The sequence below is a fragment of the Bacteroidales bacterium genome, assembly GCA_041671145.1.
Taxonomy (GTDB): domain Bacteria; phylum Bacteroidota; class Bacteroidia; order Bacteroidales; family JAHJDW01; genus JAQUPB01.
Map to the genome: position 1 here is coordinate 1 of JBAZBZ010000020.1, position 51,543 is coordinate 51,543.

Below are 51,543 nucleotides of genomic sequence, written 5' to 3' on the forward strand. Positions count from 1 at the left end.
AACTTCACGATGCTCATCTTTAACCGCTGGGGAGAATTGATTTACAAAACCAATGATTTAAACAGTCCTTGGAACGGAAGGTATAACAACACAGGCGATTTGGTTGAGGTAGGTGTTTATGTTTACAAGGTTGTTGTGAAAGAAATGGACGATGGTCCTAAACATGAATTTATTGGCAGGGTGAGTGTTATTAGGTAAATGAATAATGAATGCTGAACCATTGGCTGCTTTGGGGTTTATATCTGTGATTGCACTTCAAAATAATTATTTTTAAACCAAAAAGCCAGATTTATCAATGCTATCATAACCGGAACTTCAACAAGAGGACCAATAACAGCAGCGAACGCTTCACCTGAGTTCATTCCGAAAATCGCAATAGCAACGGCAATAGCAAGTTCAAAATTGTTGCTTGCAGCAGTAAATGATAATGTAACGGATTGTCTATAAGTAGCACCTATTCTTTTACTCATGAAAAAAGAAACTAAAAACATCACTATAAAGTAGATAAGTAGTGGCATTGCAACTAATACAACATCGAGTGGAATTTTGACAATATATTCTCCTTTCAGAGAAAACATAACAACAATAGTAAATAGAAGCGAAATAAGAGTTACGGGACTTATTCTGGGAATAAATTTAGTATGATACCATTCTTTGCTTTTAATACGAATTAATAAAAACCTTGTCAGGAAGCCCGCAATGAAAGGAATACCAAGATAAATAAAAACACTTTTGGCAATCTGGCTTATAGTAATATTTTCAACTACATTATTTGTAGGTATTCCAAAATAGCCGGGAAGTACTGCAATAAAAAAATAAGCGTAAACAGAAAAGAAAAGCACCTGAAAAATACTATTAAAAGCAACCAATCCAGGCGCATATTGCGTATCACCTTTTGCAAGATCGTTCCAAACAATAACCATTGCAATACAACGTGCAAGACCTATCATTATTATTCCATACATATATGGAAGATTGGAATTATTTTCGCCAGGAAATAATTTGAAAAATAAAATTGCAAGTGCAAACATCAGAACCGGTCCTATAATCCAGTTTTGTATCAATGAAAGTGATAATATTTTCCAATTGCGGAACACATCACCGAGTTCTTCGTATTTTACTTTTGCAAGCGGAGGAAACATCATCAGAATGAGACCAATTGCAATAGGAATATTTGTTGTACTTTCGGGCGAAGATTTAAGCGAATCCCAGAATTGTGCAATAGAAGGAAATAAATATCCCGATAAAACTCCTGCAAACATTGCAAGAAAAATCCATAATGTTAAATAGCGGTCTAAAAAATTAAGTCGTGTTTTCATTTTAAATTATTTTATTTTGTAGCAGAAACAGTAATACTACAAATTCCTATATTTCCATTTTTAAAACTTTCAATTTCTTCATTATTCAAGTAGTTTGCAAGAATACCGGCAGGAATTGAAATTTCTTTTTGTTTATGAACCTTAATATTTTTAAAGCCATTGTTCTTTATTATTTCAAGATATTTGTTCATTTCAACAGCACCCGAAACACAACCCGCATACATCTCAGCATCTTTGCGTAACCGTTCCGGCAATTTACCTTTAATAACAACATCCGAAACGCAGAAATGACCATTGGGCTTTAGAATCCGCATTATTTCAGCAAACGCTTTATTTTTATCTGGGACTAAATTCAGTACGCAGTTCGATACAACAACATCAAAACTGTTATCAGATAAAGGCATTTCTTCAATATCTCCTTTAATAAATTCAATGTTCTTATAACCAAGTTTTTTATTGTTTTCGATTGCTTTTTGTAACATAGCATCGGTAAAGTCCAAACCCGTAATTTTACCTGTTTCACCAACTATTGCACGAACAACAAAGCAATCGTTGCCGGCACCCGAACCCAAATCCAAAACACTGTCACCTTTTTTAATATCAGCAAACTCCGTAGGTAAACCGCAACCCAAGCCAATGTCGGCATCTGGATTATATCCTTCGAGTTTATCGTAGTTTTCGCTAAAAATAGTATAATCAACATCACCGCAACAACCTGTTGCGCCACAGCATGAAGATTGATTCTGCCGTTTCGATTGCTTTGCAATTTCGCTGTACTTGTTTTTTACAAGTTCTTTTAAATTTATTTTTTTCTTCATTTTTTTTATTTTAATAAACCATCCACAAGTTTAATTTTCCTGTTTCCAAATTCTGTAGCCAATGGGCTGTGTGTAACCATAAGAACAGTTATTTTTTCTTCCTTATTTATTTTTCTTAAAAGTTTCAGGATGTCGGTTGAAAGTTCGGGGTCTAAGTTTCCTGTTGGTTCATCCGCTAGTATCAATGAAGGAGAATTGACTAATGCTCTTGCTATCGCAACCCTTTGCTGCTGTCCGGCAGAAAGTTCTTTTGGTAAATGATTTTTTCGGTTTTCCAAATCCACTAATTGAAGTAGCGCAGATGCTTTTTTATATTTTTCATCTTTTGAAAGTTTTGAAATAGCTAATGGCAACATCACGTTTTCTATTGCTGTAAGATATGGAATCAAAGCAAAACTTTGCATTACAAAACCGATATTTTTTTTTCGAAAATCAGAAAGTTTTCTATCCGAAGCTAAAGTTATATCAAAACCTTTAATATTTATCTGACCGGAAGTTGTTTTTATTAAACCTGCTAAAGATAAAAGCAATGTAGTTTTACCCGAACCTGAAGAGCCGGTAATGGTAACAAAGTCACCTTCGTTTACTTCAAAACTTACATTATTTAATGCGTCAACAGTTCCATCTTTATGCTGATACTTTTTGCAAAGATTGGTTGTTTTTAAAATCATATTATACCTCCTGCATATTTTCAAAAGGTTCAATTCTTCCGGCAAGATATGACGGAATTAATGAGCCTAATAATGAAACTCCAATTGAAATCACTAATGAAACAATAATTAAGCTTGGTATTGGTTTGACAGATAATCCTGCGAGTTCGGGACCCAACCACATTCCCACAAAAGTTCCAAGAATGTATCCTATTATTCCACCTAAAGCACCTAATACAAATGCTTTTGCTAAAATTATTTGATAAATAATAGTTTTGTTAAAGCCAATCATTCGCAGCATACCAATTTCTTTTCGGCGCTCATTAATGTTTGCCCACATAAAATTTCCGATAGAAATACCACCAACAAAAATAATAATGATTAAAAATATCAGCGAAATCTTATTCATCATTTTATTGGTTTGAATTTGTGTAGAAACTATTTGTCCGATTGTTGTCACTCTTGTGTCGGGCAGAACATTTCGTAATTTACCGAGAAGTCCGTCAGTTATAGCATTACAGCAGCCCATTATTTCAATGGCACTTACCTGTCCTTGTATTTTTAATATTTCCTGAGCTTTGCGAAGATGTATAAAAATTCTATCGTCGTCAACAGTACCTGTTTCATTAAGGATTCTACTCACTTTAAATTTTTCTCCTGATATTTCAACTTCTTTTCCTTCAGATAATTTAAGTTTACTTGCTATTGCCGAGCCAATCAAACATTCATTTGTACCCAATGAATCAATCGCTTTGCGTTGTAATTTTTCATTTATATAACCCCGACTTTGATTTGCGGCATTTGTTGGGGCACAACTTGTCTTAAGCTCATTTCCCAACAAGCCCGATTGCTGCCATAAGGGTTTGGAAGTAATTTCATTTTTCGGTAAAATTCCTGTGAGAACAACATTTTCATTTCCTATTTTTATGCGGCGTGTTAATTTCGGAGATAAATTATCAACTCCCTGAAGATTGGAAGAACCAATTCTGTCAACGTATTCTTCGGGCATGGTAGGAGCATCAATATCGGCAGAGTAGTAATTGTCAACATTGGATGCCTGAGGCAATACCAAAATATTTGCTCCAAGATTATCCAGATTTATGGCAACTGCTTTTTCAGACACAACCGAAATTGACCTTATGCCAACAATCACAGCAATGCCCAAAGTTATAGCAAGTAAACCAGAAGTTAATTGCGATTTGTGTTGTTTAAACTCAAGCCAAACAAGTTTTCTGATATTCATTTATTTGAATTTTATAAGTAATTGAAAGTTTTTTTTGGGGCTGTTTTATTTATTTGATTATTTTTTTGGACCACATCCTTTGCTACTGCCTCCTGGACAACAACCGCCGCTCTTTATAACTTTGCTTGCAGAAGTCGTAAGTGCAGATTCAAGAACAACACCTTCATACTTATCAGCAATTTGTCCTGCCGAATTTATGACTAATGTAATTGTTTTATCGTTCAGGGAAGTAACTCCGATTTTTGTTAAAAATGCCGACTCTTTACTGTCAGAATAATCTATTTCAACAACTGCGGGTTTTGATGCGATTTTAGAACTTGCTGCTTTGCAATTAGCAATAATTGTTTTTTTATCAGTCAAGCCCTTTTTTGAAATTACAATAAATACTGGTTTTTTTTCTGATAATACAGAAATAATCTCTTCCTCTTTAGGAGATGGAACTGACTTAATTAAAAGGTCGGTTGTGACCTGATAAGAAGGAAAGCCGGCAACAGGAATTCCTTTAGATGATATTACAACAATAAATGGAACGGGAACACTTGCAATGCCTAATTTTGTTACCAAACTGCTATTTGTAGCTTCGTCTTTGTTCATTTGAACAATAATTGATTTCGACACTTTCCCATTTGCTTCTTTTGCAATTTCAACTACTTTATCCAAACCTGTTGCACCGGTTCCTGTAATTACAAGAAATACTACTTTGCGGTCTTTTTTAGCTTTATCAAGAGCGGCAGTTGGATTGCTGCTTGAAATTAATTCGTTACCAGCAGTTTCGGTTTTCTTATTTATATCGTTAACCGACATAGTATTTTTGGAATTTACATTTCCGCATGAATAAAGCGAAAAAACAAAAAAAGCTAAAACGAATACTTTAAGTTTTTCATTCAGCAAGGCATTGAAGTTTGATTTTCTCATTTTGTAATTTATTTAAAGTTAGTGAATAATTATTTGCATTTACATAAAAATGAACTAATAGAATTGTTAAAAAAATTGTTAAATGATTTTTTTATTTTACCAAGCTTCTTCATGTCCAAGCAATAGTGTATTTTCAATCCATCAATAGTACCTTTGATAATACCTGTTTCTTTAAGGTCTTTTAAATGTTGCGATACTGTTGTTCGGCTTAAAGGTAAAAAGTCGGAAATGTTTCCGGTTCGGATTTCCTTTTTCTTTGCAAGAAGCTGAATTATGGCAATTCGCGCAGGGTGTGAAAGCAGCTTTGCAATACATGCAAGGTCTTGCTGTTTTTTGCTAAATTCTTCCGATTTGTTATTGGTCATAAATTTAATGTTTAATGTCGCAAACATACGACATTAATTCTACTAAAACAAATATTTTTGAAATATATTTTTTATCAGAAAATCCAATTAAACAAAAAACCCACAATCATAATCCCGACACCAACAATACCGATAAATGTCAAAATCAAAGGGGGTTTTAAAACTTTTCTAAGAATTATCATTTCGGGAAGCGACAAGCCAATCACAGACATCATAAAAGCCAATGCAGTTCCAAGTGATGCACCTTTTTCAATTAATACAGAAACTATTGGAATAATTCCTGCCGCATTTGAATACAAAGGAATACCGATAAGGACAGACAACGGAACGGAATACCACACATCTTTTCCCATAATGGCAGCCATGAAATCTTCGGGAACATAACCATGTGCACCTGCACCAACAGCTATACCCAAAGCTACGTAAATCCATACTTTTTCGACAATTTCTTTTACGGCAGCATAACCCATTTGTATTCGTTGTGCAATGCTTATTTTTTCTTCTTCAATATTATTTTTACCCATTTTTGTTTCATAAACCCATGGCTCAATCCATTTTTCGAGTTTAAGTTTTCCAATAATCCAGCCGGCAATTATCGCTATCAGCAATCCTGTTCCAACATATATTAATGCTACTTTTAATCCAAACATACCATACAAAAGCACAACTGCCACTTCGTTTATCATTGGTGATGCAATAAGAAATGAAAAGGTAACTCCAAGAGGAACGCCGGTTTCAACAAATCCAATAAATAATGGTATTGCAGAACATGAACAAAAAGGAGTAACAATACCAAGCATTGAAGCTATGACATTTCCGGTAAATGTTTTCTTTCCTTCCAGTGCTTTGCGTGTACGTTCTGGAGTAAAAAAAGTACGTATAATGCCAACAAAGAAAATTATCAGAGTAAGCAATAATATTACTTTCGGAAATTCAAAAACAAAAAATCTTATTGTCTCTGTAAGGTGCTTTTCTTTTGTCATTCCAACCACAGAAAAAACTAACCAATCAGTGAAAGGTTGTAAATAATGATAAACCAAGTACCAAAACGGCAAGAGTAATAATGGTAAAATAATTTTAATTTTATTCGTGCTAAAAAATAAGGTTCTCATAATATCAACCTTTAAAATAGAAAATGTATATATAATAAAACCCTATAAAAATAAATACCACAGCTATGACGCGGCGAAACCATCTTTCAAAAATCTTTATATTGTTGTAAAAACTCCCGATGCTCGAAATGCTGAAAGCAAGAAGATAAGCAACTATTATCACCGGTAATCCTGTGGCAGCTGCAAATACGAAAGGCAGAAATAATCCCGATGTGCTACTGATAGTCATTGGAATTAACATGCCGAAATATAAGACACCGCTGTATGGACAAAATGCGAGTGCGAATACAATTCCCAATAATAAAGCACTCCACCAATTGTTTTTTTGCTTTTTGTTCTGCAAGCGTTCACTTAATTTTCCGAAACCCAGAAAATTTATTTTTATAAAATCGAACATTAAAATACCAACAATAATAAGCAATGGACCTAAAAACTTTTCGCCATTGAGTTGAAAAAATTTAGCGATATGAAATTTGCTGGCACCGAAATAAAGTACAACACCAATTGCAGTATAACTGATAGCTCTGCCAAGTGTGTACCATAATCCGTTTAAAAAAATATTTCTTCTGTTTGCAATGTCTTTACTGATGAATCCTATTGCAGTAATATTTGTAGCAAGCGGACATGGGCTAATGGCAGTCATTATTCCTAAAACAAATGCCGATAGTATAGGCATATTAGAGCCATCCAGCCAATTATGTATAAATTCCATTTTACTTATTTTAAAAGTATTTCGATTTTGGTTTTAAGTTCTAAAATAAAAATTTCGGGATTATGAATTTTTTGGAAAGCCCAGTTTGTAAGGTCTTCGGTTTTTAATTCTGTTTTATTGGTATAAGTTGTAAGAGCCAGAGTTGCACCAAAAGCATCGTATTTATTCGCTATTTCTTTATTTATGGGTAATTCACAATCCAAAACATATAAATCAATAATACCGGAATCTATTTCATTTTTGAAATATTCATTCAGCGTTTTTCGAACATTAGCTTCTATTGAAAAACATGTATTGCATCTATGCGTAATATGAAAATACAATACTTTCAATTTTAATTTCTTTGGATTATTTGAAACTACTGTATCGGCAGTTTTCTGAGTAAATCCTTGAAAAGAGAGAAAAAGTCCGAGAATAATTACGACTATGTTCTTCATATTTTGTACTTTTTATTATTCTGTTTATAATCAATAAGCATTATATAAGTTAGCCCTAATATTATTTATTTTGAAAATATTTATATTTTTTTCTTGCCACTAAGACACAAAGGCGCTAAGTTTCACAAAAAGAAACTACAAACCACAAACTTTATTTCATTTTAAATATTCTGAAATTTTATTTTTTAATATTTCAATAAATCGCTCTTCTTTATTCTTAGCAAATTTGAAACCAGCTCCTGTTAAATCGGCAGTTGTTTCTTTTCCTTTGTAAACACGGGTAACAAATAAACCCGAACCAAATGCCTGATATTTTTCGGATATTTTATTATTTACTTCATCATCTACATTTAATATTTGCCGTTTTATTCTTCCTTGTTTAAGTTCGGCAGCAAAATAAGTGTTCAGTGTTTTTGTTGTTGCTTTTTCAATAGCAACACAAGATGGACAGCGGTTTGTTACATGGAAATTATAAACCAGAACCGCAGGTAAATCACCTTTGGTATTAGTTCTGATGATTTTATTCTTTTCATTGGCATTAACAGAAGCAGAATCCTTTTTTAATGGATTGGAAGTTGTATCTTTTAGTTCAATCGCATTAGTGTCAGATTGACTTGTTGGGGTTTTATCGGTTTTACATGAGCTGCAACCATAAATATATGTTAGCACAAATAAAATAATTAGAACTCCAAAGAGATTTTTTATTTTCATTGCAAGTGAATTAATGTTTTTTATTAATTTTCATTTCGTTATTTCTATAATTCACGAAATATTTATGAACATATTTATTTTAAAAATTCATTTAAAAGTAGTTTGGCGATTTTCCAGTTTTTGCGATTAATACAATATTTTATTTTGGGCGGTTGTATATTGCCCTGAATTAATCCCGAATACTTTAATCCTTTCAGATGTTGCGAAAGTGTTGAACGCGCAATTGGAATATCGCCAATCATTTCGCCGCTTGTACAGCAAGAATTAAGACCATTTAGCTTTTCGAGAATATAAACTCTTGCCGGATGACTTAATGCTTTTGCAATGCGTGATATTTGCTCATGTTGTGCCGTAAACTTAGGTTTTGCAGCCATAATGTTATTTGTTTTTTTCGATGATTTCTTTAATCTCTTTTATTGACGGAACTCTTCCGTTTAAAACAACTTTTCCGTTTATTACAAGTCCGGGTGTGCGCAATATACCATAAGACATTATTTTCTGAATGTCATCAACTTTTTCAACATCAGCAGCAACATTCATTTCGGCTAATGCATTAATAACGGCTTTTTCGAGTGATTTGCAATTTGCACAACCCATGCCTAATATTTTTATTTCCATATTTTATATTTTTTACATTAAAGAAAATCATTTCGCAAATATACGAAATGTTTAAAATATAAAACAATTTAACAATTTATTTTAGCAAAAGTCAAATTTTTAGCTATTTACAGTATATTCATGAATTATTCTATCTGCAAATTATATAAAAAATTCTCTACTTTAAACTATTTTAATCTCCCGAACTATAATACAAGATTTTAATTTTTCTTTCAAAAGAAGCTTTGGGGTTATAAATTGAATTTTTAGTATCGTAATAATTATCGCTTACATTCTTTGGTGCGGCTTCCTCTCCGATGGGTTCTTCGATGAATTGAATTTTACCTCCGTTTTCTGCTTTGTCATTCATGTATTTTACAAACACTCCGTTTTTATAAATATATAAATAATTAATCAAACTTGAAATTCTTCTTTTTGCAAGATGTTTGTTGTATTCATTTGTTGTAAGAGGGCTGCAATAACCTTTAACCGTTACCTTACAAGTTTTTCCGGTTTTCAAATCTTTTAAAAGTAATTCGCAAAAAAGATTAAGTTTACTATATCCTTTCTCGACATATTCGGTAAAAAAATCATCAATATCTTTTTCGGCTTTTACTTTATTTATGCTATCGAGTCCTGCCGAATATTCTTTTTTATATTTGGGAATTAAAGCAATATAATCTTTGTATGTTGTTTCATAATCCTTATTAGTTGTATTTACCCACGTTTTTTTATCGGGCTCGTCATTATGAAAATAAAGTGTGAGAGGTAATAAATCAACAATGCGTTTTTCTATTTTTATAGTATCTTCAATAACTGTAACAACAGTATTTTTTTTCACTGTATCAACTTCAACTTTTTTTATAATCTTTTTTTCCCATTTGTAAATATCGTAGCAACATGTTTCGCCTTTTATGAAATACGAACCCGGTCGGTTTGAAGTAAAATATCCACTTGTATCATTTTTATAAACAATAAAATAAAAATCATTATAGCTTGTATTTATGGGGCTTTCCATGTTTTTAGGTTCATTCCATTTTGTCAAACTTCCTTTTGCTTCATAAACATCGAGATTGCCCATTCCTTTGTGTCCGTTTGAACTGAAATAAAGGGTTTCTGTTGTTCCATTATAAAAAGGAGTTATTTCATCATCGGGAGTATTTATTGTTTTGCCAAGATTAACGGGCTCGGAGCATTCGCCTTTTTTTGAAATTATTGTGTGCCAAATATCCATTCCGCCTTCACCTCCCGGTCGGTCAGAAACAAAATATAAAACATATCCTTTATCTGTATTCACTGCTGAGGGCTGTGTTGCAGTATATCCTTTTGAATTCACATTATCACTTAATCTCATTGGTGGAAGCCATTTCCCATTTTTATAATCGCAGTAATAAATTTCGCAAATAAATTTCGAAGTATTTGTTTTATTGCATCGGGTAAAAAATATCCTTAATGTTTTCGGCTCATAAGTTATGTTTGCGTTATTGTCAACTTTATTATTTATTTTGTTATCATCCAATTCTTCTGCGACATTCCAGTTTACCAAATGATATGTTGATTTATATATTTTAATGTAATCTTTTGAATAGCCAGTACTAAAATTATTTTCATTACTTTCCGGACGCAGCGATGAAAATTCAAGAGTTGTATCATTAAGTTGAAAGGCGCCAAATTCAGAATAAGGCGTATTAATATTGCCATCGAGATGGCTAATGATATATGGCTGCGGATTTTTCAAATATTTAATTGCACTATCACATGCATCTATTTCCATCTTGGAATTTTCAACCAAATGTTCTTTATTATTTTTATTTTTTTCATAATATTTTATAAATTCCAATTTAGCTGTTTCGTATTTACCATTGCTTTTTAACATTTGTGCATACCAATATAAGCTTTCGGGGTACTTGCCGGCAGTATCTTTTTCAATTACGTATTTATAAAGTTTTTCGGCAACAATATAATCGTTCCCTAGACGAGATACTTCTGCATATCTTTTAAAAGGAACTATCCACGATGAATCCTTTTTTATGTACATGTCATAATAATATATTGCTGCATAATAATCACCATTGTTAAAAGATTCATCGCCAAGTTTCAAAACTTCATAATTCTTTAACTCCTGTGAGAAACAAATATGCGTTATTCCCAAAATAAAAAGTATTATTATGAAATATTTTGAATAAACTTTAAACATTTTTTAATTATTATATAGAGTTTGTCCATAATGTCCGATTTCTTCGTTATTCTCGTTTTAAAAATCAGTCATTTACTTTAGTAAACTCCTGATTTTTAAACCTCGAAAGCCTCGAACTCGAACATTCTGAACCAAACTCTCAACTTTATATACAGACACTATATAGTCAAATTTCAAATAGAGCTTTTTATAAACTCTTTACTCTGCGTTGCATAATGCATTATATCAATTAAGTTACTTTTTGCTTGCAACGCTGAATACTTTGATATTTCCTTACCCCATGCTAAAGCATGGGGCTATTATTATTTAAACCCTAACGGGTTTTTATAAATATGTTGACTTTATATACAAACCACATAATGCTTGTCAATAATAGCATTTTAAAAATAATGAACATAAAAGTTTTTCATTTTTCAATTTTTAAATTATAAACACAAACAACAAAATGCCGAAACTTTAAACTTTAGACATTAAACTTTAAACTATTTAAATATCGAACATCGAATACTGAATGTCGAATATCGAATATCGAAGTTTTAAATAATCGGACAAGGAGTTGTTTTAATTCTTTCGAGTTTTGGTTTATTAATAATATAAATAATTGCAATTTCAAAACCCCCTTTATCTTTAGTAGCCGGAACAAATCGCGAATAATTAAAATCATAGCTCATTGTTATACTCCATTTTTTATATTCCATTCCGAGCATGAGCATTGCTGCATCTCCCATTCTTGTGTATATTCCGGCAAGTGCAGTTGTATATTCTTTGGATTTTTCTTTGATGATATATCTTCCGGCAGCACCTATTAAAAATTCCTTGTATGGCTTTTGATATTCAAAAAACAATGAAGGTAAAATATCTATTTCCTTTGTACATTTGATTTCAGCATTTCCGAATATTGAAATTCTCCTGTTCAATCTTATATCATTGTTGTAAAACAGCGATTGCTTCGGTTTTGTAATATGATACAAAGCAATGCCGGAATTTACAATAAATCTGTCTTTGGGTTTATATCGCCAGCTTCCTCCAAATGAAAGGTCGTAATAAAAATAATTATTCACGGTAAAATTTTCACCTGTACTCAAATTAGGGTCATATTTCAAACCATTCCATTGGTTATCGAAATGAAGCTTTGTATAATTTATGCTTGTTTGTGCAATTCCGGTTTCAATAGCGAGTGAGAGCAAATGAATGCTTGCTTTACTAATAGGCATGATAGCCGAAAAAGAACAATTTATCTGAGTTGTACCGTATTCGGAATCGCCGGCTTTATCAGTATTAACCGTTAGTCCCAAGCCGAAGACATCCTGTTTGAATTTTATAAAATTCAAATGCATATCGCTTGATATGGAACTTGTGGAATAAGGAACAGTAACCGAACGCCATTGTGTTCTGTTGTTTAAAATAAATCGGTGTGTCCCATCAAACATTCCTGCCTGTGCGGGATTTAGATTTAAAGGCGAATAATTGAATTGTGTAAAATGTATATCCTGCGATAAACATCTCATGATAAACAAAAGAAGAAATGATGTTAATATGTTTTTTTTTATAAGCAATTTTTTTACAATTAACGATTAACTTTTTTTATCTTATTAAAGTAATATTTCCTTTCTTAAAATATTTTTCTTTATTTACACAATAAACTTCTATGTAATAATCATAAACATCGGGTGGCAGAATTTTTCCTCTATAAAGTCCATTCCATCCTTTTTTTGTATCAGTAGTTTCAAAAACTTTTTCACCCCAACGGTCGTAAATTGCAAAATAAAGTTTTGTAATTAATCCTCCTGCCGCTCTTACGTACATGACATCATTTTTATTATCTCTATTAGGTGTGAAAGCATTGGGAATGTAAATGTATGGCTCATTGCAAATTCCTTCTTTTATTCTTATTACAACTGTATCCATTGCTGTGCAGCCAATTGTATCAGAAACAACAACTGTGTAAGTTGTATTTACACTTGGTGTTAAAACGGGATTGGGTATATTTGAATCGCTCAAACCGGTTGATGGGAGCCATTTGTATGTATAATTTGGATTATATGGAACAGCATGTAAAGTTGTATTTTGTCCAATATAAAGAGAGTGCTCGTCAGCAGTAGCGTTAACGAATACTGCATTTATTGTTATTACAACCTCCTTAGAAACAGTATCAGCAATATTGCACTTTGATGCGTCCGTTGAGATTAATGAAACAGTATATGTTCCGGAACCAGGAAAATTATGAACGGGATTTATTTCCGATGAAGTTGTGCCATCACCAAAATCCCATTTATAAGTAACCCCATTACTATAATTATCAAAACCAACATTGCTGCTGCAATCTACATTTGCAGAAAAATCAGTTGCAACAATATCATTTATAATATTTATTTTAAAAACTGCATTATTACAACCTGCAATAGGAATTGCACCACTTCTATTTGACCATGCACCCGGATTTGGGTATGTAGGAAACGAGTCGCATCCCCAACAACTCGCACAAACAGATTGAATTATATTTCCCTTTTTATCAAACCTGCTTGTACCACCATCAACGTGGTCTTGCCCGCTACTATATTTATTATTTGGGTTGGGTGAAGAATTACATGCATAAGAGTTATTGTGTTCCTCACCAAAAAAAGTAGCAAAATCCAATGATGACGCATCATCTTTCATAACCATTACATAAAAATCCTGACCATCGGTAACTTTTTGAATAGCATCGGGAGTAATATCCATTCCTTTTGTGCCTTCGTTATTGTTCCAGCCATAAACAATTCCCCACTCCCTTCCCCAGCCGGAAAGATAAATTCTGTGACATATATCAACTGCAAACGCCGTAATGGAAATATTAGGATTACCATTTCCTGTTCCAAAAACGGTTGACCAGATTATATTGGTTAGCATTTTATCAAATTTAGCAATAAACTGTCCACTATTTGGTTTTTGGTATATTGGATTATTTATAATAAGAGAATAACCTGAATTTTTTGTTTGTCCCGTAATATATACCCTATCATACCTGTCAGTTCTAACGAAATAAGCTTGGTCATAACTTGAGGCACCAAAGTACGATGATGCAATTAAATTTTTTCCATCATTAGAAATATGAGCAACAAAAGCATCAGCAGAGCCGCCGTTATATGTTTTATCATAAGCTACAGTTGAAGTTGGAAAATCAGTAGAGTTTGTACCTCCTGCAACATACACATCATAATTTCTATCCAAATCCAAAGAATAAATTGCATCATCATTAGTACCTCCAATATACGAACTCCAAACTAATGTTGTGAGATTTGGGTCCATCTTAAAAACTACACCTTCTTGTTTTCCCGACGAAGTTTGCTGAAAAGATTGTGATGTTGTTGGGAAATCAGAAGAAAAAGTACATGTTCCAACATATACATTATTTTTGTTATCAACAATTATTTCACCTCTTGCTATGTCGGCATAATTATAATATAATGAGTCATTGCCTTGTAATAAAGTTGCAAATGGAACACTTGCATTTGCTATATATGGTTTGCAGTTTATACCATCATTTCCCGAACCACTAACAAATGTAGATGCTAAAAGATTAGAGCCATCTTCGCTCAATTTTGTAATGATAATATCGCTTCCATGAAAATAGCGCAAACTATAATCCCAATCAAATGGAGCTCCGCCTTTAAAAATTTTATTGTATGCATTGGTTGTTACAGGATAGTTGCTTGAACCAGATGTTCCAAATACCAATAAATTATCAAATTCATCAACCACAAGGCTATGTGGCATATCTCCTTCATCACCTCCTAAATATGTTGCCCATAATCTTGTTGTACCTGTTGGGTTATACTTGATTATTGCAATATCGCAAATACCTCCAAAAACTTGCTGATATGCTCCTGTTGATACAGGATAACCGGTGGCAAAAGCAACGCTTCCGGCATAAACATTATTCTTATGGTCATAAGTTGCAGTAAAACCAAAGTTGTCAGCAGTTGAACCAGAATAGGTGGAAAATATCAAAGCAGGGTCAATAATTAATGTTTGTTTTTTATCATATCCATTAGGAAAGGAAAAGCTAATTGTATTTCCATTAATTATAAAGTTGCACTCAACTTTACTTTTTGCATTATTTGCTGTTTGATAAGCAAAAGGTTTTGTTTCTACAATTTGATTCACCGAAGTTTTAATAACAAGATTTCCACCGGAAGAAATAAAAATATTTTCTAATCCTTCAAAATTCAGAGAAATATCTTCCGGCTTACCTCCTGGTTTTATAATGTAATCATAAGCCAAAGTATTGTTTTGAGAACGGATTTTTAAATCAATATTAGAATATAAATTTATATATTCAACAACTTTATAATTGTTTACTTTCGGTGCCCATTTGCTTTTGTCGTTTCCAATAAAATAATTCAGATAATCGGAATTTGCTTCACTTGATTTTATTTCAATATTTCTATTGCAGTTCTGAAAGTTCATTTTGAAAGCATGAAAGTGAACAACACCTGTTTTATTGTTGCCAGCATGGTGGCGAGGCATTTCGTCAATATTGAAAAAGTTATAAGTTAAGCAATTTTTTTCAAGAAAAACCGCACCTGAAGGCAAGTCAGCTTTGAACAGAATTTTTGAATCCCACTGATTTTTATTTTCAATAAAATTAATATTTTGCGAAAAGGAATTAGAAGTATTTATTGATAATAAAATAAAAAAAATAATAAGTGTCTTCATATTTTTTAGAATAAAACTTATAATTAAGACACTAAAGATATAAAAAAGGTTGCTTAAAATGGTTTTAAAATAAAAAAAAAGTTTAAAACCGGAAACAAGTAATCGGTAACCAGTATTCAGTATTTTTAACTGATTACCGGTTACCGATTACAAAATTTACGTTTTTAGGATAAAGACCTACATTCTTCCTTCAATAATTTCTAATGTATCCTGAGCAATTACAAGCTCTTCATTTGTGGGAACAATAAGAACCTTAACTTTTGAAGATGGTTTTGAAATATCTATAAGCTTGCTTCTCAATCCTTTATTTACATCTTTATCGAATTCAACGCCCATAAATTCAAGACCTTCACATATTTCTTCTCTTGTTTCCGGTCCGTTTTCACCAACACCACCCGAGAAAATAATTATATCAACGCCACCCATTGCTGCAGCATAAGAACCGATATATTTTTTTATTCTGTAACAATACATTTTTAAACCGAGTGCTGCTCTTTTGTTATTTTCTTTATTTGCTGCATTTTCAATATCTCTCATATCAGATGAAACACCTGTTATGCCGAGCATTCCGCTTTTTTTGTTTACAAGATTGTTTGCCCCGTTTATATCAAGTTTTTCTTTTTCCATTATAAAAAACATTGCGCCAAGGTCAAGGTCGCCGCTTCTTGTTCCCATTATCAATCCTTCAACTGGTGTTAGTCCCATTGATGTGTCAACCGATTTGCCTTTATCAATTGCAGCAATTGATGCTCCGTTTCCGAGGTGGCATGTTATTATTTTCAAACTGTTGTATTCTTTGCCAAGAAATTCAGCAGCTTTTGCCGAAATATATCTATGGCTTGTTCCGTGAAATCCGTATCTGCGAACTCTGTATTTGTCATATAATTCGTAAGGTAACGCATACATATAAGCGTAATCAGGCATTGTCTGGTGGAAAGATGTATCAAAAACTCCGCATTGTTGAACCTTCGGCAATAGTTTCTGAATAGCATAAATACCTTTTAAATTCGCAGGATTATGAAGTGGTGCAAGAGGTACACATTCTTCCATCTTATCTATAATTTCCTGTGTAATTTTAACGCTGCCGCTGAATTTCTCTCCTCCGTGAACAACTCTGTGTCCTACAGCTATGATTTCATTTATATCTTTAATAACACCTTGTACGGGGTCAACTAAAATTTTTAAAATCAAATCTATTCCTACAGTATGGTCGGGTGCATCTTTTACAAGTTTGTATTTATCCTTGCCCTTTGGTATATGGGTTAATTCGCTGTCCTTAAGACCAACTCTTTCCAATAATCCTATTGCAAGTAATTCGGCATTATTAGCCATGTCAAGCAATTGATATTTTATTGAAGAACTTCCGCAGTTAAGCACTAATATTTTCATGAAGTTAAATTTTTATAGTTAATTATTAAATTAATTCTGATTTATTTTGAAGCTGCCTGATTAACTGTAATAGCAATCAAACTTGTAATATCTTCTACCGAGCAACCCCTTGAAAGGTCATTGATAGGGGCTGCCATTCCTTGCAAAACAGGACCTATAGCTTCGGCGCCTGCCAATCGTTGAACAAGTTTATAAGCAATATTACCTGATTGTAAATCGGGAAATACAAGCACGTTTGCCTTGCCCGCTATTTCGCTTCCTGGAGCTTTGCTCTTACCAACAGATTCAACAATTGCCGCATCTGCCTGAAATTCGCCGTCAATTTTTAGTGAAGGGTTAATTTCTTTTGCAATTCTTGTTGCGTTAATAACTTTATCACACAATTCATGTTTTGCACTTCCTTTGGTTGAGAAACTAAGCATTGCAACTCTGGGTTCGAATCCTACAATTGCTTTTGCTGTTCTTGCTGTTGCCACTGCAATTTCAGCAAGTTCTCTTTCGGTAGGATTGGGATGAACGGCACAGTCGGCAAAAACAAGTATTCCGTTTTCACCGAATTTATTATCTTTCAAAATCATGATAAATGCACCCGAAACAACACTAATGCCTGGTAAAGTTTTTACAATTTGCAATGCAGGTCTTAATACGTTACCTGTTGCATTCATGGCACCGGCAACTTCGCCATCGCAGTCGCCCATTTTAATCATCATCACGCCGAGATAAAGCGGGTCTTCAATTAGTTTAGTTGCTTCTTCTTTTGTAAGCCCTTTGCTTTTTCTGATTTCTACCAAAGCATTTACATATTGCTCTTTCTTTTCGTGATTTTTGGGGTCAACTATTTTTGCTTTTTCTATATTTTGTAAATTTAAACTTTTGGCTTTTTGCATTATTTCATCTTTGTTGCCAAGAAGTATTATTTGTGCAATTGCTTCTTTTATTGCAACATCGGCAGCTTTAAGAGTTCTGTCTTCCGTGCCTTCCGGAAGAACTATTTTTTTGTAATGCTTTTTAGCATTTGCAAATATTTGAGCAAGTAGTTCCATATTTTTTTAGTTTTTATCTTATTTGTTTATAAAATAACAATACTTAACAAACCTAAAACATTTTTTTGATTTTACAAAAAAAAAATATTTTTTTTGTAAAATGAGAATTTGTTATGTTTTATAAAAGTTATAAATGAAAAAGGATTGGGTGTGGGAAGGTTTATAAGGGAATGAAAAAATAAAAAATTAAAAAAATATCGAACATCGAATAATGAATGTCGAATATCGAAGTTTTAACTGAAAACTAAATACTCCAGGTGGTAAGTCCTTTTGATGTGAATTCGTAATTTTTTATTCTGCCGCCGAATTTTTTTAGTGCCTCAATAACTTTATATCTTGAATTATTCGGGCAATAAAAAGTGATAAAGCCGCCGCCGCCGGCACCGGTTACCTTGCCGCCGTTGGCTCCTGCATTTATTGCAGTTTCATAAATTTCGTCAATAAGTTCGTTTGTTATTCCTTTTGCCATTTTCTTTTTGTGCTGCCAGCCCGCATCGATAAGTTTTCCGACATCGTTCAGGTTTCCTTTTAAGATTGCTTCTTTCATCAAAGCCGATTGTTCTTTTACTTTGTGCATTGCCTCAATTGACTTTTCATTGCTTTGTTTTACATTTTCCACCTGCGCTTCGATAATTTTTGATGAAAGACGGCTTGTTTCGGTGTTGTAAAGAATCAGATTGTATGATAATTCATCGAGATATTTTTCATGAATCCTTAATGGGTTTACAATTACTTTGTCATTATCATAAAACTCCATGTAATTCACACCGCCGAATGTTGCCGCATATTGGTCTTGTTTACCGCCCGCCATGCCAAGGTCAATTCTTTCAATTTCATAAGCAAGATGAGCGATGTCATATTCGCCAAGTGGTAATTTCAACCATTCAACAAATGCGCCTATAACGGCAACGACAAGAGTTGAAGAACTTCCAAGCCCCGAACCCGGAGGAGCATCAACGAAAGTAGTTAATTCGAAAGATAGGGGTTGTTTTATAAAGTCCTTTATAATTCTGTTGTAAACGCCTTTCAGTAAATCAAGCTTTCCGTCAATCGGCAATATTTTTTTTGAATCAAATTCTACAATTTGATTTTTGTCTACCGAATAAATTACTATTTTTTCGTTGAAACGCGGTTTGATTGTGGAGTATGCGTACATGCTGATTGTAGCATTTAAAATAGCTCCGCCATGAATATCAGAATAAGGCGAAACATCTGAACCGCCGCCAGCTAAACCTAATCGTAATGGAGCTTTACTACGGATTATCATATTAATTAATAATTAATAATGAAAAAAACAACATGTCAGCAAATACCGCCGATTATTAATTATTATTTATTCATTATACATTTATTTATGAACTTTTCTTATAAATTCTTCCACTTCCGGAACTCCTCCCTGATAAACAAGATAACCGTTATATGGTTCTCTTTCGGTTATTTCATCATTTATAGGAGTCAGCATCATTTTTTTTACTTCTTCAATATCGCTTGTTTGTCCCAATGTCCAGCCAAGTTTTATATATGCAACTTCAGGGAGCATGTTTGCCAGAGGCACTACTCCTTTTGACATTAAATCTCTTCCTGTATCATAAACGAACATGTGAACATATCCCCAAAGAGTTTGAACAGTCATGAATATAACCACTCCTTTTTTTGTTGCCCTTTCAATTGCAGGATACAATGGTTTATTTACATGACCAAGTCCTGTTCCTATAATAATTATTCCTTTATATCCATTATCTACCAATGAATCTATCATGTCGGGCTGCATGTTGGTATAATAATATATCATTGCAACTTTTTCTTCAAAAAAAGGAAGAATTTTAACATTGTTATCTTTTCTTCTGTGATTGTATATGGATTTTATGGGTTTCACACCTTTTCTGGTAACTGTAGCCAAAGGAGTATCGCCGATAGTTCTGAATGTTGAACGATACGATGAGTGCATTTTTCTTACTCTTGTACCTCTGTGTAGCAGTCCGTATTCATCGGAAGTGGGACCGAACATGCAAACCATGACTTCGGCAATGTCGCCATGACCTGCTGCTGTTGCGGCATGCATTAAATTAAGTGCGGCATCGGAAGAAGGACGGTCGGATGAACGCTGTGAACCCACAAGTACAATTGGAACCGGTGAATTCTGAACCATGAATGTTATTGCAGCGGCAGTGTGGTGAAGAGTGTCGGTGCCATGACCAATTATAATTCCGTCAATTCCTTTTTCTATTTCTTTACCTATTGCAATTGCGAGTTTTTTATATTGCTCGGGTCCCATATTTTCGCTGAAAACAGCAAAGAGTTTTTCTGTATCAAGATTGCAGATGTCGGCAAGTTCGGGAACCGCCCCGTATAATTCGCCGGGAGAAAATGCAGGAATTACGGCACCTGTTCTGTAATCAAGGCGCGAAGCAATTGTTCCTCCTGTTCCGAATAATTTTACTTTTGGTAATCCTTCGGTGTAGGGAAATTCTTTTTCGGGTATTTTATAATTCGCTTTTTTGTAACCGGTTTCTTTCATGCTTTTTACCGTTTCAATATCAATCCCGACATTGTAACCGGTAATAATTTTCAGAACAATATGTTTATCATCATCGTTCTCGGAACGAGGCAATACAGTGCCTTTGAATTTTCCGCGTGTGGTTTCAATTTCTGTCTGTCCCCAAACTCTCACATTGAATTTTTTCAACACTTCAAGAGCTTGTCCCTTATATCCCTGAAATATATCTTCGCTCATTTTTAATTTTTATTATAAAATAATAGATTATAAAGTTTTATTAAAATAGGTTATTAAGTTTTACTACAAAATTAAATATATTTTTATGTATATGAAACTTTTTATTTATAATTATTAATTTTGCTGTACATAATATACTTTATATAGGATAAGATTTTATGTAGTTGCAAGCAGCATATATTAAATTGTTTGTTTTTGGCATTGCTAATTAAGTACTGTCCTTTGTGTTCTTTGTGAAATTTTTCTTTGTGCCCTTTGTGGTTATCTTTTTTTACCACAAAGAACACAAAGGGTTTAACAAAGTTCACAAAGTATAATAATTAAATTAAGTTCAACAGAATGTTTAAATTTCCCAAAATATTAAGCAAAGAAGGGCATAATCCAAAGTTAGGAGGACTTGAAATTCTAAAGTATATTGGTCCCGGTTTGCTTGTTACTGCCGGTTTTATCGACCCCGGTAATTGGGCGGTGAATGTTGAAGCGGGCTCGACTTTCGGATATTCATTATTGTGGGTTGTAACATTTTCAACATTAATGCTTATTGTAGTTCAGCATAATGCAGCTCACCTCGGAATCGCAACAGGCTATTGTCTTTCGGAAGCCACAGCAATTTATATTAAACCTAAATTTTCAAAAATAATTATTATTACCGCAGTATTGGCTTCTGTATCTACTGCCATTGCCGCAATTTTGGGATGTGCAATAGGATTACAAATGCTTTTTGGAATGCCAATATGGCTCGGAGCTTCGATTTCTACGATTTGTGCATTTATTCTGCTCTTTACTAATTCTTATAAAAGTATTGAAAGCTGGATTATAGCATTTGTTTCAATTATCGGTATCTCTTTTATTTATGAATTAAATTTAATTGATATTAAATGGACTGAATCTGTTGTTAGTATTGTAAAACCAGGTTTCCCGCACGGTTCGCTTATAATTATTGCAAGCATTATTGGCTCTGTTATCATGCCACATAACTTGTATCTTCATTCTGAAATTATTCAAAGCAGGCAATGGAATAGGGAATCGAAACAAACAATCCGCAAACAATTAAATTATGAATTTTTTGATACTCTGTTTTCGATGATTATCGGGTGGGCTATTAATTGCGCCATGATAATTCTTGCAGCAGCAATATTTTTCGAAAATAAAATTGTAGTTAATGAATTACAACAAGCAAAAGCTGTTCTCACGCCATTGCTCGGAACAAATGCTTCAGTTGTTTTTGCGGTAGCACTCATATTTGCCGGATTTTCATCAAGCATAACGGCAGGAATAGCAGGAGGGAGCATGTTTTCGGGATTTTTCAAAGAACCTTATGATATTAAAGATTACCATACAAAGATTGGTGTATGCGTAACCCTTTTCTTTGCTCTGATTATAATTTTCATTACAGGAAATCCTTTTAGTACACTAATTTATTCACAAACTTTTTTGTGCATTCAGTTACCTATAAGTATTTTTTCACTTATTTACATGACTTCCTCAAAAAAAGTTATGGGAGAATATGTAAACAAAAAAAGAATAACCGTAGTTATCCTTATAATTGCAATTCTTGTTACTGCTTTGAATTTCGGATTGGTACTGAATATTTTTTAAATTTCTTTATCTAATTTTTTAATCAGTTCGAATGTTTGTTCATTGACTTTTACATTGGGTAATCTAAGATTGTTTTGACAAAGTCCTTTTATTGAAAGTGCCGCTTTTACTCCAGCAGGGCTGCCGTCAGCAAATAAGGCATTCATCATGTCTGATAATTTAAGATGTATTTTTCTTGCTTCCGAAAAATTTTCTTCTAAACAAAATCTTACCATGTCGGAATATGATTTTGGATATGCATTGGCAATAACAGAAATAACGCCATCTCCACCGATTGACATCAAAGGCAGTGTCATTGAATCATCGCCGGAAATTACGAGAAAATCTTTTGGTTTGTTTTTTATAACCTGCGCCATCTGATACAAATCTCCCGATGCTTCTTTTACTGCAATAATTTTCTCAATTTCATTTGCAATTTTTAAAGTTGTTTCGGATTTAATGTTAACTCCCGAACGTCCTGGTACATTATAAATCATAATGGGGTAGGGGCTATCGTTTGCAATTGTTTTGTAATGTTCAAATATTCCCTGCTGCTGCGGTTTGTTGTAATACGGGCAAACCGACAGGACGGCATCAATTTTATAATCTGTGCGATTAATGCTGTTTGCAACTTCTTTTGTGTTATTTCCGCCAATACCAAGTACAATAGGAACTCTACTATTTATTTTTTCTATTGCAAATTTTGTTATTTCGTCTTTTTCTTCTTTTGAAATTACAGGAGATTCTCCGGTTGTTCCCGATACAACCATATATTCGCATTTTCCGGCAATAATGTGTTCAATTATTTTTTCAAATGATTTGAAATCTACACTTCCGTCGTTATTAAAAGGAGTAACTATTGCAGCTCCCGTTCCTTTAAATTTGTTTGTCATAGTCATAAAATTTTATTTTGTAAGAAATTTTGTTGTTTGTTTTTTTTCATTCTTTTATTTTTACTTCTGCACCACAACTTTATTTACATAATGTCCTTTATCATTTTGCAATGTTAAAAAGTACATGCCATTTGCAACATTTGTTAAATCTAATTTATAAGTATTGGTAAATATAATTTTTTCTGATAATACTTCCCGCCCTTGTATGTTTTTTAAAGTTAAAATATATTTATCCGGTTTGTTATTGTTTTTTTCAATAATAATAAATCTGTATGTAGGATTAGGATAAATATTCAACCCAATGTCATTGCCAACAATTTCTTTTACGCCAACCGTAATTGTAACTACATTTGAACATGTACCGATGCAGCCGTTTGCATCTGTCCCTGTTACCGAATATGTTGTATTTACTGTTGGCGAAACAGTAATACAAGAACCTGTTTGCGATGTATCCCATGTATATGTACCGGCTCCACTTGCACATAATGTTATTGATTGTCCTTGTGTTATTGTTCCTCCATTCAAAACAACGGTTGGGTTCGTATAAACTGTAACTATTGCAGAAGAAGTATTTGTACATCCGGTTGCATCTGTGCCTGTAACCAAATAATTTGTGGCTGTTGTTGGACAAACATTTATTGCACTACCGTATTGTTCAGGTGAAGTATTCCATGTGTAAGTAGCTCCTCCGGTAGCAGAAATATTTGCACAATTCCCATTACATATCGTTCCTGCTGTAACAATGATATTAGGTATCGAAGCAGTAATTATGGTTGAGTTCGTACCGGTGCAACCTGTTGAATCTGTAATGGAAATCGTATATGTTCCTTCGCATAGGTTAGTGATAGATGCTCCTGTTCCGCCGTTTGACCATGTAAAAGTGTAAGGCGGTATGCCATTGGAAGGACTTGCAACAGCCGAACCATCACATCTCCCATTGCATGTAACTTGAACCGGGGTCATGTTTATGTTGATTGCCATGGTTTTCAAAGTATCAATATGTATCGCAGAGGAATTATCAGTAATGGTTACTAAATAAGTGTCTCCCGGGACGTTGTAAATACAATTAGTTGTAGCACCAGTGCTCCAGTTATATGTATAAGGAGGTGTTCCTCCGCTTATAACAGTTACGCATGCCGTTGCATTTGTGCATGTTCCGCTGACACTGTCTTTTGTTATTAATTTGTTACATGAGGCGGGTGCATTAAGTGTTGTTAAAAAACCTTTTCCACATACCATTAATATGCTTCTTGATTTATCAAGAGTAACATCATAAACTTCTCCTGTGATATTAGCTGTTATAGTATTTTCAGGAGTGAAAGCACTTCCATTAAAGTTGAATATATGTACTTTGGTTGTTCCTCCCACATATACATTATCGCATTCGTCTGCAGCAATACCTGCTCTTCTTCTTTCGAGATAAGAAGCATCAACAACTATGCTGCCAAGCACTGCTCCTGTGCTTTTATTCCATGCCTTCAATGTTTTTCCATCATAACTGAATAAATAGTTTTTGTTTACTGCTAAGCAATTAAATAAGTTTGAGCTTAAAGTAGCAGTGGGACTGCTTAACTCAAAAATATAATTAAGATTTTTAGCTTCATTAAATGCGTATCCTGTGGGTACTGAAAATAATTCAGGTGCATTATAATTTGGTCCCATGCTTTTCATTAAGTAATTGTCGGGGTATGTTCCCGGTCCCTGTGGTGCAAGTAAAGATGCAAATATTATATAGGCATCACCATTATCATCAAAAACTGCATTCACAACATCATTACTCGATTTGCCGTTAAAAACATTAACATTTTTCACCTCTAAGCTTACAATGCTTGTATCAAGTATCTGTAAATTATTGCCTGATGGTACACCTCCGCCAAAACCATATAATTTATTTGTACAATTATTATAAAGCATGCACCACATTTCCTGCTGTACGTTTGGTGAAACAGTGTTATATGGTCCCGACATTATCCCCGCTGTATTTAATTTAAGTATTCTTACATAAGGAGCAGACATAAAATTTACGGCTCCTTCTGATTTAACAACAGTACCTGAATGCCTTATAATTGTTGGCTTACCATAAGAATAACCGGCTGAGGATTCCCATCCGGAAGGGCAAGTATAAACGTATATCGGAGCTACTCCTGAAGGAGGATACTTTGCAATTTTACTTAGTTGAGCTGCGTAATCACCACCCGAAATATAAACATTACCAAAATCGTCATAGTCAACATTTAATGCTTTGGTGTTTCCGCTGAAAGGAGTGGTGGTCCATGGGTCTACAACAATAGCTTCGAGCTTTGAGCTTTGAGCTTTGAGTTGAAAAGAAACGATGTTATCTTTTAATTCAAACATTGAAGTTACATTTGCTCTGCTGTCTTTATAAAAGCTTTGCGGGGTGTGGTCGGTTATGTCGCCTGCTTCTGTTTTTATTGAAATGTTTCCTTCATTATCTGTTTTTATCTTTTCTACATCACCGGTATAGCTCATTTTTACAACACTCAGGTCAGCATTCGGCTGAACAATTAATGAATATTTTATTCCTCCTTTTTCGGGAATTATATATTCTGCATCTATTCCGGGATAAAGATTTTTGTAAACAAGTTTTTTGTATCCTTTAGCTTTTATATTTTCATATCCTTTTTCTCCGAATGTGTAATATCCTTCGGATTGTTCGCTTACTTCAATGGTTGCATTGGGGTTGCAGTTATCCCATTGCATATTTATATAATAAGTTTTTGGTTCGGGCATGGATTTTTCTCCACGCTCAATTTCCTCATTTTCTTCTTCACTGCGAGTTATGACTTCTTTTAATTTAAAGGTAACTCCTTTATCTGTAAAAAAGATGAGGTCATTATTACTAACCACGTATTTAGCAGGCGAAGGTGTTTTAGCCCACGTATTAAACTGCCCGAGGTTTTCTACGAAAACATTGGATTTAAAAGGGTCATTGCTAATAGTCCATCCCTGCTTTTGTGATTGCACTTTCACAGTGGATAAAAGCAACATAAATAATGCTATCGCTAAACTTGTAAAAAATTGATTTTTTTTCATTTTTTTAGTTTTTAGATATATCTAAAATTTAACCCCGTGTGGGAATATGAAAGCAGTATGTTATCTTAATTATGCTATTTTATTTATAGTTGTAAAATAAAGTTTTATGGTTTCAATGTATTCTTCAAGTGATTTTATTTTATCGGTATGTATCATCATATCGTAAGGTGTTTTTGTTCCCTCAACAAATCTGCCGATTTTGAATTTTGCTTTTGAGGCAGCAGCAATATAATCAAGAGGGAAATGTTGTTTTGTGCTTAAATCAATAAATACATCAAAGTCAGTGTCAATGAAATCAATTACACTGAGCTTTGTGGGTTTCAGATACCAGTTTACATCGCTGTAAGAAAAAAAATCAAATCCAAGTTTCAGATAATAATCCTGAAAAAGTTTTCTTTCAGGAATATAACCAATAACCTTAACCGACTTCTGTTTTTCTTTCAGAAATTTTAGGAAATCATTTACAATGTCGTAATTCAGTTGGTTGGTTGCTTCATATACAATGCCGATGCTTCTAGCGCTTTCCATATTATACACTTTACGCCTGCGGTTGGTAGTATTAATTATTTTTCTTAAAAAATAATTACCAATTGATTTTCGGGCATTGTATAAAAATATCACAAATATTATTTTTAATGTACCTCAAAAGTACAAAAAATAATTATATCAAAAAAAAGAAAGCTGATTTTTGAAACTGGCTTTTAATTAGTGCTTGAAAGAAAATTGCTGAATTACGATTTTTTCTGACGTTTTATCCTTAATTCCCAAAGGAAAGCTATCGGAAATCAGCCATTTTTCAGAGCAAATGCAAACGCTGATGTTCTGTCATTATCGACTAGGTTATTTTTCGTGAAATTGCTTTTTGAGCAGCTTCCGCAATGTTTGTTGCATCAAGTCCATATTTAACCATAAGTTCTTCCGGTTTGCCGCTTTCACCGAATTTGTCGTTAACGGCAATCATTTCCACAGGAACAGGATAATTCATTGAAAGCAATTGCGCAATACTGTCGCCTAAACCTCCGTTTCGCATGTGTTCTTCTGCCGTAACAACACATCCGGTTTTTTTTACCGATTGTATGACTGCTGAAACATCCAAAGGTTTAATGGTGTGAATATTTATTATTTCGGGAGCAATGCCTTTTTGTTCAAGAATAAAACCTGCTTCAATGGCTTGCCATACCAGATGTCCTGTGGCAAATATCGTAACATCTTTTCCTTCATTTAGCATTATTGCTTTTCCGATTTCAAATTTCTGATTTGGAAGAGTGAAGTTCGGAACTTTCGGTCTGCCGAAGCGAAGATAAACCGGTCCCGTATGTTTGGCAATTGCAATTGTTGCAGCTTTTGTTTGGTTGAAGTCGCAGGTATTTATTACTGTCATGTTCGGAAGCATTTTCATTAACCCCAAATCTTCCAGAATCTGATGAGTTGCTCCGTCTTCGCCAAGTGTTATTCCCGCATGCGAAGCACATATTTTTACATTTTTGTTTGAATATGCAACCGATTGCCGTATCTGGTCATACACTCTTCCTGTTACAAAATTTGCAAAGCTTCCGGCAAAAGGAATTTTACCGCCGATAGTCATGCCTGCTGCAATACAAATCATATTTGCTTCTGCAATGCCGACCTGAATAAATCTATCGGGAAACTCTTTGGCGAAAGCATCCATTTTTAGTGAACCGGTTAGGTCGGCACATAATGCAACAACATTAGGATTTGTTTTTCCGAGTTCAAGCAAGCCCTCTCCGAAACCGCTTCTCGTATCTTTCTCTTCAGTGTATGTTATTTTTTTCATTCTTGTTTAGAAAATATTAATATTAATTGAAGAACCAGCTTCAACTTTAAATATTTTTTCAATTGTATTTATAACTTCTTTAGAATTTCTTGCTCTGTAAACGAGCTTGTAATTGCCGGGTTCAAGCAGAAAAGATTCCTGTGTTGCAGTTGGATTTATATTGCAAACAAATTTCAGTTCTTTTTTATCAAGCAGAAAAATGTTTGCTATTCCGGGTGTGCGCATGATTACGGTTGCTATTCCCGGCTGCGGAATATCTACTGTTGTTGTTGTGCTTTGTGAAATTTTCACATCTTTAATTATCAAACGTGGCAGACAAAGAACTTCAAGGTCATATTTTCCTACAATGTATTTTACGGTTTGATTAAAACCCTGAACATTCAATGTTGCCATTTCACCGGCTTTGCGAACAATGCATTGTAAAACTTGTTTATAATCATTAAGCCCTTGAACTCTTAATGTAAGATAACCTTGCGGAGCATCAATGCCTATAATATTGTGTATTCCTTGAGTAAGTTTTACACTGTCTTTTGAAACAGGAGGAATTGTATGAACAAAAATCTTATACATTGGCAAATGGTCAATTCTCAATGTATCGGGATTTCCGCGATAGTTAATTGTGTGTATGAAATTATATTTTGCATTTCCGGTATTAATATCATAAAAAGTCATGTTTACATCTGTTTCGGTTGGTTTGCCATGTATGTCGAGCAGATTAACCTGAGCAGTTGTTGTATTTAAAACCTGAGTGATAATAACATTAAGTATGCTTTTAAAAGTTTCTTCATCTTCAGCATCGAAGTAACTTCCAACGCAATCAAGAGAAGATTTATCTTTTAATCCGATACCGATAACAAATGGCTTAAGAAAAATTCCTTTTTTTTGCAATTCCTGAGAAACGGCACATGGGTCGCCCTTACATTCTTCAAGTCCATCGGTTATTAAAATAATTACATTTCTGCATTCCTGACAGGGAGTAAAGTCGCCGGCTGCTGCCATAAGCGTTTGTGCTATAGGAGTTGTGCCTTTGGGAACAATTGTTTTTAATTTATTTTTTATGCGGTCATAATTTTTTTTACTGAAAGAAATTTCAAGTCGGGTGTCATCGCAATCCTGCGGAGGAACCGGTTTTTGATGACCATAAACACGCAGTGCAACTTCAATATTTTCATAAGATTCAATTTGCTTTAAACTGTCGAGGAGTTCACCTAAAAGTTTTTTGGCAATTGCAATTTTGGTATCGCTTTGCCACATTCCGTTCATGCTGTATGACGCATCAAAAATAAAAAGTATTCTTGTGAGTTGATTTATTTTAAGCGGTGGTTTAATGTCTTTTTTTTGTTGTGCAAAAATAAAAGAAACTGAAAGAAAAAATAAAATTGCTGATAGTTTAATGTATTTGCTCAACATATAAAATGAAATTTGTAAATTTATAAATTTATGTCAAAGGTAATTTTTTTGATATAAATTTTTAATGAATGTTAATAAATATGAATAAATAGTTTGTTGTTCTGTTTATTGTTAAGTTGCTGAATTCGTCGAGACGAACGCAGTTTGTTGGGATTGTTTAGTTGCTAAAATAAAACGCTAATGATTTATGGAACAAAAATATTAAACAATTCAAAATGTCTTGCTTTGTACTTTTTTTTAGAAATCCCCAAGCGTTTCCTTTAACTGAACAATAGCTTTTTCAAATTGTTCTTTGTTTGGTGGAGTTCCGTGCCATTTGTGGTTGTTTTCCATGAAATCAATTCCTTTCCCCATAATTGTTTTAAGCAATATGACAACCGGAATTCCTTTATTGGTTTGTAGTTTTGCTTCTTGCAGTTTTGAAATCACACATTCGATATTATTGCCATTTTCCGCTTCAATAACATGCCAGCCGAATGTTTTCCATTTATCATTTAAATTACCAAGAGAACACACATTATCTGTTGAGCCGTCAATTTGTAATTTGTTATTATCAACTGTTACAATAATATTATCAACTTTTTTTGCGGAGGCAAACATTGCTGCTTCCCAAATCTGACCTTCCTGCAATTCGCCATCACCAGTGAGGCAATACACAATGGACTTGTCGTTGTTGAGTTTTTTTGTCAATGCAGCGCCAATTGCAGCCGATAATCCTTGCCCGAGTGAACCTGAAGAAATTCGTATTCCGTTTAGTTTTTTGTCGGTTGTTGGGTGTCCCTGCAATTGCGAACCGAGTTTTCTGTATGTTGATAATTTATTTATTTCAAAATATCCGGCACGTGCCAGAACGCTGTACCAAACAGGTGAAATATGACCGTTCGACAGAAAAAATAAATCTTCATTTATTCCGTCCATCGAAAATTTCTTCGGATTATGATTTAAAAATTTAAAATATAGAGCAGTAAAAAATTCAACGCAACCAAGCGAACCGCCCGGATGTCCTGATTGTGCTTCGTAAGTCATTCTGAGAATATCGCGTCTTACCTGAACGCAAATGTCATTTAATTCCTGAGTCGTCATTTTTATTTTTTTTTGCAAAAATAATTTAATTTTCGAAGAACAGAAAAAAATAAGAAGTACTCGAAGTACTTTTATAATATATCAATATCGCAGATAAATTTAATGCAGCTCCGATGATAAAAAGAATTTATTGGGGATTTATTAAATTTTCATTTTATTCGAGGTATCTTTAAATCCAATAAACTTTATGAAATTATTTTTATCAATTACGAAAACATCAGCATTATAACTTTGAATAAACAATTTAGGTATTTTGACTTTCCGTATGGCTTCCCACTTAAATTCATAACCTTTAATTATGCCATCTTTTTCTTCGATATAATCAATTTCCTGTTGTTGCGCTGTTCTCCAGAAGTACATTTTAGCATAAGATTGGCTATATTCAATGTGTTTTTTTCTTTCACTTATTAAGAAATTTTCCCAAATAGCACCTTTGTCAAATCTTTGTGAGATAGGCTGAAAATTACCGATTAACATATTTCTTACACCATTGTCATAAAAATAAACTTTTTTATTAGTTTTTATTTCATTACGTAAATTCCGGCTGAATGAATGGAGTTTGAAAACTATGAATGCTTTTTCAAGTAAATCTATATAAGTGCCGACAGTTTTTCTATCTATATTTAATAACTGCGAAAGTTCATTATAAGAAACCTCATTTCCTACCTGAAATGCTAATGCCTGCAATAAATTATCAATTATTTCGGGTTTTTTTATACCGCCATATTCTAAAACATCTTTATATAAATAACTGCTTAATAAATGTTTCAATATTTCTTTTTCTTCACCATTATTATTGATAACATCCGGATACATTCCAAACAAAAGTCGCTGCTCCAATATTTGAATTGCAGATAAATAACCGATATTGTTTTCTAATTCCTGCCAACTTATAGGATATAAAAGGTATTCCCACTTACGTCCGGTAAGCGGCTCATTCATTGTATGGTTTATTTCCAGAGCAGACGAGCCACTAACAAGGAGTTGAATGCCTTTTAACTGATCAGTAATAATTTTAAGAGTTATTCCGATATTATTGATACGCTGAGCTTCGTCAATAAAAACCATTTTGTGATTTCCAATTAAATTTCTGAGCTGTCCTGTATTTGGTGTATTCAAAATATTACGTACAGTGGGGTCATCTCCATCTAAAAATAAATATGGTTTATGTTTTTCTGCGATTATTTTGAGTAAAGTTGTTTTTCCGGTTTGCCTTGGTCCAAGCAATATTATAGCTTTACCTTTATTTATCTTGTTTTCTATTACCTGTTGTAAGATTCTCTTAATCATTGTTTTTTTTATTTTCCTGCAAATATAGTAATTTTAAACAACCAAATCCCCAAATATTATATTTTTCTGGGAATGTAATCCTTTTTTATTTGTATGAAAACAGAAGACATGCAATATAAAATGAGGGAAAATTGGAAAATAGCTTAAAATTTCGGGGTTTTGTATTTTTAATGTATAGTACAGAGTTACTATTGTTATGTTAACAATAAAATGGCGTAAAAAAGAAGTTAGAAGTTTGATGCTGGAAGTTAGAAAAATCGGAAGCGTCAAACATCTAACATCCAACTTCCAGCTTCATTAAATACAACACAACATAGTTTAACTTAACACTATATATGATTTGTGAATGGTAATTTAATTTTGCATTTTTTTAACTTTAAGTACTTGAAGTATTTGAAGTACTCGAAGTACTTTTATAATAAACCAGAATCGCCGATAAGTGCATTGCAACTCCTATAAAAAAAAGAGCCCAATTAAATTTCACGGGGATATATTTTGAAGCAATTTTAATTATTTCTTTTTCATTTTCCTGTTTCAGAAGTTGTGAAAATGTGAAATGACTTGTCATATAAGCCGTGTAATCCTGTATAAAAACAAAAATAATTATTAATGAGCCAATAATTAATAAAGCCCAAACCGTAAAACCAAATTTTGATTTTATATTTTTATCGGTAAAATAAATAATTAAAATTGCAAGAATGAGCATTGTGAGCGAATTTATACATGGAGCGATAACAGGACCTATCCACACTGTCGGAATTAGAAATAAAATATCCCATGTAAACAAAGATTCAGGCCAGTTTATAAAAATTTTCAAAAACACATAATAGAAAATATCCCAAATTGCAAATGAAAATAAAAAGAAAGCAAACTTTTCAAGTTTTGTTCTTCCTGCTAAAATCCCTATTGACAACAACATTATAATGGTTGCTATTTCCCGTGACAATTCAACTATTAAAATATCTTTTTCGAATATTCTCAATGGAAAATTAAAACCATCGGGATAATATATTTTGCGCAAATAAATCACAACGGCAGTTTCGAGCAAACCCATGGCAATTGCAAAAATCACAACCCAAATCAAAATATTTATTGTTTTTTTTGTCATTTGTTATTGGATGATAGTTGAACGGAAACTTTATTTGTTTTACCACCAAGCTGCGGATTTATTTTTGAAATTTTAATTTCAACTTTTTTTATTGAAAGAAATTTCGAATTTATTTTTTTAATTATCCTGTTGGCAACATTTTCAAGAAGTTTGGATTTTATTTCCATTTCTTTTTTTATGATATTATAAACTTCCTGATAGTTTATTGTTTTGTTCAAATCATCGGTATCGGCGGCTTCGGATAAATCGGTTTCAATAGAAATATCAACTATGAATTTGTTGCCGATTATTTGTTCTTCCTCAAAACATCCGTGATATGCGAAGAACTCCATTCCTTCAATTTGTATAAATCCCATAGCAAAATAGTTTAAAGTTTAATGTTTAAGGTTCAAAATTAAATTATTTTTTTGGTTTTCTTTAAATTAAATGTTTTTGTTAAATTAGATTTATACAATTGCACACAGATACACAAAAAAAATCAGTGAAAATCAATCGTATCTGTGTTATTAGTGTCCCCTGTTTATGTTTCAATTTGATTGTTCTTTCTAAACATTAGTATAAAAGAAAAAAATAATTAAAATTATTTTATGAGGAAACTTAAGTGATTTTTTATTTTAATAAAATTTAACTCCGAATAAATTTCAAAATACTTATTTTTGCAATATGCTTTTTAAATAAAATTATTTTTATGGATATTGTGAATAGTGGAAATAACAAGGAAATAAAAACTCCTCTTAATTTTATCGAAAATATAATTGAAGAAGATATCAGAAATAAAAAAAACGGAGATAATGTACATACAAGGTTTCCACCCGAACCCAATGGATACCTGCACATAGGTCATGCAAAATCAATTTGCCTGAATTTCGGTTTGGCGAAAAAATATAACGGTCTTTGCAATCTGCGATTTGACGATACAAATCCCACAAAAGAAAGTGTTGAATATGTTGATTCAATCAAGGAAGATGTCCGCTGGCTCGGATTTGACTGGGCTAATAGAGAATATTATGCTTCCGATTATTTTGACACTTTGTACGAATATGCTGTGAAACTTATAAAAAAAGGAAAAGCATACATTTGCGAAATGAATGCTGAGGATATTTCAGCAAACAGAGGTACTCCCCAAAAACCAGGAAAAGAAAGTCCTTTCAGAAACCGTTCTGTTGAAGAAAATATTGATTTATTTCAGCGAATGAAAAACGGCGAATTCAAAGACGGCGAAAAAACTTTGCGCGCAAAAATTGGTATGGATTCTCCGAACATGCAAATGCGCGACCCTGTTTTATATCGCATCATACATTCCGAACATCACCGAACAGGAGACAAATGGTGCATTTATCCTATGTATGATTTTGCTCACGGACAATGCGACTCAATAGAAAATATAACTCATTCAATCTGCACACTTGAATTTGAAGTCCATCGTCCCTTATACGATTGGTTTATAAAAGAACTTGAAATTTTTGCACCTCAACAAATAGAATTTGCAAGATTAAACATGAATTACACAGTAATGAGCAAAAGACGATTGCTCGAACTTGTTGAAGAAGGTTATGTGAATGGCTGGGATGACCCGCGAATGCCAACAATATCGGGACTTAGACGACGCGGCTATACTCCGGAATCCATTAGAAATTTTGCTGATATTATCGGAGTCGCTAAAAGAGAAAATGTTATTGATGTTGCCTTGCTCGAACATTGTGTTAGAGAAGACCTGAATAAAAGGGCAATGCGTGTGCTCTGTGTTATTAATCCGCTAAAAGTTGTTATTACAAATTATCCTGATAATAAAACCGAAGAGCTTGATGCAATTAATAATCCCGAAGATGAAAAAGCAGGAATCCGCAAAGTTCCTTTTTCAAAAACCATTTATATTGAAAAAGAAGATTTCATGGAAATCCCAACGAAAAAATATTTTCGCTTATCACCGGGACAGGAAGTTAGGTTGAGGTATGCTTATTTTATTAAATGCACCGATGTTATTAAAGCCCCTGACGGAGAAATAATTGAAATTCATTGCACCTACGACCCTGCTTCTAAAGGCGGTAATTCTCCTGATGGAAGAAAGGTGCAGGGAACACTTCATTGGGTATCACTTGCCAATTGCATTGAAGCTGAAGTCCATCTTTACGACAGATTATTCATAAAAGAAAATTCTGATGATGTTGAAGAAGGGAAAGATTATAAAACAAATATAAACCCCAATTCATTGAAAATAGTAAAAGCATTTGTTGAGCCATCATTGAAAAATGCTAAGCCAATGGAAAAATATCAGTTTGAAAGAATAGGTTATTTCTGCGTTGATAAAGATTCGAAAAGTGACAAACTTGTTTTTAACAGAACTGCTACATTGAAAGACACGTGGGCAAAAATTCAGAAGTAATTTATTTGTGGTTTTGTGAAAGTACTTCATCCCGATAGCTATCGGGTACTTAAAAAATGTTTAATTGTTAAATTGCTGTTAAAATTTCTGCGAAATACAATATGGAAGTTTTATTATGAAAATCAAATTTTAGTTTTTTAAAAATTAACATTGTAACTTTGCATCAATAGAATTTTTAAACTGAATTACTATGAACAAAATTGCAGTTTTTCCCGGCTCTTTCGACCCGATAACAAAAGGACACGAATCAATTGTAAGGCGGGCATTGCCAATATTCGACAAAATAATAATTGCAATAGGAATTAATTCTGAAAAAACATTTTACTTCACTCCAGAGCAACGCGAAGTCCATATGAAACAAGTATTTCGTGGAGAAAACAAAATTGTTGTTGATAAGTATTCGGGGCTTACTGTTGAATACTGCAAAAAAGTAAATGCAAAATATATTCTGAGGGGGCTGCGTATTTCTGCGGATTTTGAATTTGAAAGAGGAATAGCTCATCTGAATAAAGCAATGTATCCCGAAATTGAAACTGTTTTTCTTCTTGCCGAACAGGAATACTCGGCTCTTAATTCTACTATAGTTCGCGAAATTCTTAGAAACGGTGGAGACGTAAGTTTGTTTGTTCCTGAAAAATTGAAATTGTAACTAACTGAAAACTGAGTTCCCTACTTCAGATATTTTTCACCAAAGAAAAGCAAATATAAATCTATGGATTTGTCTCTATACAAAACTGGATAGTTCTTGTCGGAAATCACGAAATGCTTATATTGGTTATCTTGTAGTTTTCCGAAAATTTTATTTTCATTTAACACAACGGTTTTAAAATAATTCATTCCTCTGTCTTTATCTTTAAAATTGGTAACCGTAATAATCTGTTCCTTGTCTGTAATATAAATATTATTTATCTGAAGCTTTTCTAATCCGAAATATTTTGCATTAAAATTTGCAAGTGAATCTTTAATAACATTAATATCCGCTTTCATAATGGGTATAATGGCGGCATATATGTGAATTGCCTGCGGCTCGTAAATATATTTTTTCAGCAAACTGTCGTTTGCGCTGGTATTTGTATTGCCTGAAGCAGCAGTAGTTTTACCATTGCAATAATCAAGAACTCTTTGAGCAAGTTTTGCCACTTCGCTGTTTGCATAGTTTTTTATAACATAAGTTAATGCCGATTTGAAACTTGCTGTATCCTGTGTTTTTCCTATTGATATTGCTTTCAGATAAGCAAACTTGGGAGCATATTCACTATTTTTATATAAAGAATCAAATGTTTTCTGATTTTCAATTACCTTAAAGTACAAGCCATTTGTGAATGCCTCATAAGTTTCTTTATAAAATCCGGCAACTTTAGAATTAGTTTCTTCTGATGCTCTTTTATAGTTAGGGTCTTTAATTATGGCAGCAAAATCACTGTTCGGGAATTTTGTTAAAATTAAATTCTTATAATAAGTTACTTTTGGTTGCTCATTTAACTCAGTGTAGTCACGATACAAATAATAATATGAATTTAATTCATATTTACATTCCGGAAATCTTTTTAATAATTCAGTGAATGATTCAACGGATTTATTGTAATCGTTCAGCTTTTCTTTATATATAACGCCAAGAGCATAAAATGCTTCTACTAACTTTTCGTTTGACTTTTTAATTTGCTCGGCAGTAAAAGGAATGTTTTTCAGATAATAATTCTTATCCTTTAAATTGACGGGAGCATTTTTTATACTACTTGTATCCTTTGCAGCTTGCGATGTATCGGTTTCGAATTCCATAACGCTTTCCTTATTTGCCCGCCGCCAGTTGTCCTCAAGTTTTCTGTTTCCCCATTTTTTTATAAATTCATTAGAACCAAAACTAATAGCCGAAGGATTATAGAAATACCATTGGTTTGCAGCAGGTGCAGTATTCATGTTTGCCGGATTATTTGAATTTCCGGAAAAATTGCTGTTCATTGCTATGTTTTGCTGCTGAAGTAAATCGGCTTGCCTTTTAGCTTCTTCTTCATCAATAATTTTCTGAATGATTTTGTTAATGACATCCTCTATTTGTTTTGGTGTCATTCTCGATAGTTTTTGAACACTATCCTCAAGCTGAACGGTTTTTATGTTCTGCACCAAATCAGTCAAAGTATTTTTTAGAAATAAAATATTTTCATAACCCGGATAATCTTTTGTAATAAAGGCAACAGTACTATCGTAGTACATTTGCGATTCCTCATAATTCATCTGCTGGAATGTAAGTTCAGCAAGTTTTAAAAATGAAAGTGCTTTTTGTGAAGTGTTTGTAGTGCTTAATTTTGCTGACAATTTCAGATATTCTATTGCCTGCGGAATATTTTTTTCCTTCAGGGAAATATCGGCAAGTACAAAATATATTTTATCAAAATAATCTTTATTCTTGCGGTCTTTAGTCATTTTAAGAAGTTGTTTTTTTACTTCTTCACCATGTTGTGAATTAACATTGGTCAATCTTGCAAGATTAATTTTGGTATTGAATTCCATCTCGTAAGCAGGATTCATTTTAAGTACCCTGTTGTATAACTGAAATGATTTTTCATTGTCTTCGGCTTTTTCAAGCAACTGGGCAAGAATAAATGTATATCGTGCTCTTACTTTTTTCTTTCGTGTTTCAGAAATAGCAGCAGCGAGAGGCTCAATTGCACCAGAACTATTACTTATTTTAATTTGAAAATCGGCAATTGTAGCATTAATGTCTTTTTTAAGCTTTTCCGGTATTTTGGATTTGTTTTTTGTTTCATCAAGAATATTGAAAATATTCTGTGCATCAGAAAATCTTTTTAATTCGATATAGCAACGTGCGAGCCAAACCATTGCTTCAAATCTTATCGGCTCGTCCTTATATTGCTTTATTACAAATTCAAAAATTTCTATTGCCGGATAATAATCTCTCTTATAAAAGTCGGCTTTGCCCATAAGCATATAACTGTCATCAATCCAATTGCAATACTCTACGTTTTTTATAAAAATAGAATGCCGCTGAATAACAACCGATGCCTTTTGAATTGCCCTGTCCATTTGCGGATATATTGCTTTCGCATCATTCTCAGTGCCATATTTGAAAACAGGGAGTATTTTATCGTAATTATCAACATGTGCTTTTTCTATTGTGGCAATTCCTTCTTTTAAACTTTCATTTCCGTTGAAGTAAGCGTTGTAATGAGACGTTAAATTATGATAAACACGATGTGTGAAAGTATGTTTTTTTGTAGAGCAAGCTACAATAGTAGCAATTGCTGCATAAAACAAATATCTGAAAAATTTTATTTTAATTTTATTTCTCAATATTTTTAAAATTCTTTACTTTATTACATTAACTGAAAGCTTGCAAAAATATTTTATTTTAAGTAAAAATAAAAAAAATACCATTCCATTTATATATTATGTGAACAAAAATTACTTTAAACGTTTTTGAATTTGGTAAAATTAATGTAGGTTTGTAAATAAAATGAGTTGAATTGTTTAAAAAACATTTACGAATAACAGTCATTAGCCAATAGTCATTTGTCATTAGTGCGGCAATTAACAGAGAACTTGAAACTGAAAACAGGAAACTAAATGTCTATTTACGAAAGCAATAAAAATAAATTTCAAAAGTTTCTAAATAAGAAATACCGGCTTGTTATTATGAATGACAGTACTTTTGAAGAAAAAGTGTCATTGAGATTATCAAGGTTGAATGTTTTTATAGTTTTTGGCATTGCAATTATTATGATTTTATTTGTTACTACATATGTTATTGCATTTTCACCACTTAAAGAATATATTCCCGGATATTCTTCCGACCCGGCCGCCCGCTCAAAACAAATTGCTTTTATCGTAAAAACCGATTCACTTGAAGAAGTTGTCAGGGAAAGACAGCAATACATTGACATGATAAAAAAAATAACATTGGGAAAAGATACTGAAAATCAGATTTCCCCTAAGCCCGTGTCAAAAAGCAATTACAGTAATATAAATATTACAAAGTCAAAAGAAGATTCAATGCTCAGAACAGAGTTCAACCAACAGGAACAATATAATCTGGAAGATAACGAACCCTCTGCAAGTTCAAACGGAATAAGTAATTTTTTCTTTTTTTGCCCTTTAAAGGGATTGCTGACCAACGGATTTAATCCGACAAACAAACATTACGGAATTGATATTGTTTCACCAAATAAAGATGAATCAATAAAAGCAACATTAAGCGGAACAGTTATTTTTACCGGCTGGACTCTCGAAACTGGCTATGTTATTGCTTTACAACATTCAAATAATCTTATTTCAATTTATAAACACAATTCGGTTATTTTAAAAAAAACAGGAACTTATGTTAAAGCAGGCGAAGCAATTGCTATAATAGGAAATTCGGGTGAATTAACATCGGGACCGCATTTGCATTTTGAATTATGGTACAACGGTTATCCGATAAATCCGAGAGATTACATCGTATTTTAAAAAATAAGTTTAAAGTTTCGGTATTTCGTTGTTTGTGCTAATAATTTAAAAACTTTGAAATTCGACATTCATTATTCGGTGTTCGATATTTTAAAATGGAAATTATAAATAAAGATTATTTAAAGATAATAAAGTATAAATTTTAAACTCTGTGGTTTTCTGTGTAATATTAAAAAAATGAATAACAAAAGAAAAATAGCGATATTAGGTTCTACGGGCTCGATTGGAACACAGGCGTTGGAAGTAATTTCAGAACATGAAGATAAATTTGAAGTTGAGGTTCTTACAGCACAAAACAATGCAGATTTATTAATCAAGCAATCACTTATTTTTAAACCAAATTGTGTGGTTGTCGGTGATGAAAGCAAGTACAAGAAAGTTTCTGAAGCATTGTTTGCTAACGGAATAAAAGTTTTTACGGGTGCAGAAGCATTGTCACAGGTGGTCGAAATGGATACAATAGATATTGTACTTTCAGCAGTTGTTGGTTTTTCGGGACTGAAGTCCACAATTAATGCAATCAACGCAGGAAAAACAATTGCTCTTGCAAATAAAGAAACACTTGTTGTTGCAGGAGAACTTATCACAAAAACAGCAAAAGAAAAAGGAGTTAATATTTTTCCTGTTGACTCGGAACATTCCGCTATTTTTCAATGTCTGGCAGGAGAATTTCACAATAAAATAGAAAAAATTTATTTAACTGCTTCCGGCGGTCCTTTCAGAGGCAAGGATAAAAAATTTCTTTCTTCAGTGAAAAAAGAAGATGCACTTAAACATCCTGTATGGAATATGGGAAATAAAATAACCATTGATTCCGCAACACTCATGAATAAAGGACTTGAAGTAATTGAAGCAAAATGGTTGTTCGGACTTAATCCCGAACAGATTGATGTTATAATTCATCCTCAATCAATAATACATTCTATAGTTCAGTTTGAAGACGGCTCGATGAAAGCCCAGCTCAGTATGCCTGACATGAAGTTGCCGATTCAATATGCTTTGGGCTACCCGCAAAGATTAAAATCAAATTTAAAACGATTTAACTTTTCCGACTGCACTGAATTTACTTTTGAAAAACCAGATGTTAATAATTTTCGCAGTATTTTAATTGCTTATGAGGCAATAAAAACAGGCGGTAACATGCCTTGCATAATGAATGCGGCAAACGAAATTGTTGTTGATGCATTTTTAAATGCTCAAATCGAATTTCTTCAAATGCCTGTTATTATTGAAAAGTGCATGCAAAAAATAAAATTTATAAAAATTCCCACGCTTGAGGATTATTTTAATACAGATAAGGAAACACGTGAAATAGCGTTATCTCTCATATAATCATTTTAAATTAATAATATTTTATGAAAATAGAAATTACATTTAACGACAACAAAAAAGTAAACGCAAATATTAACGGTCATATAGTAAACACCGACCAATCGCAGGAAGCAGGTGGCGATAATACTGCCCCGACTCCTTACGAATTGTTTTTGGCTTCATTAGGAACATGCTCGGGAATATTCATTAAATTTTATTGCGATAAAAGAAATATTCCTGCCGATAAAATTAAAATAATTCAGAAAACCGAATTTGATAAATTAACACATCTCGCAAGCAAAATAAGTTTTGAAATTCAACTTCCTTCTGATTTTCCGAAAGAACATATCGAAGCAATTAAAAATGCTGCGGCAGTATGCAAAGTTAAAAAGCAGCTACAATCGCCACCTCAATTTGAAATTACAACAACTATAAAATAAAAAATCAAAAAAAATCATCGAATAAATATTATTTAATTAATATTAATTAGTGCGCAACAATAGAAAAATAGGACAAACTGAAAACCGTAAACTGAAAACTGAAAACTTTTCTATTGAAGAAGAGCCAGAAGAACTGTTTGAGCATTATCACTTTGTTGTTGACAAAGGTCAGAGTTTGCTGAGAATTGATAAATTTCTTTCAAACAGGATTGAAAATATTTCAAGAAATAAAATTCAGAATGCTGCTGCTGCCGAAAGTATTCTTGTAAATGGAAAACCCGTAAAATCAAGCCATAAGGTAAAGCCGAATGATGTGATATCAATTGTTCTTTCATTTCCTCCGCGTGAAATCGAAATAATTCCTCAAAATATTCCCATTAATATTGTTTACGAGGATGATGATATAATTATAGTAAATAAAGATGCAGGAATGGTTGTGCATCCTGCATATGGAAATTACTCCGGAACTCTTGTAAACGCACTCACTTATCACTTAAAAGATTTGATGCAATCTGAAAATTCCGAAATCAGACCTTTGCTGGCTCACCGTCTCGATAAAGATACAAGCGGAATAATGGTTGTAGCAAAGAATGAATTTGCACTTTCAAAGTTATCGAAAGATTTTTTCAACAGAAATATTGAAAAGAAATATTTTGCACTTGCATGGGGCGATTTTAAAGAAAATGAAGGAACAATAACCGGACATATCGGAAGAAATTTGAAAAACAGAAAAGTAATGGATGTATTTCCTGAAGGAGATTACGGCAAACCCTCAGTTACTCACTATAAAGTTTTAGAGCGATTTTATTACGTAACTCTTCTTGAATGTATACTCGAAACAGGCAGAACTCATCAGATAAGAGCGCATTTCAAATATATAGGTCATCCATTATTTAACGATAAGGATTATGGAGGGAATAAAATTATAAAAGGAACAACTTTTTCAAAATACAAGCAATTTGTTGAAAATTGCTTCGAAATACTTCCACGACAGGCATTACACGCTAAGGAGCTCGGTTTTACTCACCCAAGAAGCAAAGAAAAATTACTTTTCACATCAGATTTACCCGACGACATGAAAACGGTTTTAGAAAAATGGAAAAAATACTCTGAGGAAAAATCCTGAAAGTATAGTGTTTTCGATTATTTTATGACTTACATCTATGTTTTTATGAAGTTCATTTTAAAATTCCATTTTTAAAAAAACAAGTCAATTGCAACTATTTATTAAAAAAAATTGTCTTATTTTAAATTAATAATTATTAAATTGCAAAAATCTTAATGCACGGTAAAATGAAATATATATATATATTCATCTGCTGCCTTTTCTTATATCTTTTTACTGATGCTCAAGATGGCACCCGTCAAAAAATAAGTACAATTAATGGCTCAACCATTAATTTAATAGAAGGAATGGAAATTACTTCAAGTGGCAATTTTACCGCAGCTGATAATCCTGTGGGGTATGTTGCCAACGAACATTATGTTGTGGTTTTGCACTCAACAAACCATACTAAAATGAAATTTTCTTTTCGTACTCTTAATCAAATGCCTTTGGGAACACCACCTGCTTATACTACAGTATGCACTACTCATGTTGATATAAAAAATACCGACCACTTAAAAGTATATGATGGCAATGGTACAGGAAATTCTTTATTATATGATTATACTAATTTATTATACACAACTGCAGCATCATATCCGGCTTTGCCTGTAGTTGTTTCTTCGGGGGAATATTTAACTATTGAATGGACATCTGCTCTTGCAAGTACAGGAGGATATGGATTCAGGATTGCTATTGGTTGTCCCCCAGGTAGTTGTAGCGGAAATAAACCGGCAGGAGATTCATGTAGCAATGCAACTCCAATTTGCAATGTTTTGAACTATTGTGGAAACACAAGCTATTGGTATTCCCGCGACTTGCCCGGAACCATGTGCGACAGAAACTTATCAGTTCCTGCTGCCTGTAATGTTTTTCCTGCAGCATTAGATAATAATTCATGGTTGATTTTTCAAGCTGCTTCAACTACAGTAAGTTTAGATTTGACTGTTGCAAACTGTGTTGGTTCTGGTGCTTCTCCTGGGGTACAATTTGCAGTTTATGATGCAACAAATTGTAATAGCTTTGTTTTGTTAACTACTAATCCAGCTTATATAGTTCCGGGAATTGCTCCGGGGCTTACTAATATTACAATACCCGGATTGACTGTTGGTAAAAATTATTATATAATGATAGATGGATTGTCGGGTGATATTTGTGATTACTGGGTAAAACTAAACAATATTGTTTCAATTAGTGCTGGTCCGGATAAAATAATTTGTACAGGTTCTTCAACTAGTATTACTGCTTCTGGTGGCAGTAATTATACTTGGAGCACAGGACAAGTTGCAACCACTATTAATATAACGCCTACAATAACTACTACTTATATTGTAACGGGTGTTCCAAACTTTTCTTTATGTATTAATGAAGGAATAGACACTGCTATTGTGACAGTTAACAATCCTCCCACTATAACTGCAAATAACTCTACAATATGCAGTGGTAATTCGGCTACAATAACAGGAAGCGGAGGAGTATCCTACACATGGAGCACTGTTCCTACTCAAACTGGTTCAAGCATAATTGTTAGTCCAACGACAAGTACAACTTATATTGTTACAGGGGCAGATGCAGGAGGATGTACGAGCAGCGGTTCGGCAGTCGTCACGATTTATCCTCTACTTATAATCACAACTACGGGCAATGCGATGTGCCAGGGAAAGTCCGCCAGCATAACAGCGAGCGGGGCTAATTCATATACATGGAGCAGCACTCAAACGGGCTCAAACATAAATGTCAATCCAACTAATACTACCACGTACTATTTGACAAGTACAGATGGGAATGGATGCACAAATACTGCTTCAGCAGTCGTCACGGTTTTTTCTCCTCCTGTAATTATAGCTACAGGTGGTGCAATATGTCAGGGAATTTCAACTAACATAACAGCAAGTGGTGGAACTTCATACACATGGAGCACTACTCAAACGGGTTCAGTTATAAATGTTAATCCGACAATAACTACTACTTATATTGTAACAGGAACAGATAATAATACATGCACAAATACTGTGTCAGCTGTGGTAACAGTTTATCCATTACCAATAATAACAGCTACAGGAGATATAATATGTATAGGAACATCAGGTATAATAACGGCAAGCGGGGGAAATAACTACACATGGAATACCATTCCTCCTCAGAATGGCTCAAGTATAAATGTAAGCCCAACTACTAACACCACTTATTATGTTACGGGAACCGATGTAAACAGCTGTACGGGGACGGCTTCATGCACAGTTGCGGTAAGTACTACATTAGTTCTTTCGACTATCGGTGATGAAATTTGCAATGGAGCAACCGCAACTATTAGCGTTAGTGGTGGACAGACCTATACGTGGAATACTACAGAAACAAATCAATCAATAAATGTAAGTCCAACTACTATCACTACTTATTCTGTAACAGGGGCAGGAACAAGCGGATGTACTGGCTCTGCCACAGCTATAGTTTTTGTAAGTACAAATCCAATAGTAAATGTTGCTGATGCAGCAATTTGTTATGGTGTCAGTACTACTCTTACGGCAAGCGTAAATGGAGGTACTCCCAATTATTTGTACACTTGGGCACCTGGTGTAATGACAAATTCTGCAATTACAGTAAGTCCTGCTGTAACTACAACCTATTTTGTAACAATATCTGACAGCAAGGGATGCACGGGAACAACTTCAGTTGTTGTTATTGTTTCTCCATTAATGCAGGCGAGCATAACAAATAAAATTAGTGCAACATGTGGTTTGCCAAATGGAACAGTAACAATAGCAGTTACAGGAGGAACACCTTTTATGAGCGGTGGTATACATTATAATTATAAATGGAATACACCCGGAAGTGAAACCAGCCCAACAGCAACTAATTTACCTGCCGGAACATATACTTTAACAATAACTGATTCTCTTAATTGCTCCATCACTTTCGATGTAGTAATTGGAAATTCGCCACCTGTTACTGTAACTACAACAACTAATGCTTCTAATTGTGGAAAACCCGATGGTTCGGCAACGGCAAATCCTTCGGGCGGAACGCCGGGATTTACATATATCTGGAGTACTACTCCATCTCAAACTTCGCAAACAGCAACCAATATACCAACAGGAACATATACAGTAACGGTTACAGACAGCAAAAGTTGTACTGTTGTGGAAACCGCAATTGTGGGGGAAATTAATCCTTTATTAGTATCTATTGTAACTACTCCCGAACATTGTGGGCATTCAGATGGAACAGCAACTGCCATGCCTTCAGGAGGAAATAATTATAAGTATTTATGGAATACATCGGATACAATAAATACAATAGATAGCTTATCTCATAATAATATATACTCTGTAACAATATCTGAAGGTAATTGCAAAGCAACAAATACAACACTAATATCCGAAACATCAGGACCTAAAGCCGATTTTACATATACTCCGGCTGTACTCGATATTTTTGAAAATACCACTGCTCTTTTTGATGACCATTCTACTCAGGGTGGACAGCCAATAATAAGATGGCATTGGGATTTTTATGATGATAATTCTACTACCAACATACGATCACCAATGCATTCATACAAAGACGTTGGCACATATACGGTTTGCCTGAAAGTTACCGACTCAAAAAATTGTGAGGACAATATATGCAAGCTCATTGTTGTTAAGGATATTTTTACGGTATACATACCTAATGCTTTTAGTCCGAATTCAGATTTGCTCAATGAAGGATTCATTCCCCAGGGATACCGGATTGACCCCGATGAATTTACTATGATTATATTTAACCGCTGGGGTGAAGAAATATACAGAACCCATGATTTTAAAAGCCCATGGAACGGGAGATTTAATAATACTGGTGATATTGTGCAGATAGGTGTTTATATTTACAGAATAATTATAAAAGAAATTGAAGGAACTAAGCACGAGTTTATTGGTAGAGTTAGCGTCATAAGGTAAAAGTAGCAGTTGGCAATAGCAGTTGGTGGTAAAAAACTTCGACATTCGATATTCTGTGTTCGATATTTTTTCGAGTCAGTTGTCAATAGCCATTAGAAAAACCGAACGCCGAACTATGAAGTAAAAGGTATGAAAAAAATCCTACTTCTTACTTCATACTTCATTTCAATTTTTCCTATTTTTGAATTTCAAATAATTTCACAATGAAAAGAATTGTTTTCACAACAGCTGTAATTCTTACTTCATACCTCATACTTCATACTTCTTTTTCTATCGCAACCGAAAAAGTTCCATTCACAAAAGAACAAACAAGAACAATTGACAGCTTGAGGCAGGTTTTAAAAACGTCTGTTAATAAAGGAAAAGCAAAGATATATAACGAACTTGCTGAAAAATATATTGATGTTTCTTATGAAGCAGCTCTCAAATACGCCAATGAAGCATTAAAAATAGCTGAGCAAACAGGTAACATAAGTGAAAAAGCAAATGCTTTAGGAATTTTAGGATTAACTAATTATAGAATAGGAAACCTTAAAGCAGCCAATAATTATTATGAGCGAGCACTAAGTATTTATGTTCAAAAAGCCGATAAAAAGGGCATTGCTAAAATTAATGCTAATACCGGTAGCATATATATTACATGGAACAATTACGACGAGGCAATGAAAAGATGTAAAAAAGCTCTGCAAACATACAAAGAGATGAAAGATAAACCCAGCATAGCGAAAGTGTTAATCAACATAGGGAATATTTATAAATATAAAAATCAATATAAGGAAGCGGAATATTATTTTCAGGAATCCTTAGCAATATTATATGAATTAGGGGTGAAAAAAGAAATAAGTATGGTGCTAAATAACATAGGGAATATTTATACAGCATGGGATGAAAATGAAACTGCCTTAAAATATTATCGACGAGCTTTAAAAATAGCAGAAGAATTAAAAAACAAAGAAGACATTTCAATGGTTTTGAATAACATTGGTTTAATTTACAAAAAGATTGGTAAATACAGCGAAGCATTAAAAAATTTTACAAGAATACTGGATATACAAAATGAACTAAAAAGCAAAAGTATTATATCCACAATATATAGAAATATTGCGGAAGTATATGAAAAACAAGATGATTTTCAGAAAGCATTATATTATTATAAGAAATCATATGATTTAATGGATAAGAAAAGTAATGAGTTAGTTGCCGGATTACTGAATAATTTCGGAAACATTTATAAAAAACTCGGCAACTACAATATCGCATTGCAATATTTTAAACAAAGCATTTCAATAACAGATTCTATAAATAAATTCGGCAACCTTAGTATCAAAAATCACAAAGACATATCCGATTTATATGAAAAGATGAACGACTATAAAACTTCCAATAAATATCTTAGGCAATATTATGCTTTAAACGATTCGGTGTATAATAAAGAAACCCATCAGCAAATTGTAGAAATCAATACTAAATACGAAACCGAAAGAAAAGACAAAGAAATCAAATTGTTAAATACGCAGCAACAATTAAATGATGCTAAATACAAAAAGAGAGTAAATTTATTTATTTCGATTGTTCTGGTGTTTATTTTAATACTTGTTGCAGTTGTATTCTATAATAATAAAATAAAATCCGACAAAAATTTAGCTTTTAAAAATCTTGAAATTGTTAAATCGGAAAATGAAATTTTAAAATCAAAACAAATTCAATTAATAAATGAAAATAAATTAATAGCCGATACAAATACCATTGAAGAAACTTCTTCGGAAAATGACCTAAAACCACAAGCAGAAAAATATTCGACTTCGCCGTTAACCGACTTGCAAAAGCAGGAACTCGCAAATAAAATAACTGAAGTAATGGAAAGGGATAAACTATACACTGATGTTAATTTAAACATAAATGATTTTTCAAAAAAGTTAAATACTAACAGATTTTATATTTCAAATGTAATTAATGAAACTTTTAACAAAAATTTCACTAATTTTATAAATGAATACAGGGTTAAAGAGGCAAGAAGATTGCTGTCTGATGCTGAAAGTCAGAAATATACTTTGGAAACAATAGCTAAATTTGCTGGCTTCAATTCAAGAAGCGTTTTTATTGATGCTTTCAAAAAGTACACAGGTATAACTCCTTCTTTTTACAAAAGAACAATAAAAATACTCTAACTCCTTTCTGATTTTGTTTAGATTGACAAATTTAAACAAGGAAATCACAACAAACATTAGTTAACTGGTTTAATTAATACTTATCTTCTAATTGCCTTAAAACCAAAGCAAAGCAAATTATTTTGCTTATCCGATTAGTTTGGTGTTTAAATACCATTCCCTTTTTATGCTAGTTTAAAATGCTCATTACTTCTTGTTAGCTTTGTCCTAATTGAGCAATGCAAACAAAGTTTGGTTGTTATCCTACAACTATTCCTCGCAATTTTATGTCTTAATGATAAAATGTTTAGGAATTAGTAAAGTTTAAAATTTATCTAAAAGTTAAGAAAACACTTGGATACTATTTTGATTTTGCTAACAAACAAATAATAAAATACAGAAGTAAGAGGTACGAAAACCAGCAATCTTCACGAGTTTCGCTGTAATGATATCTGCTTGCCATAATGTAGAAAATTAACAATTTTAGCAATTTAGTAATTAAACAATAAAAAAATGAGAAACAATCAATTTTATTCAGGTTTAGTGATAATATCGTCATTATTATTGCTATCCTTTATTGCAAAAGGACAATCGCAAAAGCATGGATGGACAACAAGCTCTGACCCATTCAAAGTGAATGTTTTCGTGGAAAACCTTGGACAATTTAACACGTGGGCAAAAACACCATCTGCTATAAAATACGCTATAAATAGCGGTTCGGGAATTTTCTTTACTCAGCAAGGAGTAACGTTCAAATTAAATAAAGTCGTAAATGCAAGCGAAAAAGAATTCAAAAAAATAGAACATGGCGAAAAATCAAATGCCAAAACAGTAACTTATTTTGTAAACATGCAATGGGAAGGCAGTAACCCCAATGCAACCATTGAAGTAAGCGAACAATCCGAAGGATATTACACCTTTGGAGAAAAGGGCTATGAAAATGTAAAAGCAAAAGGGTATAAGAAACTTGTTTACAAAAATCTTTATCCGGGAATAGATGTAGAGTACGTTATTCCCGAAAAAGGAGGAATAAAATATTCACTGCTTGTTCAGCCAAATGCAGACCTGAGAGCTGTAAAAATGAGTTATACCGGTGATGTGGAAAAAATAAAAACAGATGACGAAGGAAATATTATAATAAAAACAGAAGCAGGCGACATAACCGACCACGCCCCACAAAGCTTTTATGAAAGCAGCAGAACAACAGTAGCATCAGCTTTTGAACTAAAAGAAAATACAGTTTCATTCAAACTCGAAGCTAAAAGCTCAAAGCTCGAAGCTATTGTTGTAGACCCATGGACAACAGGTCCCTGGGGAGGAGCCAATATTGCATTGAATGTGGATTATGACGATTTCGGAAACGTATTTGTATCGGGTTACAGGCCGGGACCGCATAGAATAGCCAAATATACTCCTACGGGAACGCTGGTTTATTCTTATACAACAGTTGCTACATGGGAGCATACAATTGTAAATTATTTTTATTCACGACCAACAGTATTAAGACATTCCGGCACAGTTATTAAAGGGGAAGGATTACATTATGAAGGTCCCCCAAATACAACAACAATGCAGGCATTAAAGCTGAACTCTGCAGGTGCTATGTCAGGTCCATATAATTTAATATCAGGAAACAACGAAATGTGGAATATGTTTTATAATAATTGTACAAATAAATTATACGGGTTTGGAGGAGGAACGCAAGAAGCCACCAATTGCCAAATACTTGATACAACTATTGCGGCTATTCAGAAAAAAAATGTTAATACCAGCACCAAAATTGATAATGATATTGCCGATGTTGTTCAGGATGTTAATGGTGATGCCTATATGTTATTAACTAGCAATAGTGATGCTAATATGAATAACCATCTGATGAAATCATTAGCTCCGAATTATGATGCCCCTGAAACATGGTTGGTACCAACGGGATACGCTGCTTTTAGTGGTAATTTTGAAAATAAATTTTTAAATATAATATTAAATGCAACAATTACTTCAAGTTGTAAATTCAATGCATTGTCAGTAAATACCGACTACTTGTTCAGCTATGATGGCAAGACGGTGAAAGCATGGAGAAAAGCAGATGGAATTGAACTTGGCAGTATTGTTACAGATGCATCATATAATGCACTTGAGCGAATGGGAATTGCTGCAGATGAATGCAACAATGTTTATGTTGGTGGTAAAAATAAAGTGCACGTTTATAATTTCAACGGAACAACATTCAATACAGTTAGCACAATAGCAACAAATATTTCCGGTGAAGTTTATGATGTGAGATTAGACCAATCTTTAAGCAGATTGATTGTAGGCGGCAAAGGATTTATAACTGTTGCAGACGCAATTGTGTGTGAACAATTAGTCGTTAAGGATACTGTGTCAGGAACATGCACAAATGGAATGGCATGTGTGGAAGTAATAAGCGGAGGGACATCTCCGTATAGTTATTTATGGAATACAGGAGCTACTACCAGTTGTATTTCTAATGTTCCATCTGGCATTTATACAGTAACAATTACAGATAACTCATGTATAAAATATAAGCATATAGATACATTAACAATCACAGGCGGTTCGGTAATTATTTCTGCAGTGGCAGCACCT

Annotated in this window: 40 protein-coding genes; 11 read left to right on the forward strand and 29 right to left on the reverse strand. The window is 33.2% G+C overall.

What is annotated here, in order from left to right:
* Positions 1-198, forward strand: a 198-nt coding sequence (locus WC223_07870; GenBank protein MFA6924159.1) for a gliding motility-associated C-terminal domain-containing protein, incomplete at its 5' end; no start/stop codon positions are given.
* 38 nt (positions 199-236) lie between these two features.
* On the opposite strand, the gene arsB is transcribed toward WC223_07870, so the two are convergent.
* The 19 genes from arsB to gatD all read right to left on the reverse strand — a co-directional run bounded on the left by arsB (position 237) and on the right by gatD (position 20,940).
* Positions 237-1,319 (reverse strand): ACR3 family arsenite efflux transporter, encoded by a 1,083-nt coding sequence (arsB, locus tag WC223_07875; GenBank protein ID MFA6924160.1) that lies wholly within the window; start codon positions 1,317-1,319, stop codon positions 237-239.
* An 11-nt stretch (positions 1,320-1,330) separates the two neighbouring features.
* On the reverse strand, positions 1,331-2,137 hold the full coding sequence (gene arsM / locus WC223_07880; GenBank protein MFA6924161.1) for an arsenite methyltransferase: 807 nt from the start codon (positions 2,135-2,137) through the stop codon (positions 1,331-1,333).
* A gap of 5 nt (positions 2,138-2,142) precedes the next feature.
* The gene (locus tag WC223_07885; GenBank protein ID MFA6924162.1) at positions 2,143-2,808 is read right to left on the reverse strand and encodes an ABC transporter ATP-binding protein; all 666 of its coding nucleotides are present in this window, start codon (positions 2,806-2,808) and stop codon (positions 2,143-2,145) included.
* A 1-nt stretch (position 2,809) separates the two neighbouring features.
* Positions 2,810-4,030, reverse strand: a complete 1,221-nt coding sequence (locus WC223_07890; protein MFA6924163.1) for an ABC transporter permease — start codon at positions 4,028-4,030, stop codon at positions 2,810-2,812.
* A 57-nt stretch (positions 4,031-4,087) separates the two neighbouring features.
* Positions 4,088-4,945: a hypothetical protein gene (locus WC223_07895; protein ID MFA6924164.1), complete on the reverse strand. Its 858-nt coding sequence runs from the start codon at positions 4,943-4,945 to the stop codon at positions 4,088-4,090.
* 29 nt (positions 4,946-4,974) lie between these two features.
* Positions 4,975-5,310: a metalloregulator ArsR/SmtB family transcription factor gene (locus WC223_07900; protein ID MFA6924165.1), complete on the reverse strand. Its 336-nt coding sequence runs from the start codon at positions 5,308-5,310 to the stop codon at positions 4,975-4,977.
* A 74-nt stretch (positions 5,311-5,384) separates the two neighbouring features.
* Positions 5,385-6,422: a permease gene (locus tag WC223_07905; GenBank protein ID MFA6924166.1), complete on the reverse strand. Its 1,038-nt coding sequence runs from the start codon at positions 6,420-6,422 to the stop codon at positions 5,385-5,387.
* 4 nt (positions 6,423-6,426) lie between these two features.
* On the reverse strand, positions 6,427-7,134 hold the full coding sequence (locus WC223_07910) for an aromatic aminobenezylarsenical efflux permease ArsG family transporter (GenBank protein ID MFA6924167.1): 708 nt from the start codon (positions 7,132-7,134) through the stop codon (positions 6,427-6,429).
* A 5-nt stretch (positions 7,135-7,139) separates the two neighbouring features.
* A complete protein-coding gene (locus WC223_07915) occupies positions 7,140-7,571 on the reverse strand; it encodes a nitrophenyl compound nitroreductase subunit ArsF family protein (GenBank protein MFA6924168.1) in 432 nt (143 codons plus the stop codon).
* A gap of 156 nt (positions 7,572-7,727) precedes the next feature.
* Positions 7,728-8,282 carry a nitrophenyl compound nitroreductase subunit ArsF family protein gene (locus WC223_07920; protein MFA6924169.1) on the reverse strand — a complete coding sequence of 185 codons (555 nt, stop codon included), beginning with the start codon at positions 8,280-8,282 and terminating at the stop codon, positions 7,728-7,730.
* A 74-nt stretch (positions 8,283-8,356) separates the two neighbouring features.
* On the reverse strand, positions 8,357-8,656 hold the full coding sequence (locus WC223_07925; protein ID MFA6924170.1) for a helix-turn-helix transcriptional regulator: 300 nt from the start codon (positions 8,654-8,656) through the stop codon (positions 8,357-8,359).
* Between the two features lie 4 nt (positions 8,657-8,660).
* Positions 8,661-8,900, reverse strand: a complete 240-nt coding sequence (locus WC223_07930; GenBank protein ID MFA6924171.1) for a thioredoxin family protein — start codon at positions 8,898-8,900, stop codon at positions 8,661-8,663.
* A gap of 172 nt (positions 8,901-9,072) precedes the next feature.
* Complete coding sequence (locus WC223_07935) at positions 9,073-11,076, reverse strand: hypothetical protein (protein ID MFA6924172.1); 2,004 nt, start codon at positions 11,074-11,076, stop codon at positions 9,073-9,075.
* 536 nt (positions 11,077-11,612) lie between these two features.
* Entirely contained in the window at positions 11,613-12,632 is a 1,020-nt protein-coding gene (locus WC223_07940; protein ID MFA6924173.1) for a PorP/SprF family type IX secretion system membrane protein, read from the reverse strand.
* A 28-nt stretch (positions 12,633-12,660) separates the two neighbouring features.
* Positions 12,661-15,774: a T9SS type B sorting domain-containing protein gene (locus WC223_07945; GenBank protein ID MFA6924174.1), complete on the reverse strand. Its 3,114-nt coding sequence runs from the start codon at positions 15,772-15,774 to the stop codon at positions 12,661-12,663.
* A 177-nt stretch (positions 15,775-15,951) separates the two neighbouring features.
* A complete protein-coding gene (locus WC223_07950) occupies positions 15,952-17,163 on the reverse strand; it encodes an acetate kinase (GenBank protein MFA6924175.1) in 1,212 nt (403 codons plus the stop codon).
* Between the two features lie 41 nt (positions 17,164-17,204).
* The gene (gene pta, locus WC223_07955; GenBank protein MFA6924176.1) at positions 17,205-18,206 is read right to left on the reverse strand and encodes a phosphate acetyltransferase; all 1,002 of its coding nucleotides are present in this window, start codon (positions 18,204-18,206) and stop codon (positions 17,205-17,207) included.
* A gap of 244 nt (positions 18,207-18,450) precedes the next feature.
* Positions 18,451-19,473, reverse strand: coding sequence for a dehydrogenase (locus tag WC223_07960; GenBank protein ID MFA6924177.1), 1,023 nt, complete (start codon positions 19,471-19,473; stop codon positions 18,451-18,453).
* Between the two features lie 81 nt (positions 19,474-19,554).
* A complete protein-coding gene (gene gatD / locus WC223_07965) occupies positions 19,555-20,940 on the reverse strand; it encodes a Glu-tRNA(Gln) amidotransferase subunit GatD (GenBank protein MFA6924178.1) in 1,386 nt (461 codons plus the stop codon).
* Positions 20,941-21,279: 339 nt separating this feature from the next.
* Here gatD and WC223_07970 point away from each other — a divergent pair, with 339 nt between their 5' ends.
* Positions 21,280-22,539, forward strand: coding sequence for an Nramp family divalent metal transporter (locus WC223_07970; GenBank protein MFA6924179.1), 1,260 nt, complete (start codon positions 21,280-21,282; stop codon positions 22,537-22,539).
* On the opposite strand, the gene dapA is transcribed toward WC223_07970, so the two are convergent.
* From dapA to folB, 9 genes are all read right to left on the reverse strand, one after another.
* Positions 22,536-23,411: a 4-hydroxy-tetrahydrodipicolinate synthase gene (dapA, locus tag WC223_07975; GenBank protein MFA6924180.1), complete on the reverse strand. Its 876-nt coding sequence runs from the start codon at positions 23,409-23,411 to the stop codon at positions 22,536-22,538. The two genes, WC223_07970 and dapA, sit on opposite strands and share 4 nt — an antisense overlap.
* 60 nt (positions 23,412-23,471) lie before the next feature.
* Positions 23,472-26,465, reverse strand: a complete 2,994-nt coding sequence (locus WC223_07980; GenBank protein ID MFA6924181.1) for a T9SS type A sorting domain-containing protein — start codon at positions 26,463-26,465, stop codon at positions 23,472-23,474.
* A 69-nt stretch (positions 26,466-26,534) separates the two neighbouring features.
* Positions 26,535-26,993, reverse strand: a complete 459-nt coding sequence (locus tag WC223_07985; GenBank protein MFA6924182.1) for a hypothetical protein — start codon at positions 26,991-26,993, stop codon at positions 26,535-26,537.
* Positions 26,994-27,300: 307 nt separating this feature from the next.
* Positions 27,301-28,260: a transketolase C-terminal domain-containing protein gene (locus tag WC223_07990; protein ID MFA6924183.1), complete on the reverse strand. Its 960-nt coding sequence runs from the start codon at positions 28,258-28,260 to the stop codon at positions 27,301-27,303.
* A gap of 6 nt (positions 28,261-28,266) precedes the next feature.
* Complete coding sequence (locus WC223_07995) at positions 28,267-29,670, reverse strand: VWA domain-containing protein (protein ID MFA6924184.1); 1,404 nt, start codon at positions 29,668-29,670, stop codon at positions 28,267-28,269.
* 237 nt (positions 29,671-29,907) lie between these two features.
* Complete coding sequence (locus tag WC223_08000; protein ID MFA6924185.1) at positions 29,908-30,753, reverse strand: transketolase; 846 nt, start codon at positions 30,751-30,753, stop codon at positions 29,908-29,910.
* A gap of 141 nt (positions 30,754-30,894) precedes the next feature.
* On the reverse strand, positions 30,895-32,043 hold the full coding sequence (locus WC223_08005; GenBank protein ID MFA6924186.1) for an ATP-binding protein: 1,149 nt from the start codon (positions 32,041-32,043) through the stop codon (positions 30,895-30,897).
* 376 nt (positions 32,044-32,419) lie between these two features.
* Entirely contained in the window at positions 32,420-33,151 is a 732-nt protein-coding gene (locus WC223_08010; GenBank protein ID MFA6924187.1) for a hypothetical protein, read from the reverse strand.
* Entirely contained in the window at positions 33,148-33,507 is a 360-nt protein-coding gene (gene folB, locus WC223_08015) for a dihydroneopterin aldolase (protein ID MFA6924188.1), read from the reverse strand. The genes WC223_08010 and folB overlap by 4 nt, the downstream gene beginning before the upstream one ends.
* Positions 33,508-33,839: 332 nt before the next feature.
* Between folB and WC223_08020 the strand changes: the two genes are divergently transcribed.
* Together WC223_08020 and coaD are read left to right on the forward strand one after the other, a co-directional pair.
* Positions 33,840-35,534, forward strand: coding sequence for a glutamine--tRNA ligase/YqeY domain fusion protein (locus WC223_08020; protein ID MFA6924189.1), 1,695 nt, complete (start codon positions 33,840-33,842; stop codon positions 35,532-35,534).
* 190 nt (positions 35,535-35,724) lie between these two features.
* Entirely contained in the window at positions 35,725-36,183 is a 459-nt protein-coding gene (gene coaD, locus WC223_08025; GenBank protein ID MFA6924190.1) for a pantetheine-phosphate adenylyltransferase, read from the forward strand.
* A gap of 20 nt (positions 36,184-36,203) precedes the next feature.
* Here the strand turns inward: coaD and WC223_08030 are convergent, their stop codons facing one another.
* Positions 36,204-38,843 carry a tetratricopeptide repeat protein gene (locus WC223_08030; GenBank protein MFA6924191.1) on the reverse strand — a complete coding sequence of 880 codons (2,640 nt, stop codon included), beginning with the start codon at positions 38,841-38,843 and terminating at the stop codon, positions 36,204-36,206.
* A gap of 273 nt (positions 38,844-39,116) precedes the next feature.
* Here WC223_08030 and WC223_08035 point away from each other — a divergent pair, with 273 nt between their 5' ends.
* The 7 genes from WC223_08035 to WC223_08065 form a co-directional block, all read left to right on the forward strand.
* Positions 39,117-39,995 carry a M23 family metallopeptidase gene (locus tag WC223_08035; GenBank protein MFA6924192.1) on the forward strand — a complete coding sequence of 293 codons (879 nt, stop codon included), beginning with the start codon at positions 39,117-39,119 and terminating at the stop codon, positions 39,993-39,995.
* A 177-nt stretch (positions 39,996-40,172) separates the two neighbouring features.
* Positions 40,173-41,327, forward strand: coding sequence for a 1-deoxy-D-xylulose-5-phosphate reductoisomerase (locus WC223_08040; GenBank protein ID MFA6924193.1), 1,155 nt, complete (start codon positions 40,173-40,175; stop codon positions 41,325-41,327).
* 23 nt (positions 41,328-41,350) lie between these two features.
* Positions 41,351-41,746 carry an OsmC family protein gene (locus tag WC223_08045; GenBank protein ID MFA6924194.1) on the forward strand — a complete coding sequence of 132 codons (396 nt, stop codon included), beginning with the start codon at positions 41,351-41,353 and terminating at the stop codon, positions 41,744-41,746.
* 91 nt (positions 41,747-41,837) lie between these two features.
* On the forward strand, positions 41,838-42,872 hold the full coding sequence (locus tag WC223_08050; protein ID MFA6924195.1) for an RluA family pseudouridine synthase: 1,035 nt from the start codon (positions 41,838-41,840) through the stop codon (positions 42,870-42,872).
* A 167-nt stretch (positions 42,873-43,039) separates the two neighbouring features.
* The gene (locus WC223_08055; protein ID MFA6924196.1) at positions 43,040-46,789 is read left to right on the forward strand and encodes a gliding motility-associated C-terminal domain-containing protein; all 3,750 of its coding nucleotides are present in this window, start codon (positions 43,040-43,042) and stop codon (positions 46,787-46,789) included.
* A gap of 203 nt (positions 46,790-46,992) precedes the next feature.
* Positions 46,993-48,957, forward strand: coding sequence for an AraC family transcriptional regulator (locus WC223_08060; protein MFA6924197.1), 1,965 nt, complete (start codon positions 46,993-46,995; stop codon positions 48,955-48,957).
* A gap of 492 nt (positions 48,958-49,449) precedes the next feature.
* On the forward strand, positions 49,450-51,543 hold a 2,094-nt coding region (locus WC223_08065), incomplete at its 3' end, for a hypothetical protein (protein MFA6924198.1).

What these genes read in the sequence shown, in the direction of transcription:
- WC223_07920 (MFA6924169.1), bottom strand. Translation starts at nt 8,282, where the DNA reads ATGAAAATAAAAAATCTCTTTGGAGTTCTAATTATTTTATTTGTGCTA.
- WC223_07915 (MFA6924168.1), bottom strand. Translation starts at nt 7,571, where the DNA reads ATGAAGAACATAGTCGTAATTATTCTCGGACTTTTTCTCTCTTTTCAA.
- WC223_08010 (MFA6924187.1), bottom strand. Translation starts at nt 33,151, where the DNA reads ATGACAAAAAAAACAATAAATATTTTGATTTGGGTTGTGATTTTTGCA.
- WC223_07985 (MFA6924182.1), bottom strand. Translation starts at nt 26,993, where the DNA reads ATGGAAAGCGCTAGAAGCATCGGCATTGTATATGAAGCAACCAACCAA.
- arsB (MFA6924160.1), bottom strand. Translation starts at nt 1,319, where the DNA reads ATGAAAACACGACTTAATTTTTTAGACCGCTATTTAACATTATGGATT.
- gatD (MFA6924178.1), bottom strand. Translation starts at nt 20,940, where the DNA reads ATGAGCGAAGATATATTTCAGGGATATAAGGGACAAGCTCTTGAAGTG.
- WC223_08055 (MFA6924196.1), top strand. Translation starts at nt 43,040, where the DNA reads ATGAAATATATATATATATTCATCTGCTGCCTTTTCTTATATCTTTTT.
- pta (MFA6924176.1), bottom strand. Translation starts at nt 18,206, where the DNA reads ATGGAACTACTTGCTCAAATATTTGCAAATGCTAAAAAGCATTACAAA.
- WC223_07900 (MFA6924165.1), bottom strand. Translation starts at nt 5,310, where the DNA reads ATGACCAATAACAAATCGGAAGAATTTAGCAAAAAACAGCAAGACCTT.
- WC223_07925 (MFA6924170.1), bottom strand. Translation starts at nt 8,656, where the DNA reads ATGGCTGCAAAACCTAAGTTTACGGCACAACATGAGCAAATATCACGC.
- dapA (MFA6924180.1), bottom strand. Translation starts at nt 23,411, where the DNA reads ATGACAAACAAATTTAAAGGAACGGGAGCTGCAATAGTTACTCCTTTT.
- coaD (MFA6924190.1), top strand. Translation starts at nt 35,725, where the DNA reads ATGAACAAAATTGCAGTTTTTCCCGGCTCTTTCGACCCGATAACAAAA.
- WC223_07995 (MFA6924184.1), bottom strand. Translation starts at nt 29,670, where the DNA reads ATGTTGAGCAAATACATTAAACTATCAGCAATTTTATTTTTTCTTTCA.
- WC223_07885 (MFA6924162.1), bottom strand. Translation starts at nt 2,808, where the DNA reads ATGATTTTAAAAACAACCAATCTTTGCAAAAAGTATCAGCATAAAGAT.
- WC223_08005 (MFA6924186.1), bottom strand. Translation starts at nt 32,043, where the DNA reads ATGATTAAGAGAATCTTACAACAGGTAATAGAAAACAAGATAAATAAA.
- WC223_07980 (MFA6924181.1), bottom strand. Translation starts at nt 26,465, where the DNA reads ATGAAAAAAAATCAATTTTTTACAAGTTTAGCGATAGCATTATTTATG.
- WC223_07950 (MFA6924175.1), bottom strand. Translation starts at nt 17,163, where the DNA reads ATGAAAATATTAGTGCTTAACTGCGGAAGTTCTTCAATAAAATATCAA.
- WC223_07890 (MFA6924163.1), bottom strand. Translation starts at nt 4,030, where the DNA reads ATGAATATCAGAAAACTTGTTTGGCTTGAGTTTAAACAACACAAATCG.
- WC223_07910 (MFA6924167.1), bottom strand. Translation starts at nt 7,134, where the DNA reads ATGGAATTTATACATAATTGGCTGGATGGCTCTAATATGCCTATACTA.
- arsM (MFA6924161.1), bottom strand. Translation starts at nt 2,137, where the DNA reads ATGAAGAAAAAAATAAATTTAAAAGAACTTGTAAAAAACAAGTACAGC.
- WC223_07970 (MFA6924179.1), top strand. Translation starts at nt 21,280, where the DNA reads ATGTTTAAATTTCCCAAAATATTAAGCAAAGAAGGGCATAATCCAAAG.
- WC223_08040 (MFA6924193.1), top strand. Translation starts at nt 40,173, where the DNA reads ATGAATAACAAAAGAAAAATAGCGATATTAGGTTCTACGGGCTCGATT.
- WC223_08000 (MFA6924185.1), bottom strand. Translation starts at nt 30,753, where the DNA reads ATGACGACTCAGGAATTAAATGACATTTGCGTTCAGGTAAGACGCGAT.
- folB (MFA6924188.1), bottom strand. Translation starts at nt 33,507, where the DNA reads ATGGGATTTATACAAATTGAAGGAATGGAGTTCTTCGCATATCACGGA.
- WC223_08060 (MFA6924197.1), top strand. Translation starts at nt 46,993, where the DNA reads ATGAAAAGAATTGTTTTCACAACAGCTGTAATTCTTACTTCATACCTC.
- WC223_07905 (MFA6924166.1), bottom strand. Translation starts at nt 6,422, where the DNA reads ATGAGAACCTTATTTTTTAGCACGAATAAAATTAAAATTATTTTACCA.
- WC223_07930 (MFA6924171.1), bottom strand. Translation starts at nt 8,900, where the DNA reads ATGGAAATAAAAATATTAGGCATGGGTTGTGCAAATTGCAAATCACTC.
- WC223_08020 (MFA6924189.1), top strand. Translation starts at nt 33,840, where the DNA reads ATGGATATTGTGAATAGTGGAAATAACAAGGAAATAAAAACTCCTCTT.
- WC223_07960 (MFA6924177.1), bottom strand. Translation starts at nt 19,473, where the DNA reads ATGATAATCCGTAGTAAAGCTCCATTACGATTAGGTTTAGCTGGCGGC.
- WC223_07990 (MFA6924183.1), bottom strand. Translation starts at nt 28,260, where the DNA reads ATGAAAAAAATAACATACACTGAAGAGAAAGATACGAGAAGCGGTTTC.
- WC223_07945 (MFA6924174.1), bottom strand. Translation starts at nt 15,774, where the DNA reads ATGAAGACACTTATTATTTTTTTTATTTTATTATCAATAAATACTTCT.
- WC223_08035 (MFA6924192.1), top strand. Translation starts at nt 39,117, where the DNA reads ATGTCTATTTACGAAAGCAATAAAAATAAATTTCAAAAGTTTCTAAAT.
- WC223_07935 (MFA6924172.1), bottom strand. Translation starts at nt 11,076, where the DNA reads ATGTTTAAAGTTTATTCAAAATATTTCATAATAATACTTTTTATTTTG.
- WC223_07895 (MFA6924164.1), bottom strand. Translation starts at nt 4,945, where the DNA reads ATGAGAAAATCAAACTTCAATGCCTTGCTGAATGAAAAACTTAAAGTA.
- WC223_08045 (MFA6924194.1), top strand. Translation starts at nt 41,351, where the DNA reads ATGAAAATAGAAATTACATTTAACGACAACAAAAAAGTAAACGCAAAT.